General features: G+C 65.1%; 50 protein-coding genes and 2 pseudogenes (1 of these 52 running past the window's edge). 38 read left to right on the forward strand and 14 right to left on the reverse strand.

Annotated features, from left to right (window positions below; genetic code table 11):
- Window positions 1-501 precede the first annotated feature (501 nt).
- Window positions 502-675: pseudogene (locus C7411_RS39040) on the forward strand (AlpA family phage regulatory protein); the annotation flags it as partial.
- Window positions 676-795: 120 nt separating this feature from the next.
- Entirely contained in the window at window positions 796-1,623 is an 828-nt protein-coding gene (locus C7411_RS28495; RefSeq protein ID WP_133253712.1) for a hypothetical protein, read from the forward strand.
- A gap of 213 nt (window positions 1,624-1,836) precedes the next feature.
- Here the strand turns inward: C7411_RS28495 and C7411_RS28500 are convergent, their stop codons facing one another.
- The 6 genes from C7411_RS28500 to C7411_RS28525 all read right to left on the reverse strand — a co-directional run bounded on the left by C7411_RS28500 (window position 1,837) and on the right by C7411_RS28525 (window position 11,189).
- Window positions 1,837-2,622 carry a methyltransferase domain-containing protein gene (locus C7411_RS28500; RefSeq protein WP_243413380.1) on the reverse strand — a complete coding sequence of 262 codons (786 nt, stop codon included), beginning with the start codon at window positions 2,620-2,622 and terminating at the stop codon, window positions 1,837-1,839.
- 98 nt (window positions 2,623-2,720) lie between these two features.
- On the reverse strand, window positions 2,721-4,187 hold the full coding sequence (locus C7411_RS37890; RefSeq protein ID WP_181431386.1) for a class I SAM-dependent methyltransferase: 1,467 nt from the start codon (window positions 4,185-4,187) through the stop codon (window positions 2,721-2,723).
- Window positions 4,188-4,262: 75 nt separating this feature from the next.
- The gene (locus C7411_RS28510; protein ID WP_110387234.1) at window positions 4,263-7,694 is read right to left on the reverse strand and encodes an O-linked N-acetylglucosamine transferase family protein; all 3,432 of its coding nucleotides are present in this window, start codon (window positions 7,692-7,694) and stop codon (window positions 4,263-4,265) included.
- A gap of 278 nt (window positions 7,695-7,972) precedes the next feature.
- Entirely contained in the window at window positions 7,973-8,272 is a 300-nt protein-coding gene (gene fliT, locus C7411_RS28515) for a flagellar protein FliT (protein ID WP_110387235.1), read from the reverse strand.
- A gap of 23 nt (window positions 8,273-8,295) precedes the next feature.
- Window positions 8,296-9,879, reverse strand: a complete 1,584-nt coding sequence (gene fliD / locus C7411_RS28520; RefSeq protein WP_110387236.1) for a flagellar filament capping protein FliD — start codon at window positions 9,877-9,879, stop codon at window positions 8,296-8,298.
- Between the two features lie 146 nt (window positions 9,880-10,025).
- The gene (locus tag C7411_RS28525) at window positions 10,026-11,189 is read right to left on the reverse strand and encodes a flagellin (RefSeq protein ID WP_110387237.1); all 1,164 of its coding nucleotides are present in this window, start codon (window positions 11,187-11,189) and stop codon (window positions 10,026-10,028) included.
- 373 nt (window positions 11,190-11,562) lie between these two features.
- Between C7411_RS28525 and C7411_RS28530 the strand changes: the two genes are divergently transcribed.
- Both C7411_RS28530 and rpsU read left to right on the forward strand, forming a co-directional pair.
- Complete coding sequence (locus tag C7411_RS28530; RefSeq protein ID WP_110387238.1) at window positions 11,563-12,504, forward strand: aldo/keto reductase; 942 nt, start codon at window positions 11,563-11,565, stop codon at window positions 12,502-12,504.
- A gap of 387 nt (window positions 12,505-12,891) precedes the next feature.
- Entirely contained in the window at window positions 12,892-13,104 is a 213-nt protein-coding gene (gene rpsU, locus C7411_RS28535) for a 30S ribosomal protein S21 (RefSeq protein WP_004198205.1), read from the forward strand.
- Window positions 13,105-13,225: 121 nt separating this feature from the next.
- On the opposite strand, the gene C7411_RS28540 is transcribed toward rpsU, so the two are convergent.
- Window positions 13,226-13,684, reverse strand: coding sequence for a hypothetical protein (locus tag C7411_RS28540; protein ID WP_110387239.1), 459 nt, complete (start codon window positions 13,682-13,684; stop codon window positions 13,226-13,228).
- 313 nt (window positions 13,685-13,997) lie between these two features.
- On the reverse strand, window positions 13,998-14,594 hold the full coding sequence (locus C7411_RS28545) for a DNA-3-methyladenine glycosylase I (RefSeq protein WP_110387240.1): 597 nt from the start codon (window positions 14,592-14,594) through the stop codon (window positions 13,998-14,000).
- A gap of 179 nt (window positions 14,595-14,773) precedes the next feature.
- On the opposite strand from C7411_RS28545, the gene C7411_RS28550 reads away from it, so the two are divergent.
- Entirely contained in the window at window positions 14,774-15,670 is an 897-nt protein-coding gene (locus C7411_RS28550; RefSeq protein WP_110387241.1) for a glucosamine kinase nucleotide-binding domain-containing protein, read from the forward strand.
- A 95-nt stretch (window positions 15,671-15,765) separates the two neighbouring features.
- Window positions 15,766-16,587, forward strand: a complete 822-nt coding sequence (locus C7411_RS28555) for a Cof-type HAD-IIB family hydrolase (protein WP_110387242.1) — start codon at window positions 15,766-15,768, stop codon at window positions 16,585-16,587.
- 96 nt (window positions 16,588-16,683) lie between these two features.
- On the opposite strand, the gene C7411_RS28560 is transcribed toward C7411_RS28555, so the two are convergent.
- Together C7411_RS28560 and aqpZ are read right to left on the reverse strand one after the other, a co-directional pair.
- Window positions 16,684-17,295: a histidine phosphatase family protein gene (locus C7411_RS28560; protein ID WP_110387336.1), complete on the reverse strand. Its 612-nt coding sequence runs from the start codon at window positions 17,293-17,295 to the stop codon at window positions 16,684-16,686.
- A 334-nt stretch (window positions 17,296-17,629) separates the two neighbouring features.
- Window positions 17,630-18,376, reverse strand: a complete 747-nt coding sequence (gene aqpZ, locus C7411_RS28565; protein ID WP_110387243.1) for an aquaporin Z — start codon at window positions 18,374-18,376, stop codon at window positions 17,630-17,632.
- Between the two features lie 286 nt (window positions 18,377-18,662).
- Here aqpZ and C7411_RS28570 point away from each other — a divergent pair, with 286 nt between their 5' ends.
- Window positions 18,663-18,959 carry an H-NS histone family protein gene (locus C7411_RS28570; RefSeq protein ID WP_028203342.1) on the forward strand — a complete coding sequence of 99 codons (297 nt, stop codon included), beginning with the start codon at window positions 18,663-18,665 and terminating at the stop codon, window positions 18,957-18,959.
- Between the two features lie 188 nt (window positions 18,960-19,147).
- On the opposite strand, the gene C7411_RS28575 is transcribed toward C7411_RS28570, so the two are convergent.
- The gene (locus tag C7411_RS28575) at window positions 19,148-20,212 is read right to left on the reverse strand and encodes a glycosyltransferase family 4 protein (protein ID WP_110387244.1); all 1,065 of its coding nucleotides are present in this window, start codon (window positions 20,210-20,212) and stop codon (window positions 19,148-19,150) included.
- 595 nt (window positions 20,213-20,807) lie between these two features.
- Here C7411_RS28575 and flhD point away from each other — a divergent pair.
- The 20 genes and pseudogenes from flhD to C7411_RS28675 all read left to right on the forward strand — a co-directional run bounded on the left by flhD (window position 20,808) and on the right by C7411_RS28675 (window position 43,946).
- Window positions 20,808-21,125, forward strand: coding sequence for a flagellar transcriptional regulator FlhD (gene flhD, locus C7411_RS28580; RefSeq protein WP_221207168.1), 318 nt, complete (start codon window positions 20,808-20,810; stop codon window positions 21,123-21,125).
- Window positions 21,126-21,226: 101 nt separating this feature from the next.
- Window positions 21,227-21,769 carry a flagellar transcriptional regulator FlhC gene (gene flhC / locus C7411_RS28585; protein ID WP_110387246.1) on the forward strand — a complete coding sequence of 181 codons (543 nt, stop codon included), beginning with the start codon at window positions 21,227-21,229 and terminating at the stop codon, window positions 21,767-21,769.
- Between the two features lie 362 nt (window positions 21,770-22,131).
- The gene (motA, locus tag C7411_RS28590) at window positions 22,132-22,992 is read left to right on the forward strand and encodes a flagellar motor stator protein MotA (protein WP_110387247.1); all 861 of its coding nucleotides are present in this window, start codon (window positions 22,132-22,134) and stop codon (window positions 22,990-22,992) included.
- 9 nt (window positions 22,993-23,001) lie between these two features.
- Window positions 23,002-24,081: a flagellar motor protein MotB gene (gene motB / locus C7411_RS28595; RefSeq protein ID WP_110387248.1), complete on the forward strand. Its 1,080-nt coding sequence runs from the start codon at window positions 23,002-23,004 to the stop codon at window positions 24,079-24,081.
- Between the two features lie 13 nt (window positions 24,082-24,094).
- Window positions 24,095-24,469, forward strand: coding sequence for a response regulator (locus tag C7411_RS28600; protein WP_110387249.1), 375 nt, complete (start codon window positions 24,095-24,097; stop codon window positions 24,467-24,469).
- Between the two features lie 57 nt (window positions 24,470-24,526).
- Complete coding sequence (cheA, locus tag C7411_RS28605) at window positions 24,527-26,824, forward strand: chemotaxis protein CheA (protein ID WP_110387250.1); 2,298 nt, start codon at window positions 24,527-24,529, stop codon at window positions 26,822-26,824.
- Between the two features lie 57 nt (window positions 26,825-26,881).
- Entirely contained in the window at window positions 26,882-27,418 is a 537-nt protein-coding gene (gene cheW / locus C7411_RS28610; protein ID WP_110387251.1) for a chemotaxis protein CheW, read from the forward strand.
- A 219-nt stretch (window positions 27,419-27,637) separates the two neighbouring features.
- Window positions 27,638-29,491, forward strand: coding sequence for a methyl-accepting chemotaxis protein (locus C7411_RS28615; protein ID WP_110387252.1), 1,854 nt, complete (start codon window positions 27,638-27,640; stop codon window positions 29,489-29,491).
- 240 nt (window positions 29,492-29,731) lie between these two features.
- Window positions 29,732-30,682: a CheR family methyltransferase gene (locus tag C7411_RS28620; protein ID WP_110387337.1), complete on the forward strand. Its 951-nt coding sequence runs from the start codon at window positions 29,732-29,734 to the stop codon at window positions 30,680-30,682.
- Window positions 30,679-31,527, forward strand: coding sequence for a chemoreceptor glutamine deamidase CheD (cheD, locus tag C7411_RS28625; protein ID WP_110387253.1), 849 nt, complete (start codon window positions 30,679-30,681; stop codon window positions 31,525-31,527). The genes C7411_RS28620 and cheD overlap by 4 nt, the downstream gene beginning before the upstream one ends.
- Window positions 31,524-32,645, forward strand: a complete 1,122-nt coding sequence (locus C7411_RS28630; protein ID WP_110387254.1) for a protein-glutamate methylesterase/protein-glutamine glutaminase — start codon at window positions 31,524-31,526, stop codon at window positions 32,643-32,645. Before cheD ends, C7411_RS28630 begins: the two co-directional genes overlap by 4 nt.
- A 130-nt stretch (window positions 32,646-32,775) precedes the next feature.
- Window positions 32,776-33,171, forward strand: coding sequence for a chemotaxis response regulator CheY (gene cheY, locus C7411_RS28635; RefSeq protein WP_028212018.1), 396 nt, complete (start codon window positions 32,776-32,778; stop codon window positions 33,169-33,171).
- Window position 33,172: 1 nt separating this feature from the next.
- Window positions 33,173-33,970, forward strand: coding sequence for a protein phosphatase CheZ (cheZ, locus tag C7411_RS28640; RefSeq protein ID WP_165822910.1), 798 nt, complete (start codon window positions 33,173-33,175; stop codon window positions 33,968-33,970).
- Window positions 33,971-34,292: 322 nt separating this feature from the next.
- Complete coding sequence (locus C7411_RS28645; protein WP_243413384.1) at window positions 34,293-34,793, forward strand: DUF2844 domain-containing protein; 501 nt, start codon at window positions 34,293-34,295, stop codon at window positions 34,791-34,793.
- Window positions 34,794-34,812: 19 nt separating this feature from the next.
- Window positions 34,813-36,096, forward strand: coding sequence for a DUF3443 domain-containing protein (locus C7411_RS28650; RefSeq protein ID WP_373682678.1), 1,284 nt, complete (start codon window positions 34,813-34,815; stop codon window positions 36,094-36,096).
- Between the two features lie 252 nt (window positions 36,097-36,348).
- Window positions 36,349-37,662: a flagellar biosynthesis protein FlhB gene (gene flhB / locus C7411_RS28655; protein ID WP_110387256.1), complete on the forward strand. Its 1,314-nt coding sequence runs from the start codon at window positions 36,349-36,351 to the stop codon at window positions 37,660-37,662.
- Window positions 37,659-39,758: a flagellar biosynthesis protein FlhA gene (gene flhA, locus C7411_RS28660; RefSeq protein ID WP_110387257.1), complete on the forward strand. Its 2,100-nt coding sequence runs from the start codon at window positions 37,659-37,661 to the stop codon at window positions 39,756-39,758. The genes flhB and flhA overlap by 4 nt, the downstream gene beginning before the upstream one ends.
- A 273-nt stretch (window positions 39,759-40,031) precedes the next feature.
- Window positions 40,032-42,083, forward strand: coding sequence for a flagellar biosynthesis GTPase FlhF (gene flhF, locus C7411_RS28665; protein ID WP_110387258.1), 2,052 nt, complete (start codon window positions 40,032-40,034; stop codon window positions 42,081-42,083).
- Window positions 42,076-42,927 (forward strand): annotated as a pseudogene (locus C7411_RS28670) (MinD/ParA family ATP-binding protein); the annotation flags it as partial. The gene flhF and the pseudogene C7411_RS28670, both read left to right, overlap by 8 nt.
- A 287-nt stretch (window positions 42,928-43,214) precedes the next feature.
- Window positions 43,215-43,946 carry an RNA polymerase sigma factor FliA gene (locus C7411_RS28675; protein ID WP_110387259.1) on the forward strand — a complete coding sequence of 244 codons (732 nt, stop codon included), beginning with the start codon at window positions 43,215-43,217 and terminating at the stop codon, window positions 43,944-43,946.
- A gap of 168 nt (window positions 43,947-44,114) precedes the next feature.
- Here C7411_RS28675 and C7411_RS28680 read toward each other — a convergent pair whose 3' ends face one another.
- The 3 genes from C7411_RS28680 to flgA all read right to left on the reverse strand — a co-directional run bounded on the left by C7411_RS28680 (window position 44,115) and on the right by flgA (window position 46,412).
- Window positions 44,115-44,558: a flagella synthesis protein FlgN gene (locus C7411_RS28680; protein WP_110387260.1), complete on the reverse strand. Its 444-nt coding sequence runs from the start codon at window positions 44,556-44,558 to the stop codon at window positions 44,115-44,117.
- A 51-nt stretch (window positions 44,559-44,609) separates the two neighbouring features.
- A complete protein-coding gene (gene flgM / locus C7411_RS28685; RefSeq protein ID WP_110387261.1) occupies window positions 44,610-44,951 on the reverse strand; it encodes a flagellar biosynthesis anti-sigma factor FlgM in 342 nt (113 codons plus the stop codon).
- 168 nt (window positions 44,952-45,119) lie between these two features.
- A complete protein-coding gene (gene flgA, locus C7411_RS28690) occupies window positions 45,120-46,412 on the reverse strand; it encodes a flagellar basal body P-ring formation chaperone FlgA (RefSeq protein ID WP_110387262.1) in 1,293 nt (430 codons plus the stop codon).
- Window positions 46,413-46,668: 256 nt separating this feature from the next.
- On the opposite strand from flgA, the gene C7411_RS28695 reads away from it, so the two are divergent.
- The 11 genes from C7411_RS28695 to flgK form a co-directional block, all read left to right on the forward strand.
- The gene (locus C7411_RS28695) at window positions 46,669-47,184 is read left to right on the forward strand and encodes a flagellar basal body protein (RefSeq protein WP_110387263.1); all 516 of its coding nucleotides are present in this window, start codon (window positions 46,669-46,671) and stop codon (window positions 47,182-47,184) included.
- A gap of 93 nt (window positions 47,185-47,277) precedes the next feature.
- Window positions 47,278-47,703, forward strand: a complete 426-nt coding sequence (gene flgC, locus C7411_RS28700) for a flagellar basal body rod protein FlgC (RefSeq protein ID WP_042269015.1) — start codon at window positions 47,278-47,280, stop codon at window positions 47,701-47,703.
- A gap of 192 nt (window positions 47,704-47,895) precedes the next feature.
- Complete coding sequence (locus C7411_RS28705; RefSeq protein WP_110387340.1) at window positions 47,896-48,540, forward strand: flagellar hook assembly protein FlgD; 645 nt, start codon at window positions 47,896-47,898, stop codon at window positions 48,538-48,540.
- A gap of 38 nt (window positions 48,541-48,578) precedes the next feature.
- Window positions 48,579-49,823 (forward strand): flagellar hook protein FlgE, encoded by a 1,245-nt coding sequence (gene flgE / locus C7411_RS28710; RefSeq protein ID WP_110387264.1) that lies wholly within the window; start codon window positions 48,579-48,581, stop codon window positions 49,821-49,823.
- A 27-nt stretch (window positions 49,824-49,850) separates the two neighbouring features.
- Entirely contained in the window at window positions 49,851-50,609 is a 759-nt protein-coding gene (flgF, locus tag C7411_RS28715) for a flagellar basal-body rod protein FlgF (protein WP_110387265.1), read from the forward strand.
- 72 nt (window positions 50,610-50,681) lie between these two features.
- Window positions 50,682-51,470, forward strand: coding sequence for a flagellar basal-body rod protein FlgG (gene flgG, locus C7411_RS28720; RefSeq protein ID WP_110387341.1), 789 nt, complete (start codon window positions 50,682-50,684; stop codon window positions 51,468-51,470).
- A gap of 32 nt (window positions 51,471-51,502) precedes the next feature.
- Window positions 51,503-52,216 (forward strand): flagellar basal body L-ring protein FlgH, encoded by a 714-nt coding sequence (locus C7411_RS28725; protein WP_110387266.1) that lies wholly within the window; start codon window positions 51,503-51,505, stop codon window positions 52,214-52,216.
- Window positions 52,210-53,409 carry a flagellar basal body P-ring protein FlgI gene (locus C7411_RS28730; RefSeq protein ID WP_110387267.1) on the forward strand — a complete coding sequence of 400 codons (1,200 nt, stop codon included), beginning with the start codon at window positions 52,210-52,212 and terminating at the stop codon, window positions 53,407-53,409. The genes C7411_RS28725 and C7411_RS28730 overlap by 7 nt, the downstream gene beginning before the upstream one ends.
- Before the next feature lie 10 nt (window positions 53,410-53,419).
- Entirely contained in the window at window positions 53,420-54,412 is a 993-nt protein-coding gene (flgJ, locus tag C7411_RS28735; protein ID WP_110387268.1) for a flagellar assembly peptidoglycan hydrolase FlgJ, read from the forward strand.
- Window positions 54,413-54,734: 322 nt separating this feature from the next.
- A complete protein-coding gene (locus C7411_RS28740) occupies window positions 54,735-55,496 on the forward strand; it encodes a flagellar brake protein (protein ID WP_110387269.1) in 762 nt (253 codons plus the stop codon).
- A 228-nt stretch (window positions 55,497-55,724) separates the two neighbouring features.
- Window positions 55,725-57,671 carry the 5' portion of a flagellar hook-associated protein FlgK gene (flgK, locus tag C7411_RS28745; protein WP_110387270.1) on the forward strand. It continues 81 nt past the right edge of the window, so 1,947 of the gene's 2,028 nt are visible here — the first part of the coding sequence; it begins with the start codon at window positions 55,725-55,727; its stop codon lies beyond the right edge, outside the window.

Raw genomic sequence — 57,671 nt, forward strand, 5'->3', positions numbered from 1 at the left:
GTGTCTTCGTTCTCGCTGCCCTGTCCAACTGCTGCACCGCCGACGTGCTGGCGTAACGCTGATGGCAAGCGCGCCGAATTGTTCAGGACGGACTATGTACATGTGAACGCTGTAATCGAGAATGGACGTCCGTTTTATCTCGTAACCGACCGTTGAATACGGGCGTGTTCGAAGGGCTGAAACGGGTCGTGAGCCGTTGTATCGTTTGTTCACTATCGATGGATCGCTGAGGGTCGGCCGGCATCACCAGCATTTCGTAATAATCCGTTACAAAAAACCTCCGTGGTGCGACAGTTGTACCCCAAGTCGTACCCGCAAGGCGGCGGGTGCCCCTTGGTGCCCTATTCGGCGCGCCTTTTGCCGATTTATTCGATCCCAGCCGGGCCTTCAGCGGTTTCCCTCCTTCCTCTGTGAGTTTTCGCCACAGATGGCCACCGGCAGGTTCTGCAGCGCGCTCGATACCTTGAATCGCCGCTGCCTGAAGCATAGCTCTCCCGTGTCACCTTGTACGCCCTCATGGCGTCCGATTCGACGTTCCCGAAAAAAGTCAAACTTTCCGCTCGTTCGATCGGCTTTCTCCGGTTTCGTCCTCTCGTCCAGTCAAGTCGACGTCCTTCAAACTGTAAGTTCTGCCGTTCAACCCGAACACTTCCTGCCTCGCGTGCCCGTCGCTAAGTATTAAGTTCCTGAAAAAAAAGACGTTAAAACATAGATTGGTCGAGTGCTAATGGGTAAAAGAAACCGAAAGCATTTCGTTGGAATATCATTTCTCCTGGGAAGAACATGAAGAGAAGCTTGACTGGACTCGTCTGCTGTGTCGCGATGTCGCTTTCGGCTTGCGGAGGTGATGCATCGCTAAATGTCGATGGAAAGGGGAATGCGGGAGTCTCTGCTGCCACATTCCGCACTGATACCAGCTATAGAAAACTGGCCGGTTCAAGCATGAAGCCGCCCATTGCAGTTCGTGGCTTTTACGTTCGGGTGACGCACGAGCACGGCGGTTGGGTATTGGACTCGATATCCAGAAATCAGCTGTCGAGAAATCAACTGCAGGAAATATTTTGGGTTTCGGAAGACAAGCGCAATTGGTATCTAGCCATCCCCAGCGAGGTTGCTTGGTGTGACTCGAACGCGAGCCAGGATGTTGCGCCCTACACGGTCTGCAATAGCCAATTCGGCAGCTTCAGCAAGCTCGGGGCCATGGTTTCGGTGACGACGAGTCTTGGTGCGTCGATGCTCAAGACCAAGCCTTATTCGGTCAATAAAGCCGACGCCGAAAACGTCGTTCATTCAATCCAGGAGAGCGAATTGAACGATGCGTATTTGAAGATGTTCAAGAACGAACTCGACCAAAGAGCGTTGGCAAAAGCGAAACTCGATGAGCAGCGCCAGGAAGAGGAACAAGCGAGATTGTTGGCGAATCAGCGCATTGAGGACAATGCTAGGTCAATGAGAAAGCAGGCTCGAATTGGCATGCAGACGAATTGCGGTCAAGTGTTCGACGTTCGTCTTCCGATGTTGGGGGTACAGACGATGCATGGTGCACAGTACATCGACATATCGAAGTTGTATGGGCCGGATACCGATTGCAATTTTGTGAACGGAGTTTATGTCGGTCGATAGCGTCGAAAGTACTGTATAGAGAAAAGCCCACTCAAAGGCGAGCTTTATTTTTATTGCGTTACCAGATGGCAGGTTTCCCACCATTACCCCCTTCTTCCAAAGCATTTCGTCTGCAACTGCAATCAGTTTAGTCGGATGGAGGCTATGTCGCACGGAGCCGGATAGTTGGATTTTGAAGCCGATGTAGATCCCATGCCGGCACCGTACGGTTTGTTACGCCGCTGATTTGTTTCCGTTTTTCGCAAGCAATTCTTGCGCAGTTTCAGCGCGTTGGTTAGCTGCGGTAACTTCGACCCTCGCTCGTTCAAGCGCTTGTTTCGATACTTCAAGCGCATTGAACATTTGTAATTCCCGATGTTGAAGCTCACGGACCTTCTGCGTAAGTGATTCGATCCTCTGCATATCCTCAGGATATTCGGAGTATTTCAGAATTCCCGAATGGCCATGCTTCATTCCATTCTGAAAATTCTGGAAAGTATCGATGATACGTTCGGGATGATGGCCGAGATGACTTTCATCTTTGAGGAAAACTCCGATGAAATCGCTCCACACGCCGTTGTGTTGGACGCTGACATACGATTCAAGCTGGACTGGGTTGAGTCCCTGACGACGGGCCCATGTCACCATTGCTTTTCCTGCTTCCGGATAGAACCTCCAGCAGTCCACCGGGTATCGATGGAACATCCCGTTGGACGGCGCATTGAGATAGAAGAGTCCGGAGGGCCGCAAGATGCGGAGTATTTCGTTGAAAACCAGCCAGAACATCTCCGAATGTTCGAAGCAGGATGAACTGATTACCGCATCGACGGATTCATCTTCAAAGGGCAGTTGATAAGGATCGTTTATCACGATATCCACGCCGTTTCCCTTGACGAAATCCACCCCGATATATTTTGCATTATCGGGAGCGACTTCGCGCAGGGAACCGTTGACGTTCTGGGCCCCGATGTCGACGACGGTCACTTCTCCAATTCTCGCAACGTAGGTGTCGAAGAACATCTTTCCATTCAGCATTGCGGACGGATGCATAATATCTCTCTGTGACTATTTCAGTGTGATTGTGTCAATGGGGCTTGCGATTAGCCGGTCCACGGAATTCAAGCGCTTTTGATGAAGGTTTCGTAGTTTAGTTTTTCGGCAGGTGTGGTAGCCCGCTTGCGCAGCTTGACCTGGATTGCATCGACCGCTCGCGGAAAGCGCGCAACCTTGGCAATGTCGTTGAACTGCTGCATCAGTTCGGCGCCGTATTCGTTGACCGTATAACGCTGTTCGACAACGTCGAAACGGTAGTCAGTCCAACCAACATACCAGCACCAGTCCGTGTAATAGAGCCAGCTTCGTTCGTTGAATGCCCGGACGTGTGTGGGATCCTGCCACGCACCGTAAGAAAGATCATATGGGACAATCGCCTCCAAAATGCCGTCGACAGCAAGCAGTTCGAGGCAGTTGGTCATGGCGGTAATGAGGTTGGGGATATGCTCCAACACGTTGTCGGCGAGGATGTACTCGAAATGACCACGCGGGATCGCAACCTCACCGAACCGCCTTGTCGAAAGCGACTGACTAAACGGGAAGGCGTGGTTGAAATCGAAGAGCAGATCTGGATCACGTTCCGCCAGGATGTCGACGTTGAACATGTCGTCCTTCCAGCTTTTTCCTGAGCCGAAATTGAGTTTCTTTGGGATTGTCACGACTGGTTCGCCTACGGGTTCTGGCACGCCGTCCTTGCACATCTGATCCAATACAGCTTTCAGGTATGTCGTGACCGGGCGCGACTGGATGAGCGAGAAACCGTTCGCGGCCAGTCGCTCGCGTTCTTTTTGCGACGCTACTAGCCGCAGCGCCATCCGCGGCAAGGCGTCGTAGTGTGCAAATGCAACGCCGTCTGCAAGTGCGGCGTCCTCTGCAAGATCCGAACTGTGTTCGCTTAGAACAACGCAGCGGTTGGCCAGGAGATAGACGATGCGCACCATCTCCAGCACCTTGGCTTCGTAGTAGTGCAGATTCAGGACCAAGCGCGATCTACCGATCATTGCATCGCGCGAAGCGCCATACACGCCGTACAGGGTTTCGACATGCAACCCCAGTGCGCGCATCTGATCGATCGTGGCCTGGCGTCTCGGGTTGACCGATCCGAAGAACAGGACATCAATATCCGGCTCGCTGACGTGCGTAATACGGGTGAGTTCTGGAGCGTATCCGATCGGGAGAATCGCGGAGACGGTTACCCCGAGGGCCGCCAGCCGCTCGGCGTTCTGCTGGCTGTAATCCCATACCTCGTAGCGCCGGTAGACCTCCAGCAACGCCGGCGTAAACCATTGCGAACCCTGTTGAACCTGTTCCAGGTTATAGAGGATCGCGTCCTCGGCAAGCCCCAGTGGATGGTGGGGAAGCAGGTTTGGCCCGAGGACGATGTGCCGGCGCCCGCGCAGTCGCCCCTCGGTAGTTAGGACGGAATCGTGACCAAGCGCAATCAGACCGTAATGCAGGGTCTCGGCAACCTCATGGAACGCTGCCGAATGGACAAAGCCAGGCGGCGAAACGATGGTCACAGCAAACTTCATGTGAATCCTTGCAATGTCGCCCGGAAGTGACACCGGGCGATCGTGATGGTTTGATTGAACGACGAAGCGAGACGGTTACTTAAGGAACGTCGACCATTCCTGGTGTTCGCGATAGTACTTATCCTCCGCAGCATCTAGTCCATTGTCCTTGTACCAGGGCACGTGCTTGCACGTATATCGACCGCCAAAACGGACCGCAGCCAGGTGAGATTCGCGGAGGAAATACCGCTTGTTGTAGAGCGCGAAGGTTGTATCGATCGGGGCTTGGTAGATCGGGTCGCCGGCGGCCGTCGAGCCGACTTTGTGTTGCCAAAAGCGCGCTTCCCATTGAAGCAGGCTGTACGTATTAGCGCCGTCGGTTTGCAAGATTCCGAGGGCCTTCTCGTTCATTAGTTCGGGTTGCGAGATATCAAGTGCAAAGCCGGCCTTGCCAATTCGTAAGGCCTCAGTGGCGTCTATCAGATCGAAGAGGAATGTGCCCGGCAGTTCCGGATTCAGTTCGAGATCCGGATCGGTGATGCAGAAGAGATCTGGTAACCGGTCATAGATGACGTCCGATAGCGTGATAGCTCGAGGCCCGACGTTATCGTCGAGCCTCACGACGCTCACCGTATCCTGAATGCTCTCGAGATAGCTCAGCATGGCAGGTGCGCTTGATGCGTTGTCGACAACGATGAGGTTTCTGAGCCCTTTGGACTGGAGCTGCGATACCATTCTGCGCAGATACGTGGTGTTGTTGAAGGCCGGGATCAGCACGGGGATGTTTGCGACCAGGGCACCGACTGGATGTCGGTATTGGCGGCTTCCCTCCCGTACCGCTAGAAACTCGGCCGCCGGACGCGGCTCATTGACCGGGGCGATGCGTGCGCGGTCGTTCGCGTATTGGGAGAGAACAGCGAGTTCGCGGTGGATGTTCTGATCGCTCGGCAACAGGGCAGCAGCGTGGCGCAAAGGCTCGAGTGCCTCTGAAAGCTTGCCTTGCTGGCGTAACGACGTTGCGAGCATACGCCACCCCATGCCGACTTCAGGCATCAGCACGGTGAGTTGGCGGGCAACGGCCGTGGCCTCGTCAAACTGCTGCTTGTCGAGCAGGATCGTGAGCGTATCGATGAATTCCCCAAGCAACTCAGCGCGTTGCTCACGCGACAGTTGGCTCGGCTGGCTGTCTTTAGGGACGGAGGTGTCACTGGACTGTGCCAGGACCTCAAAGTGCTCGGCTTCGAGCCCGTCGCACCAGCGCTGCCACATGGTGCGCAGCGCCCGCGACGCGGCGTTGGCGATCGTGCTTGCGCTGATGATGGGCGACTGCACGCAATGCTGGCGAAGCTCGCGGCGTACTGTCGCGAGCGCGTCGAGGTCGGCGGCCAGCGCGACACACTTGCGTACAAAGTCATCTTTGTCGTGCGCGACGAATGCCTCTTCGAGGCCAAGGTGCGAGAGCCACCCAGTGCTGCCGCGGCTCGCCATCGAAACGCCGGGCAGCGTCACGGTGGGAACGCCCATCCACAGCGCGTGCATGGTCGTAGTCGAGCCGGCAAATGGGAACGCGTCGAGACAGACATCGACTTGCTGGTGCTGGCGCAGATATTCGTCGGTGCCCTTGCGCTGCATAAAGCTGATGCGGCTTACGTCGATGCCTTCGCCTGCGAACAGCTTGGCCAGCTTGTTCATCTGTTCGATCGACGTGATCGCGCCAATGAGCATGCGCGAAGTCGGTATCTCGCGCAGCACGCGTGCCCAAAGCGCCACGACTTCCGGCCCGATCTTGACCAGACGGCTGAAGCTGCCGAATGTCAGGTAGCCGTTTTTCAAGGCGGGCAGCTCGCTCACCTCCGGCGCTTGGGCGTACGGCTTGAACGGCGCGAGAGCCGGCAGGAACACGAGCTTTTCCGAGAAACGGCTGGCGAACTGTTCGAGCGGCGTGACAAACCGGTCCGACATGTAATAGTCGATGGACGTCAGACCGGTCGTGGCTGGATTGCCGATCCAGCTTACCTGGACCGGCGCTGGCTTGTGCGCGAAGGCCACGAGCCGATTGCGGCCGGTATGGCCGGACAGATCGATGAGAATATCGATGCCGTCATTGAGGATCTTCTGGGCAACCATTGCGTCGCTCATGCCGAAGATTTCATGCCAACCGTGCGCCTGTGCCCTGATCTGCGCGGTGAAGCCATCGCGAACCGCATAGTTCGAATAGAAGTGCAGGGATAGGCTCGTGTCGCGCGCCAGATGCTCTACGACTGACAGGAGGAAATACGCGACCGGGTGATTGATCAGGTCGCCAGAAACAAAGCCGATCCGCAGGCGCCGCGACGGATCGCGTTCATTGGTGTGCTGCGGCCAGTTCGCACGCAGTGCGGCTTCATGGCGCACCCCATACTCGCGAAATTCCGAGAATGCGGTCGCGGCGTCGAGATCAGTCTTGTGCATCAGGCAGAACAGCAGGTTGCTATGCGTCGCCGCCTGCATTGGCGCGAGTTCGAGCGCACGGCGGAATGCGCTTTCCGCCTCATCGTACTGACCGTGCTCGGACAGCGCGTTGCCTAGCGCGTCGAGCTCAAGTGGGTCTCCCGGTGCCAATTCCACAGCGCGCTGGATGCGGGCAATACCCTCAGCGGCTCGGCCCAATGCCTGTAAGGCGGCACCCAGTGTGCGATGCAGAGCGGCGCTCTCGGGATGTCTTTCGAGAGCCTTGCGGCAGTGCGTTTCGGCTTGCTGAAACTGGCGAGTGATATGCAGGGCATCAGCCAGCATCGTCTGGGCGAGGAGATTGTTCGGCAGCAGGCTGGCGGCACGTTCGGCCGCATTTAGCGACTCTGCGTAGTTGCCTGTGCGCTGCAGGGCGTGTGCGAGCGCAATCCAACATTCGCCATGCGACGGATTATGTGTCGTCAAGCGGCGCGCAACCTGCAGGGCAGCCTCGATTTTTCCGCTGTTGAAGAGATCTGTGTACTGACGCAGTTCCTTGGAACTTGCCCGACGCAGATCGAGTTTCGCTGTGCGGGGCGTGTCCGACGCTTCGAGTATTGGCGAAATATCAGATGTCACGGCTGCGTGCGAAGCGCTGTGTAAGGGCTCCGACGCCGTCCGGCCATCTTGCTGAGGCAAACACGCAGTCAACGTCTCGATGGCATCTCCGGGAACGCCGCATTGCCGCGCCACGTCGAGCGCCATCCGTGCGGCTTCGAACTGGTTGCTCGCGGTGAGGGCGTTGAAGTAGTAGACCCAAAGTTGCGCGAAATTCGGCGTGTGGCCGAGCACCGCTTCGAAGTGCGGCACGGCCTCGGCTGGCCGGTTCGTTTGCATGTACAGCACGCCGATGTGGTAGTTGGCGTCGACATGGTCGCTGTCCGCTTCCAGCGCAATGGCGTAGAGGGCTTCGGCTTCGCCGTATTCCTGTTTGCGATGATGTTCGATCCCGGCTTCCATGACGAGCCGGATGTCGTCCCCCATTTGCGATTGGGGGGCTAGCGCGGTGGTTTCAGTCGGAGTTGGGAAAGCGGTCATGACGAAGGCGTGCTTGCGCCGCAGTTAGCAGAAATAAGTCAATTATCGAGGGCGCTCAGTCGGAGCGAATTGCCGAGTTGACGTCAAAACGCCCGCCAATTCGGCGATGCGAGCGAAGGGCGGAGATGGGGGCGGGGTAGCCGGCCGTTGCTGCCAGAGGCGTGCGCGATGAGGACGCACAAAATAAAGCCCGCATGAGGCGGGCCGAAGTACGCGAATGCACCCTAAGGGGCACAATGATTGGTTGTTATTCCTGCACGCCCTGCGAAGTCCGTGCTTCAGAACTGCGCAACGCGCTGATACTGGTTCACGTTGCGCGTTGCCTGTATTGCAGAACGGTACTCGGCGCTGAGCGTGCTTTGTGCCGACTCCGCCGCTGCGGCGACACGCGCGTTGATCGCGTGAACCTGCTTGAGCACGTCGAGCGCGGCGCCCGTTTGCTTCGCGGAAAGCGACATGAGAAGGGGAGAGCGCTCGTTCGCGAGCTCGGCCGCCTTTTCCCATTCGCCGACGGCCGCCGCCTGCTCGATGTCCTTCGTGATCCTCCAGATGCGATCGATGGGCGCTGCGAATTCCATGTCGTCTCTCCTGCTGGAAGCGCTCAGCCCTTGTTGGTGGCCAGCGCGCCTGCGCTGTTCGTGCCGCCGAAGAGCTGCGTGAGGTACTGCTGATTGCTGTTCATCGTCGCCATCAGCGTGTTGAGCGCGGTGAACTGTGCCGTGTACATGCTCGTGAGCTGCGACTGGTAATCGGCGAGATTCGACTGTTGCGTCGAAAGGTTTGTCAGGTCGGTCTGGATCGCGTTGGTCCGCGTCGTGATGATGCCCGTGCTCGACGTATAGCTCGTGATGTTGTTGTTCAACTGCGCGGCCACGCCGTTGGTCGAATTGAACAGCGCCGCCACGGTCGACTGATTGTTCTGCAGTGCCGTGTTCAGCGTGTCATTGTCGACCGAAAGCGAGCCGTCGGAATTCAGCGTGACGCCGATCGAAGCAAGGCTCGTCGTGGTGTTGCCGCTCTTTACGCCCGTTGCCACGATCGTCGCGAGCTGGTTCTGAATCATGTTCAGCGTCGAATCGCCGAGCAGCACGCCTTGCGACGTCGAGGTCGAGCTGAACGACGTGAGCGTGGCCATCGTCGTCACGAGCGTGTTGTACAGCGTGACGAAATTGTTGATCGCGCTGGATTCGGCGCTCGTGTTCTGCGAAACCGTGAGCGTTTGTGCGCCGCTGCCCGTGCCCGACGTGTCGACGGCCGCTGCGGTGAGGTTCAGTGTGACGCCCGACAATGCGGAAGTCACGGTGTTCGTCGAACTGGTGGCGCCGGTGCCGTCGATCGTGAAATAGGCGTCCTGTGCGGCCGTGGACTGTGTCCAGCTGGTTGTGCTGGAGATCGTCGACTGGTTGGCGGTGAGGTTCGCGGAAGTCGCGTTTGCGCTCGTGATCGCCGTACCTGATGTGGTCGTCACGGCGAGGTTGTTCACTGCGTCGCTGGAATTCGAATCGCTGATGGTGATGCTGATGCCGTTCTGCGAACCGGTCGATGTCGAGTGCAGCACGAGGTGTGCGCCGTCGGCGCCGTTGACGACCGTCGCCGTCACGCCCGGATTGTTGGTCGCCGAGTTGATCGCCGACGCAATGCCTGCGACGGTGCTGTTGGAGTTATTGAGCGAGATCGTGGTGCTGGCGCCGTTGACGGTAAGCGTCATCGTGGCCGAACCCCCTGATCCGACGAGCGCCGTTGTTGCGCCGTAGCCGGTCGAGGTGAGCACCTGGGCCTGCGCCACCTGCTTCAGGTCGAGCGAATAGGACCCTGCAGCCGCGCCGCTGCCCGCGGTGGCCGTAATGCCAGTGCCGCTCATCGTCGTGCTGAACGCATTGAGGGTCGTGCCGTCCGAGAGCGGCGAGAGGCTTGCCTGAAGTGCGGAGAGCGCGGCGGAAAGCGCGCCGTACGCGGAGATTTCGGTGTTGTCCTGCGTCTGCTCGGCGCTGATCGTGGCGGCCTGGCCGGCGATCTTGGCGTTGACGAGCGCCGTGACGAGCGAATTCACGTCCATCGACGAGTTGCCGGTCGAACCGCTGACGATCGACTGGGCGGCTTGCTGCAGAGCGGCATTGCTCGCTGCGGTGGTAGCAGCGACGCTACTTGCGATCGTGCTGGCTGTCGAACTGGATACGGTGGACATGAAGAGGCTCCGTGCGTCGGCGTTGCAGTGTGTATCGATTCAGCTTTGGAAAACGCCAATCGGGAGGCGCTCCTCCCGATTGGCTTGCATTGCGTGCCTCGGGTATGGCGGCCGGGCACGCAATGCTTGGGCTAGAGAAGCTCGTATTACTGGAGGAGCTTCAGGATCTGCTGCGGCTGCGAGTTCGCTTGTGCGAGCACCGAGATACCTGCTTGCTGCAGCACTTGCGCCTTGCTCAGGTTCGCCGTTTCTTCCGCGAAGTTAGCGTCCTGGATCGACGACTGGGCCGTCGACAGGTCGGTCGACTGGGCTTGCTGCGTCGTGCCGATTGCCGTGAAGCGGTTCTGCGCTGCGCCGAGCGTTGCTTGCAGGTTGTTCAGAACATTCAGTGCGTTGTCGATCGACTCCATGGCCATGCTGGCGCCGCTTGCCGTGCTGATGTTGACGTTTGCAACCGTCGTCGGCACGTTGTAGGCATTGACCTGGGAAAGCACTGCTGCGTCGGTTGCCGAACCACCTGCGGTACCGAGGCCGCTGAGGCCGGAGTCACCGAGGGTGAGTGCCGTGCCCGAGCCGACGATGCTGTTGCCGCTGACGGTGCCGCCGCTGAACAGTGTGTTGACTGCACCCGAGGTCAGAGCCGAGTTGTTCTGGTCGGTGAACGTGAAGCCGCCGCTGCCGTCCGAAACCACATTGATAGCGGTGATCGTCACTGCAGAGCCCGCCGCCGATGCACCAGTCGATGTCAGGCTCAGGCCGCTGAACGTGCCGAGCGTCTGACCAGCCTGCGGCACGCCGCTGCCGATCGAAGCGGCGGACATGTTTTGCGTCAGGCTCAGGCTGATCGTCTGTCCGACGTTCGCGCCGACCTGGAACGACACGTTACCGAGCGTGCCGTTCAGCACGTTCATGCCGTTGTACGTCGTTTGCGAAGCGATACGGTTGATTTCCGAAACTTGCTGCGAGACTTCCTGCTGCAGTGCTGCGCGGTCGTCTGCGGTCATCGAGCCGTTGGCCGCTTGCGTGGCCAGCTGGCGGATACGCTGCAGGCTGCTCGTCAGCGACGAGAGGCCGCTCGATGCCGTTTGAACCAGCGAAACGCCATCGTTCGAGTTCGACACACCTTGATTCAGACCGTTGATCTGGGTCTGCATGATGTTCGAGATCGCGAGGCCTGCTGCATCGTCAGCTGCGCTGTTGATGCGCTTACCCGACGACAGGCGCGTGATCGCTTGCGACAGCGCGCTGCCCGAGCCCGTCAGGTTCTGTTGCGCGACGAGCGAGTTGATGTTGCTGTTAATTCCGAGCATGGAAATTCTCCTAAGCGGGCTGAAAGCCCGTTACAAGCCACTATGGCCGCGGCGGGTGCAATCTTTCATTGCTGGCCGCCTCAGTGAAGGTTGTCGGCGTGGGTAAGAAAAACTTGAGGGGAAGCATCGACAATCGAGACCTCAATTGCGCAGTGCATAAAAAATCCTCTCGCGCCGCTGCGTGCTTGCCGCTCTTTCCCGCACCTACGACTGCGTAATCCAGTTTGCAAGCGTGTTTACGGCAGGTATCGCGCGTGGTTTAGCGCGGGCACGCGCGGTGCGCCCCGGGGCCGCGCGCCCGTGCCGGCTGCAGCGCGCGGCGAGGCGGCGTATGCTCAGCGGTTCCCCGTTCGCCCTTTTTTCTGGAGGCCCTATGGAACTACGCAGGATCGGCACTTCCTCGTTGCAGGTCGCCCCGCTCATGTTCGGCGGCAACGTCTTCGGCTGGACCGCCGATGAAGCCACCTCGTTTTCGATCCTCGACGCCTTCACCGACGCCGGCCTCAACTTCATCGACACCGCCGACGTCTACTCGGCCTGGGTGCCCGGCAACCAGGGCGGCGAGTCGGAGACGATCATCGGCAAGTGGATCGCGAAGAGCGGCAAGCGCGACAAGGTGGTGATCGCAACGAAGGTGGCAAAAGATGCGCGCCGCCCAGGGCTTTCCGCCGCCAACATCGCGGCTGCCGTGGAAGATTCGCTGCGTCGCCTGCAGACCGATTACATCGACGTGTACTTCTCGCACGAGGACGACCAGAAAGTCCCGCTCGAGGAAACGCTCGGCGCGTACCAGCGACTGATCGAGGCCGGCAAGGTGCGTGTAATCGGCGCATCGAACTACACGGGCGCGCGCGTCGAGGAGGCGCTCGCGGTTTCGAGGAACTCGGGTCTGCCCGCGTACCAGATCATCCAGCCCGAATACAATCTGTACGACCGCGCCCGCTACGAGGCCGATCTCGAACCGGCGGCCATGGCGCAGAAGCTCGCGGTCGTGCCCTATTACAGCCTTGCGAGCGGCTTTCTCTCGGGCAAGTACCGTTCGCGCGAGGATCTCGCGAAGAGCACGCGCGGCTCACGCGTCGAGAAGTACCTCGATCACCGCGGCATCCGCATCCTGGCGGCGCTCGACTACGTGGCCGAGCGTCATGGCAGCACGCTCGCGGCGGTCGCGCTGGCATGGCTGATCGCGCGCCCGAGCATTACCGCGCCGATCGCGAGCGCGACCTCGCTGGATCAACTGGAGAGCCTTGCCGCGGCGGTGCGGCTGAAGCTCGATCCGGCCGACATCCAGGCGCTCAACGACGCGAGTGCCTGACCGGCGGGCAAGGGTATTAACCCAGGTGTCCTGATTGAAGGGGCTTGCGCGGTGGCTGTGGTGCTCCGCGCAAGTGCCTGACTAGAATCAAGAAACCCCTGGTCAGGCGGATCTTTTCCTGATATCATTGGGAGTGAATTGAGATCTTTGCCTGTTTTGTTGCCGTGTTCGTTACTGTTGGCGGCCGCAAACCGGCGGTCAGGTGTGTTGCAGCAAGGTCGACCTGATCGCGTTCCGCTGTGAACCCCCTACTTCTCTTTTCCGGCCTCCGTGGCCGCCTTGCCTCTCGTTTAGCCCCAATGTGGCGAACGACCGGAGGGCCGGCGCGTGAGCGGCTGTGACGCTCGCGCATTTGAACCGTATTAAGCGATTTGAGTTAGGAAATACATGACGACGATTCTTCTGAAGGAAAACGAGCCGTTCGAAGTGGCGATTCGCCGCTTCCGCCGCGCAATCGAAAAGAACGGCCTGATCGCCGAACTGCGTGAGCGTCAAGCTTACGAAAAGCCGACGGCAGTTCGCAAGCGCAAGAAGGCAGCTGCTGTGAAGCGTCTGCACAAGCGCCTGCGCAGCCAGATGCTGCCGAAGAAGCTCCACTAAGCTTTTTCGCTTTTCGGTGTTCCGCCAGACGGCGGCGCATGCTTCGCAAGAAGCTGCGCCGCCGTTTGCGTTTGTGCGTACTTGCGCGTGTTTGGGCGTAGCCCCTGCGCACCGGTCGAATTCAGGCGGCGTTTTTCAGCTGGTCGAGCGACAAGCCGAACTGCGCGGCAATCGAGCAAAGGCGTTCGCGCCATTCCCATACGCCAAATACGTCGTGCACGTTCTGCAGGCAGCTCAGCAAGTTGATCGTAGCGGGATCGTAGATGTTGATATGGGCGCGCAGCAGTGCCTTTTTCAACGCGACGACGCCCACATCCATATAGAGCGGCACGTCGTTCGCATCACGGCCGAGGTAGCGCACAGGTATGCCTTCCATGGCGGTCATATAGTCGCGTGGCCGGATGAAGCTGCCGACCGGGCATCCGCCGTAGCTGTGCGCGCCGCCGTAGCCGCCCCCACAGCCGCCGCCCCGGTACGCGCCGCCGCCGCGTGGAAGAAGTGCCGCGCCCCCCTGGCCAAAGAGATGGGCCACCGCACGGTCGAAGATCTCCTGATGACTCAGGAAGTGAACGTTTTTCATTTCAGCCCCCTGTTGCCGAGGTGCCGGGCACAGGTTAATTCCCTTCTAATGCGGCGGCGCCGGCCTTCCAGCCGGCATCACTACCCGTTCCCCTGACGCGCCTGCATTCGCTTCCCGTTATAACGGCACGCCATGGGAAAACCGTTGGGCTGCGCACGGTAGCGATGAGAAATTGCCTCGGCTGGCGTAGAGAGCTAGCGCCCTCGCGTATCGCGAAGCCTTGCCGGCCAACCGGTTGGGACGCGCGTCCTCCCGCTCGGGACTTTCCCCATTCGCGCTGATATGGCGGGAATGCGCGCGGGTTTCGCCGCGCTCAGGCGCGGCGCTTCTTTTTGCCAAGCGCTGCACAGGCCTTGCGGCACATGCAGTCGCGCTCATGGTCGTTGACCATGCCGACAGCCTGCATGAACGCGTAACAGATCGTCGTGCCAACGAATTTGCAGCCGTATTTTTTGAGCGCCTTGCTAAGGGCGTCCGAGACTTCGGTAGAGGCCGGTGCGTCGCGATACGAGGCGAGGTCGTTCTGGATGGGCGTGTCGTTCACGAACGACCAGACGAACTTCGCGAGCGAGCCGTGTTCCGCCTGGATCTGCTGCACGGCGCGGGCGTTGGCGATGGCGGCCTCGATCTTGGCCCGGTTACGCACGATCGAGGCGTCCTGCATGAGCGTTTCGACGTGCCTGGGCGTAAAACGCGCAACCTTGGCGATGTCGAAGTTGGCGAAAGCGCGGCGATAGCCTTCGCGTTTGTTGAGTATCGTGGACCACGACAGTCCTGCCTGTGCGCCTTCGAGCACGATCATTTCGAACAGGTGCTGGTCGTCCCGCGACGGTACGCCCCACTCCTCGTCGTGGTATTGCACGTACTGCGGCGACGCGCCGGCCGATACCCAGTTGCAGCGGTGTGTCACGGTAAATTCTCCTCGCGAGACGTCGTTCGAGCCACGCAAGCATAGCGGATTGGCGCCGCGCCGCCACCCTGGCCGGATGGCCGATTGTGCGAACCCGGGGAAGCCGTTAGTCTCTGCGGCACGACAAAAATTTTGGTTTTCGAACCGGACTCACAGGCGCGCGAGGCGCGGCGGACATCATGCAGAAATACTCCTGGTTGATTGGCGTGGACGGCGGCGGCACCGGTACGCGCATCGCGCTTGGCGACACCAATGGCGCCGACCTCGCGCGCGCGTCCGCCGGGCCGTCGGGGCTCGGGCTCGGTATCGAACGGGCCTGGCAGTCGATCGAGGAAGGCTGCCGCGCGGCGTTTGCACAGGCCGGGCTCGCGTTCGACTGGTCGCAATGCGTGCTCGGCTGCGGGCTCGCGGGCGTCAACAACCCCGACTGGCTGGCGCCCTTTCTCGCCGCCGCGCCCCCGGTGGCCGGACTCGCGGTGGAAAGCGACGCCTACACGACGCTGCTGGGCGCGCACGGCGGCGCGCCAGGCGTGGTGGTCGCCCTTGGCACGGGCAGCATCGCCGCGGTCCTCGGCGAGGACGGCCAGTGCCGCATTGCGGGTGGCTTCGGCTTTCCCTCGGGAGACGAAGCGAGCGGTGCCTGGTTCGGCCTGCGCGCCATCGTCTGGGCGCAACAGGCGCTCGATGCACGCGTGCCCATGGACGACTTCGCACGGGCCCTGCTCGCACACGCGCGGGCCACCGATCGCGACAGTCTTATCGTGTGGCAGTGCGCGGCCAACCAGACGGCTTATGCCAGCCTCGCCCCGGTCGTCCTCGCGCATCGCGAACATCCGTTCGTCGCCAGGCTGCTCGCCGAAGCCGGCGTGGAGATCGCGAAACTCATCACCGCGCTCGATCCTTCGGGCAAGCTGCCGGCAGCGCTCTCGGGCGGCCTTGGGCAGCCGCTGCGCGAGTGGGTGCCGCAGGCGGTGCGCGATCGCCTGCGCGCGCCGCTCGCCGATTCCGCGACCGGCGCGCTTCGGCTCGCGCACATGGAGGCCCAGCGGCTGGCCCGCGCTGCCGCGGATAGCTGAGTGGCTGGCGAGAAGGGGCGCGAACGGGGGCGGCAACGGCATAGCCGTGCCGCAGATGCTACGATTCAACGTTTCCCGCTAGCTGTCCGATCACCATGTACAAGGTCATTGCAACCGATCTCGACGGAACGCTGCTCAATAGCGACCATCAGGTCGATCCGTTCACGGTTGCCACGCTGGGCGCGCTCGATGCGCAGGGGCTGCCGTTCGTGATCGCGACCGGCCGCCACTATTGCGACGTGGCCGGCATTCGCGACGTGCTCGGCATCCGGCCGTATCTCATCACCGCGAACGGCGCGCGCGTGCACGCGCCCGACGACACGCTGATCCACGCGAGCAATCTGGGCGCGTCCATGGTCGAACGTCTCGTTGCCGCCGACACCGTGGGCGAGCACGGCCGCGTGATCGTGAGCATCTATACCGACGACGCCTGGCTCATCGACCGCGACGCGCCCGAACTGCTCGCGTATCACCAGGACTCGGGCTTCGAGTACCGCGTGGCGGATCTGCGCGACTACGCAGGTGCAGGCATTGCCAAGGCGCTTTACATCGGCGATCCGGCGGATCTCGCGCATGTGGCGCAGAACCTCGCGCGCGAGTTCGGCGATGCACTCTACGTCACCTATTCCCTGCCCGATTGCCTCGAAGTCATGGTCGCCGGCGTTTCGAAGGGCCGCGCACTGCGCGTCGTGCTCGACCGGCTCGGCGTGGACGCCGCCGGTTGCGTTGCGTTCGGCGACAACATGAACGATATCGATCTGCTCGAAACGGCGGGTCATCCGTTCATGATGAACAACGCCAACCCCGATCTCATCAAGCGTCTGCCTCGGGTGCCGCGCATCGGCAACAATTTCGAATCCGGCGTCGCGCATCATCTTCGCAAGCTGTTCGCGCTCAACGACGAACTCGCGTCGTAGTCCGCACGGGCGCCACCACCCGATGCAATAAAGGCGCGGCGCAAGTCGCGCCGTCACCGCTTTCGCGATTCCATTCGGACGGTTACTGCGGGACGGCTATTGCGCGGCGGGCAGTTGCGCGCACGGGCAGTCGTCCGCGCGACCGTCGAGTCCTTCGCGCTCGTGCGAGAAACGCGCGCGCGCTGCACCGCCGCTCCAGTCGATGCGCACCACATAGATGCTGTCGAAGTCCGCACTCTCCCAGCGCGGCACCTCGCTCGCGCTGCCGCCGTGTGCAGCGACGACGCGGCGCACGAGCGCCTCGATTTCCCGATGCTCCCACGCGACGAGCACGGTACGGCCGCGCCACTGCGGATCGACGAGCGTAGCTTGCAGCGCGTCGATCTTCGAATAGCCATACGGCGTCTGGATCGGCATGCCGAACTGGATCGCGGTCGGCTCGATCGTCGCGAGCGGGCGCACGTAGTAGTAAGAATGGCCGTTGTCTTCCTTTTGCTCGCCGGGGTCGGGCGCATAGATCGCATCGGGCTTGCCGTACTTGGCCGCGATCACGGCGGGCAGCGCGAGCGCGCGGTTCAGCCCCTTGCAGTCGAGCTGGCCGAATCCCTCTGGCGGCTTTTCGCCATGTCTCACGAAGATGAGTGTCTCGACGTTGCGCGGGTCTTGTTGATTGCGAGCGGTGGGCGCGTTGCTCGCGCTCGTTTGCATTGCCTCGCCGCCGTTGGCGGGCCCGCTTGCCTGCGGCAGCGGCGCGCAGGCGTATAACAGTGCGCTCAGCCCTGCGGCGAGCGTCGGGGCGATCCGGACCGGCCGGGGGCGTGGGCGCTTCATGCCGGGCGTGATGCTCCAGGTGACAAGACAGTGGGAAAGTCGCCTGATTCTAGCAGCGCGGGCGCCGTGGGCCCGCTTAGCCGCGCACAGGCGGCGCGTTTGCAGCGCCAGGGCCGGCAAGACAAACGGGCGCCGAAGCGCCCGTTGCTGCTGCCCGATGAAAGTGTCGCGGTTCGGCGTGGCCCGAGCCGGCGAGACGTGTGAGTGCGCGTCAGGCCTTCTCGCGCGCGGCGACCGCCGCGACCGCTTCGCGCCGCCCCGCCACCGCCGGGTAGACGATGCCCGCGATCACGGCGCCGACGATCGGCGCGACCCAGAACAGCCACAACTGCGAGATGGCCTCGCCGCCCACGAAGAGCGCGGGGCCGGTCGAGCGAGCCGGATTCACCGATGTATTGGTGACGGGAATCGAAATCAGGTGAATGAGCGTGAGGCACAGGCCGATGGCGATCGGCGCGAAGCCTGCGGGCGCGCGCTGGTCGGTTGCGCCGAGAATGACGAACAGGAAGAACGCGGTCATGACGACCTCGCACACGAACGCGGCGCCCATGGCGTAGTGGCCCGGCGAGTGCTCGCCGTAACCGTTGGTCGCGAAGCCGCTCGCGACGAGGTCGAAGCCTGGTTTGCCCGTTGCGATGAGCGCGAGCACGAACGCGCCGATCACCGCGCCCAGGACCTGCGCAGCGATATAGGGCACGAGGTCGCGCGCGGGGAAGCGGCCCGCCACGGTCAGGCCCACGCTCACGGCGGGGTTCAGATGGCAGCCCGAAATATGGCCGATGGCGAACGCCATGGTGAGCACGGTCAGGCCGAATGCGAGAGACACGCCCACGAAGCCGATGCCGAGCCCGTGAACCGGGCCGGCGAAGTTGGCCGCGAGCACGGCGCTGCCGCAGCCGCCCAGAACGAGCCAGAAAGTGCCGAACATCTCGGCAATGAGACGCCTGGATAAGTGCATTGCGTGACACCTCGAAAAGTCGATTTTGACGGCGCCGCGTAAAGTGCCGGCACCGGGAAATGCCAGATTCTATGCAGTCGCCCTTTTCGATGCTGTCAAGGATTGTCAATTTCGACCTAATTGATCGAATTATTGCGATCGACGTGTACGCATTGTGCCGGAGTCGCTCAATTGTTAAATTGAAGAATAGAGTCAAAAAAACAGTATTAATAGCGATTGCGAATTCCCTTATTTGCGTCTAATCTCCGATCGAGCCGGTTTCAAGAGCAATGAAGGGGGAATAGAAATGTCGCAATATACGGAAATCAAGGCGCAGATCGCAAAACTCCAGGCTCAGGCCGAAGAGGCGCGGCGCACGGAGATTGCGGACGTCATCGCCACGATCAGGGAAAAGATCGCCGAGTACGGCCTTTCCGCCCAGGACCTGGGCTTTGCCGAGGCGGCGCGCCGCGGGCGTCCGCCGAAAAAGGCGCCGCTGCCCGCACGCTATCAGGACCCCAAGTCCGGCGCGACCTGGAGCGGGCGCGGCAAGCCGCCCAAGTGGATCGCGGGCAAGAACCGCGAACGCTACCTGATCGCCTGATGCATGCGGGGAACAGCCCGGCCGCCATACCGCCGCAACCGCAAATGCGATAAAGAGCCGCATGATTCATGCGGCTCTTTTTTGTGCGTCTTCTGTAATCAGCGCGTAACGGCGCTATTCGGCGACTCGCAAACGATTCACGTCGTGCATTCGTCTGGATTGAGGGCGAAAAATGGAATGCTTCGCACTCAGCCGGCCGCGACGCGACGCAGTACCGGACGCTGTGCGGCTTCGATCAGCGCCGTATAAGTGTCGACGTAATTGCCGGCCATGATGTGCGACGTGAAGCGGTGTTCGAACTGGTTGCGAATCGCCACGCGCGAAAGCGAATCGATATTCTGAAGCGCGGCCACGGCGCCTTGCACGTCCTCGACGACATAACCCGTCACGCCCGGGTCGATCACTTCCGGCACCGAACCGCGGTTGAAGGCGATCACCGGCGTGCCGCACGCCATCGCCTCGATCATCACGAGGCCGAACGGTTCGGACCAGTCGATCGGGAACAGCAGCGCTTTCGCGCCCGAAAGGAACGCTGGCTTCTGCTCTTCGTTGATCTCGCCGATGAACTCCACGTGGGCCTGCGAAAGCAGCGGCTCAATCTCGGTTTTGAAGTAGTCCTGGTCGACCTTGTCGACCTTGGCGGCGATCTTCAGCGGCAAGCCGGAGAGCGCGGCGATCCTGATCGCCGTGTCCACGCGCTTTTCCGGGCAGATCCGGCCGAGGAACGCGAGGTACTCGGGCTTGCGGTCGGCCTGCGGCGTGAGGAGGTTCTTCGGCAGTCCGTGATAGATCGTGTTTTGCCACGCGGCCTGCGGCAACGGCTGGCGCTGCGAGTCCGAAATCGAGATTACCGGTGCGTTCGGGAACTGCTCGAATACCGGTTGCAGCTCCGGCAGGTCGAGGCGGCCGTGGAGCGTCGTGACGAACGGCGTGTCCAGGGTCGTGAAAAGCGGGAACGGCAGGTAGTCGAGGTGGAAGTGCAGCACGTCGAACTCGTGCGCGACGCGGCGCACGCGCTCGAGCAGCACCATGTGCGGGGCCAGCGCGTCGCGGATCGTCGGATCCAGACGCAGTGCGCGCGGCCAGGCGGCTTCGAGATTCGCCGAGGTGACCGAATCGCCGCTGGCGAACAGCGTCACGTCGTGGCCGAGGTCGACCAGCGCTTCGGTCAGGTAGGACACGACGCGCTCGGTGCCGCCATAAAGCTTGGGCGGAACGGCTTCATAAAGTGGCGCAATTTGTGCGATTCGCATTGTTCGATCTCCTGGGCAAAAAGCCGCGTGTGCAACGAACGCTGTGATGCGGCACTGCGGCGGTACAACGGTATCGGGTTATCCCTGAGACCGATTATGGCCATTTCGCGGCCCGATACACGCGGTTTTGCAAACGCTTAATGTTGTTACAGCGGGATACAGCGGGTGTAAGAGCCCATTGCAAAGCGTGACGCGGCTTGCGCGCACTGAGCAAATCGCGTGCCCAGGCCGGCGCCCAAGGGTCAAAAGGCGTGTACGCGAGGGCCGCGCGCGGAGCGTCTAGCACGCGCGCGTGACGCATCCATGAAAGAGCCTATAATCGGCGGACTCATTTCGCGGCTTATGCGCATGACATGACGCGCCCCGCCCCCCGCCGCTGCTCCCGCCTCTTTGTCAGAAAAATTCCTACACGTTAGCGAAACTTTTTCTCGCAACGCGTCGCGGCATCCGTCCGATTTCCATTTGTTGCCACCCCGGCCACAATGGACCCACGACCATAAACAGGCCGTTCGGATGCACTCGGGTTGTATCTGGGCGAGCAAACGTTTTCCGCAGGCGGTCTGACCAGCCGCCGCGATTTGATTCGGGGAAATCCATGAGCGCGACGACGCACAGCGACATGCTCGGTGAGATCAAGGAAGTGAACCTGTCGTACCTGTTGCTCGCGCAACGTCTTTTGCGCGAGGACAAGCCGGCGGGCATGTTCCGCATGGGCATCTCCGAGCAGTCTGCCGAGGTGCTCGCCAATCTCACTTTCGCGCAGACCGTACGCCTGGCCGCATCGAACCAGCTGCTTTGCCGCTTCCGGTTCGACGACCACGCCATCCTCAGCGCGCTTGCCGACAAGGGCAAAACCGCGCTGACCCACTCGGCGATCATCATGGCGGGCCAGGACGTCGAGCAGATCGGCTGAACCGCTTCGCGCCGCAGCGCGCGGCCGCGCATTGCATCCTTGCTGCTACCTGAACGGCGGCAGGGGCAAGCGCATTCCATTGCGGCTTCCAACGGGTGTCTATGGCGACAAAGAGTGTGGTGCAGGAGGTAAAGGAGATCGCGCTCGCGATCGAGCTGATCGAACTGGGCGCGCGTCTGCAACTGCTCGAAGCGGAGACCTCGCTCTCGCGCGACCGGCTCATCCGGCTTTACAAGGAAGTGAAGGGCGAGTCGCCGCCCAAGGGCATGCTGCCGTTTTCGACCGACTGGTTCATGACCTGGCAGCCCAACGTTCATTCCTCGCTGTTCTACAACACGTTCATGTTCATGAGCCGCCACGCGCGCTGCGAGCCGATCCACGCGATCGTGAAGAGCTACCGGCTCTATCTCGAGCATCTGCGGCTGCACGGCGAAACGCCCGCGCTGAGCCTGACGCGCGCCTGGACGCTCGTACGCTATTTCAGCTCGGGCCTCTTGCAGATGACGCCGTGCAGCCGTTGCGGCGGCCGCTACGTGGCTCACGCGCACGACCCGCAGCGCGGCTTCGTCTGCGGGCTGTGCCAGCCGCCCTCGCGGGCGGGGCGCACCCGGCGCAGCGCGCTTGCCTCGCAGATCGCCGCCTGAGGCAGATCGACGCGGCCTGACCCTGATTGATGCGGCTTGCCGCCGCCCGTGCAGGCCGGGACTCCGGATAAACCCGCCCCGTCCCGACGCAAAGGCCGCGCGGCCCCGCCGCACGGCCCCCGCCGCGGCGCGGCCGCATTGTCACAAGCAGTCGCAGGCGCAAACTGCACCCCCTTCCCGCGCGGCTTTGCGAACCGGCCCCAGATTCGCCCGCCATGCCGATGCAACGCAGGCGGAAGATGCCCGGCCGGCCTACGATCCGCGTCCACTCAAAGCCAAAGTTTTTCGCGCCGTTGCCGTAAACCCAGCTAAGGGCGCGGGCCGACGGCGGTTCGCGGCGCATTTCTAGTGAGGACCCGGCAGTGCTGATTATCGTTGGAACCCTCTTGACGATCCTTTGCGTCTTCGGCGGTTATGCACTCGAGGGCGGCCATCTGGCCGCGCTCATGCAGCCGATGGAGCTGCTCATGATCGGTGGTGCTGGCGTCGGCGCGTTCATCCTCGGCAACGGCATCAAGACCATCAAGGCCACCTTGCGCGTGCTTCCCTCGCTGTTCAAGGGCGCCAAATACAACAAGGACGTGTACATGGAGCTGCTCGCGCTGCTCTATGTCCTGCTCGCGAAGGCGCGAAAGGAAGGCACGCTCACGCTCGAAGCGGATATCGACGATCCGCAGAAGAGCCCAATTTTCACGCAGTATCCGAAGATCCTGGCCGACCACCACATCGTCGAATTCCTCACCGACTACCTGCGTCTCATGGTGGGCGGCAACATGAACGCTTTCGAGATCGAAAGCCTCATGGACGAGGAAATCGAAACGCACCACGCCGAAGGCGAGGCGCCCGCCCATGCGCTCGCCAAGGTGGGCGACGCGATGCCGGCGTTCGGTATCGTCGCGGCGGTGATGGGCGTGGTCCACACCATGGCGTCCGCCGACAAGCCACCCGCGGTGCTCGGCGAGATGATCGCCCAGGCGCTGGTCGGCACCTTTCTCGGCATTCTGCTTTCGTACGGCCTGATCGGCCCGCTCTCGAGCCTCGCGGAGCAGCGCGTGACCGAGTCGACCAAGATGTTCCAGTGCATCAAGGTGACGATCCTCGCGAGCCTGAACGGCTACGCGCCGGCCATTGCCGTGGAGTTCGGCCGCAAGGTGCTGTTCTCGACCGAGCGTCCGTCGTTCACGGAGCTCGAAGAGCACGTGCGCCGCGTGAAGGCGAAGTAAGGGCGGCCCATGAGCAACAACAAGGACCGCGCAATCGTCGTCAAGCGCGCCGCGCCGAAGAAGGCCGGCCATCATGGCGGCGCGTGGAAGCTCGCCTACGCGGACTTCATGACCGCGATGATGGCGTTCTTCCTGCTGATGTGGCTGCTTTCGTCGGCGTCGACGGTACAGCTGCGCGGCATTGCCGACTACTTCAACCAGCCGCTGAAGATCACGCTCTGGGGCGGCGACCGCAGCGCCGAAGACTCGAGCATCCTGAAGGGCGGCGGCCGTGACATCTCGTCGCAGGACCAGGGCGTCACGCGCCGCAGCGACGGCGCGACCGAGCGCTCGGAGCAAAACCAGTCGAAGCACAACGACGACGACGCCACGAAGCAGCTCGAAGGCTCGCTCGAGCGCAAGGAGCAGGTGCGCCTGCACGACCTGCAGGTGAAGCTGATGGCGGCGATCGAGGCGAACCCGGTGCTGCGCCAGTTCAAGCAGCAGATCCGCATCGACTCCACGCTGCAGGGCCTGCGCATCGAGATCGTCGACTCGCAGAAGCGCCCGATGTTCGCCACGGCGCGCGACGTGGTCGAGCCGTACATGCGCGACATCCTGCAGGCAATCGGCAAGACGCTCAACGACGTGCCCAACCGCATCGTCGTGCAGGGCCACACCGACGCCGTGCCCTATGCCGGCGGCGAGAAGGGCTATAGCAACTGGGAGCTTTCCGCCGACCGCGCGAATGCTTCGCGCCGCGAGCTGATCGCGGGCGGCATGGACGAATCGAAGGTGTTGCGCGTGCTCGGTCTCGCTTCCACGCAGAACCTGAACAAGGCCGATCCGCTCGATCCGGAGAACCGCCGCATCAGCATCATCGTATTGAACAAGAAGTCCGAAGACGCGCTCATGCACGACGACTCGACCACCACCACGCTCTCCGACGACGCAGCGGGTTCGGGCAAGAGCCTGCCCGCGCTCACGCCGGACGCCGTGCCGGGCAAGGCGGCGCCGGCCCCGGTGGCGATCGCGCCGAAGGTGGCAACAGCGGCGGCAACCGCGGTGGCGCCGGCGCTCGCCCCGGCCGTCGCGCCGGCAGCGCAATGACAACGAGGAACGGATGATCAGAAACATTCTGGCGATCGACGATTCGGTGTCCATGCGGGAGATCCTGCGTGCGGCGCTCGGCTCGGCAGGCTACGAAGTGACGGTGGCGAGCGACGGCGAAGAAGGGTTCGAGCATGCGCTCGCCCAGCGCTTCGATCTCGTGCTCACCGACCTTTACATGCCGCGCATGGGCGGGCTCGACCTGATCAAGCAGCTGAGGGCGAATCCTTCGTATTTCGAAACGCCCATCCTCGTGCTGACCACGGAATCGGACGAAGGCTTCAAGGCAGCCGTACGCGACGCAGGCGCGACCGGCTGGATCGAAAAACCGGTGGACCCCGAGCTGCTCGTCGATCTGGCGAGCGCGCTGGGCGAGGCCCGCCCTTGAGGTGCCGCGCGGCGAACGACCAGGCACCCCCCAGGCAATCAACGCGGTGAAAGAGCAATGACTCTCGACATCACTCAGTTCTATCAGACGTTTTTCGACGAGGCGGACGAGCTGCTCGCGCAGATGGAGCAGCTTCTTCTGAACCTGAACGTCGGCCGCCCGGATCCCGAGGATCTGGCGGCGATCTTCCGCGCGGCGCACTCGATCAAGGGGGGGGCGGCGACGTTCGGCTTCACGGCGTTGACCGAGACGACCCACATTCTCGAATCGCTGCTCGACCGCGCGCGCAACAACGAACTGGTCCTGCGCAAGGACATGATCGACACGTTCCTCGAAACGAAGGACGTGCTTTCCGACCAGCTCGGCGCCTACCGCGCGAGCGCCGAGCCCGACGCGCAAGCGGCGGCCGCCGTGCGCACGAAGCTCGAGCGTCTCTATGCGGAAAGCCGCGGCGTACCTGCGGCCGCGCCAGAACCCGCGCCGGCTCCGGCCCCCGCGCCGGCCCCGCAGGCGAGCACGGGTGCGAGCGTGGGTGACTCGGAAGAAGATCTCGAAGCCGCTTTCGAGATGCACAGCACGCTGGCGGCGGCAGGCTCGGGCGCGCCCGAGCACGTCGTGAGCGAGGCGATCGATGCGGCAGCCTCTGCGCCCGCTGCCGGTGGCGAGGCCGCAGCGGAAGGTCCGCACCTGCGCGTCACGCTGCGCGCCGTCGGCGCGAAGGACCAGGAACTGCTCGTCGAAGAGCTCGGCAACCTCGGCCGCATTCTCGGCCAGGTGAAGACCGGCGACGACCTCACGCTGTGGCTCGAAACCGATGTGACCGCCGACGACATCATCGCGGTGTGCTGCTTCGTGATCGACGAGAAACAGATTTCGATCGGCCGGGGCGCCGCGCCGCAAGGCGGCGCGCAACCGGCTGCGGCAGAACCCGCCGCGGCGCCGGCGCCTGCCGCGCCTCCCGCCGCAACGGCCGCAACGGCCGCGCCCGTCGCCGCGGCGCCTGTGCCGGTTGCGAGCGCACCGGCTGCGCAAGCCGAGCATGAAATGCCGCGCCCTCCCGCGAGCGCGCCGGGCGTCGCCGCACCCGCGCAGGCCGAAGGCGAGCGCAAGGCGCGTCCGGCCGCCGCCGCCGCATCGGCGGAAGGCAGCTCGATTCGCGTGGGCGTCGAAAAAGTCGACCAGCTGATCAACCTCGTCGGCGAACTCGTCATTACGCAGGCCATGCTGGCGGAAACCACCAGCACGTTCGACCCGGCGCTGCACGACCGTCTCTACAACGGCATGGCGCAGCTCGAGCGCAACGCGCGCGACCTGCAGGAAGCGGTGATGTCGATCCGCATGATGCCGATGGACTACGTCTTCAGCCGCTTCCCGCGTCTCGTGCGCGATCTCGCGGCGAAGCTCGGAAAGGAAGTCGAGCTTGTCACCTTCGGTCAGGCGACCGAACTCGACAAGAGCCTGATCGAGCGCATCATCGACCCGCTCACCCACCTCGTGCGCAACTCGCTCGACCACGGCATCGAAACCGTGGAAGCGCGCCGCGCCGCAGGCAAGGACGCGACGGGCCAACTCGTGCTCTCCGCCGCGCACCACGGCGGCAACATCGTGATCGAGGTGAGCGACGACGGCGCAGGCCTGCGCCGCGACAAGATTCTCGCCAAGGCGATCAAGCAGGGCATGCAGGTGAGCGACACGATGTCCGACGAAGAGGTCTGGAACCTCATCTTCCTGCCGGGTTTCTCGACCGCCGAGCAGGTGACGGACGTTTCGGGCCGCGGCGTGGGCATGGACGTGGTCAAGCGAAACATCCAGGCGATGGGCGGCCACGTGGAGATCACCTCGCACGCAGGCAAGGGCAGCACCACGCGTATCGTGCTGCCGCTCACGCTGGCGATTCTCGACGGCATGTCGGTGAAGGTGGGCAGCGAGATCTTCATCCTGCCGTTGAACTTCGTGATGGAGTCGCTGCAGCCGCGCCACGAAGACATCTATACGGTCACCAACGGCGACCGCGTGGTGCGCGTGCGCGGCGAGTATCTCCCGCTCGTGGCGCTGCACCAGGCGTTCAACGTCGAAGGCGCGCGCACGGACCCGACGCAGGGCATCGTCACGATCATGGAAACCGAGGGCCGTCGCTTCGCCATGCTGATCGACGAGCTGGTCGGCCAGCAGCAGGTCGTGGTGAAGAACCTCGAAACGAACTACCGCAAGGTGCACGGCATTTCGGCGGCGACCATTCTCGGCGACGGCAGCGTCGCGCTGATCGTCGACGTGGCCGCGCTCAATCGCGAGACGCGCGCCACGCATGGCGTGAGCGCCAGCGCAAATTCGGGTGCGTTCGCCGAATTCGCGTAATCGTGATGAAGACCGGACGCACTCAATCCATCATTTCCCAACCGTTCAGGGGCTAACGTGGCAGAAGTCCAATCGATTCAAGGCAACGGCGCGCACGGCGCGGTTGCCGGCGCGCAACGCCGCGACGCGCTGCAGGCCGACGCAGGCGGCCAGGAATTCCTCGTCTTCACCCTCGGCGCGGAAGAGTACGGCATCGACATCCTGAAGGTGCAGGAAATCCGCGGCTACGACAGCGTGACGCGCATCGCGAACGCGCCCGACTTCATCAAGGGCGTGATCAACCTGCGCGGCATCATCGTGCCGATCGTCGACATGCGCATCAAGTTCCATCTCGGCCGCGTCGAGTACGACCACCAGACGGTCGTCATCATCCTGAACGTCGCGCATCGCGTGGTCGGCATGGTGGTGGACGGCGTCTCGGACGTGCTCACGCTGCAGATGGAGCAGATCATGCCCGCGCCCGAATTCGGCGCGACGCTCACGACCGAGTACCTGACGGGCCTCGGCACCGTGGAAGGCCGCATGCTGATCCTGATGGATATCGAAAAACTGATGACGAGCCGCGAAATGGCGCTGATCGAGGCGCTGGTTTAACGCACACAGACGTAAAACCGGGGGGCCGCGAGGCCGGCGTGAGAGAGAGCGGACAAGCCGCCGCCAAAGAGCGGCAAGCCGCCTTCGTTCTTGCGCGCGCTTCGTGCGGGGCCTTGGGCGTAGCCGCGTCTGGCCGACCGCGTCTAGCCGACCGCGTCTGGCCGACCGCTACTGGCCACAATAGGCCGCCCCGATTCGCACAGGACAGGAGCAAACGAGATGCTGCAAAGATGGTCGATCCGCACGACGCTCACGGGCGTCGGGGTCATTCTGGTTGCGCTGACCGTGCTGGTCGGCGCGCTTGGGCTCGTCGCGCTCGGGCGTGCGAGCGACGCGTTCACCGAGATCGTGCAAGGCGATCTCGCGGCGATGCATGCGCTGAACGACGCGTCGTCGTATCTGCTGCGCACGCGCGTCGCTATCGACCGCGCCAGCGCGCTCACGGCAGCAGGCCAGGCCGACGATGCGAAGAAAGCGATCGATCGCGCCCAGGAGTTGCTCGGCAAATCCAACGAAGCCTGGCAGGCCTTCCAGAACGCGCCGAAGAGCGGTCTCGACGCCGCCACGCTCGACGCGCTCGCGGCGAAGCGCGCCGCGCTCATGCAGGACGGCGTGCAGCCCGAATTCGCGGCCCTGCGCGCAAACGATCAACCGGCCTATCACGCCATCGCCGATACGAAGATCAGCCCGATGTTCGTCGACTACGACAACGTCGCCGGGCCGCTTGCGCAGGCGCTGGAAGACAGCGCACAGGCGCGCGAGGTCGGCGCGCACGAGAAGATCGCCGTGATGCGCATCGCGATTGGCGTGGTGATCGCCGTGGCGCTCGTGCTCGTGGTGGCGATCCGCTTCGCCATCCGCGGCCTCATCGTGCAGCCGCTCGCGGACGCCGTGACGTGCTTCGAGCGCATCGCCCACGGCGACCTCTCGCGGCCGGTCACGGTCTACAGCGAAAACGAGATCGGGCGTCTCTTCGGCGGCATCAAGCGCATGCAGGAAAGCCTCGTCACGCTGGTGAGCGCGGTGCATACGGGCGCAAGCTCGATCGACGTGGGCGCGCGCGAGATCGCCATGGGCAACACCGATCTCTCGCAGCGTACCGAGCAGCAGGCCGCTTCGCTGCAGGAAACGGCGTCGAGCATGGAGCAGCTCACCGGCACCGTGCGCCAGAACGCCGAGAACGCGCGCCAGGCGAGCCAGCTGGCCGTCAACGCCTCGGACATCGCGACGCGCGGCGGCGAGGTGGTGGGTGAAGTCGTGAACACGATGCAGGGCATTGCGGCGAGTTCGGCGAAGGTCGTGGACATCATCAGCGTGATCGAAGGCATCGCGTTCCAGACCAATATCCTCGCGCTCAACGCGGCCGTGGAAGCGGCGCGCGCGGGCGAGCAGGGCCGCGGCTTCGCCGTGGTGGCGGGCGAAGTGCGCAGTCTCGCGCAGCGCAGCGCCAGTGCGGCGAAGGAAATCAAGGAACTCATCAACGACTCGGCCGAAAAGGTGCAAAGCGGCTCGCAACTGGTGGGCCGCGCCGGCACGACGATGGAAGAAATCCTGCAGGCCGTGCGTCGCGTGACCGACATCATGGGCGAGATCAGCGCGGCGTCCGAGGAGCAGTCGGGCGGCATCGAGCAGGTCAACCGCGCCGTCACGCAGATGGACACCGTCACGCAGCAGAACGCGGCGCTGGTGGAACAGGCGGCCGCTGCGGCGGCGTCGCTCGAAGAGCAGACGCGCCAGCTGCAGAACGTGCTCGGCGCGTGGACGACGGACGGCGCGACGGCGCGCAGCGTGGGTGCAGGTGAGCCTCGCGTCACGCAGGCCGCGCCGGTTGCCGCGAAACGCACGACGCCGTCTTCGGCTTCGGCGGGGACGAAGGCCGCGCTGGCGGCAACGTCGGCGGCAACTGCGGCGGCACCGGCGGAGACCGCGAAGGCTGCGGCAAAGCCCGCGGCGCAACCGGCAGCCAGGGCTGCGGCAAAGCCCGCAGCGAAACCGGCCGCGCCTGCGCGCGCCGAGACGTACGTGAGCACGGCAGCATCCGCTTCGGACGATTCGGACTGGGAAACGTTCTGAACGAACGGATAGAAAAGCAGTGAAGTACTGAACACGAGCAACTGCAATGCACATGAGCGCTACACAACGGCAAGACCTGCCGCGCCGGACCCCAGGGTCCGCGCGCGTCGCGCAGGCCGCCCATGCGCCGCACGCATTGCAACCGGGCAGGCGCGGCGCGCAGCAGTCCTGCGCCGCGGTATCCCATGCAGTGGGCGGCGCGCAATGCGAAGGAGCATCAGCATGAAAGCGCTGCGACATATGCGCCAGGACGCCGGCCCGCCAGGCGCTCAGGGCGGCTCGGGCGTCGAGAGCAACCGCGATTTCGATTTCACTTCGGCAGACTTCGAGCGCATTCGCGCGCTCATTCACCGCCGCGCGGGCATCTCGCTCTCGGACCACAAGCGCGACATGGCGTACAGCCGCCTCGCGCGGCGCCTGCGCACGCTCGGCCTCGACAGTTTTCGCGAGTATCTCGACCAGCTCGAAGCGCGCAACGACTCGGCCGAATGGGAAGCGTTCACGAACGCGCTCACCACGAACCTCACGGCTTTTTTCCGCGAGGCGCATCACTTCCCGATCCTCGCGGATTTCGTGAAGCGCCGCGCGGGCGGGCCAGGTGCGCAGCCGGTTTCGGTATGGTGTTCGGCGGCTTCGACGGGCGAAGAGCCGTATTCGATTGCGATGACGCTTATCGAAGCGCTCGGCGAGCGCGCCGCGCGCGAGGCGCGTGTGCTCGCCACCGACCTCGACACCCAGGTGCTCGCCAAGGCCGACGCGGGCGTCTACTCGTTCGATCAGGTGAAGCATCTGTCGCCGGAGCGTCTGAAGCGCTTCTTCTTCAAGGGCACCGGCTCGCACGCGGGACTCGTGAAGGTGCGCCCGGAACTGCGCGCGATGATCAAGTTCGAGCAGCTCAATCTCACCGACGCGGACTACGGCTTGCGCACGACGTTCGACGCGATCTTCTGCCGTAACGTGATGATCTATTTCGACAAGCCGACCCAGGCACAGGTCCTCACGCGCTTCGAGCCGCTCATGAAGCCGGACGGCCTGCTGTTCGCGGGCCACTCGGAGAATTTCACCTACGTCACGCAGGCGTTCCGTCTGCGCGGCCAGACGGTGTACGAACTCACGCGCGGCAGTCGGGCTCAGACCCAGGCCAATGCCTCGCCGCGCCGCGCGAACGACGCGCTCGGAGTGCCCGCATGAGCGCCAGTCTCCCGATCGCGACGAATCGCTATTTCGACGCGCATTTCCAGCGCCCCGGCGTGAAGCTGCTGCCCAACGAGTTCTACACCACGGGCGAGGACATGGTGCTCGTGACCGTACTCGGCTCGTGCGTGGCGGCCTGCATTCAGGACCGCACCGCCGGCATTGGCGGCATGAACCACTTCATGCTGCCCGACGACGGCGCGGACTCCGCCCACGCGCTCACCGGCGCCTCCGACGCGATGCGCTACGGCGCCTACGCGATGGAAGTGCTCATCAACGAGCTGATCAAGGCCGGTGGCCGGCGCGAGCGCTTCGAGGCCAAGGTGTTCGGCGGCGCGGCGGTGCTCGCGGGCATGACGACGATGAACATCGGCGACCGCAACGCCGCGTTCGTGCGCCGCTATCTCGCGACCGAGAACATCCGCATCGTCGCCGAGGACCTGCAAGGCTCGCATCCGCGCAAGGTGGCGTTTTTGCCGCGCACGGGCCAGGTGATGGTCAAGAAGCTGCGCCTGTCGCAGGAGACGAGCGTGGCGGAGCGCGAACGGCAACTCGCCGCGCAAACCGCCGAGGCGCGCGCCGAGCGGCTCGCGCGTGCGCGTGCGCGCGTCGAACTGTTCGGCGTCGGCAGCGCCGGGCGTGCGGGCCCGGGCGCCGCTGCGCCAGCTCATGGGGCCAATGCGGCGGCAAGCGCGGCGGTAAGCGCGGCAGCCCACGCGCCCCAGAATTCCCCATCCCAGCCGCAGAGCGCGCGCCCTCGCATCGAGCTGTTCGGCTCGGGTGTATCGTCCGCGCTGCGCGCATCCGGTCAAGACAACGCCAGGACAGTAGAGGAGGCGTGAACGCTGTGCAAAAAATCAAGGTTCTCTGCGTCGACGATTCGGCGCTGATCCGCAGTTTGATGACGGAAATCATCAACGCTCAGCCCGATATGACGGTCGTCGCCACCGCGCCGGATCCGCTCGTCGCGCGCGAGCTGATCAAGCAGCACAATCCCGACGTGCTCACGCTCGACGTGGAAATGCCGCGCATGGACGGCCTCGACTTCCTCGAGAAGTTGATGCGCCTGCGGCCCATGCCGGTCGTGATGGTGTCGTCGCTCACCGAGCGCGGCAACGAAATCACGCTGCGCGCGCTCGAACTGGGCGCCGTCGACTTCGTGACGAAGCCGAAGGTCGGCATTCGCGACGGCATGCTCGAATACTCGGAGAAGCTCGCCGACAAGGTGCGCGCCGCCGCGCGCGCCCGCGTGCGTGCGCACCACGCGAGCGCCTCGGCGCCGGCGGGCGCGGCAGCGCACGCGCACGGCCACGCCGCTGCGCAGCCTGCGAGCCCGGCGCCGATGATCAACAACCCGCTCGTCTCGACCGAGAAGCTCGTGATCGTCGGCGCGTCGACGGGCGGCACCGAGGCGATCCGCGAAGTGCTGCAGCCGCTGCCGCCCGACGCGCCCGCCGTGCTGATCGCGCAGCACATGCCGCCCGGTTTCACGAAGTCGTTCGCACAGCGCCTGAACGGGCTGTGCCGCATCACCGTCAAGGAAGCGGAGCACGGCGAACGTGTGCTGCCCGGCCACGCCTACATCGCGCCGGGCCACGCACACCTCCTGCTCGCACGCAGTGGCGCGAACTACATCGCGCATCTGTCCGACGACCCGCCGGTCAACCGGCACCGTCCGTCGGTCGACGTGCTGTTTCGCTCGGCGGCGCTGCACGCGGGCAAGAACGCCATCGGCGTGATTCTCACGGGCATGGGCCGCGACGGTGCGGCAGGGCTGCTCGAAATGCGCCAGGCCGGTGCGTACACGCTCGCGCAGGACGAGGCGAGCTGCATCGTGTTCGGCATGCCGCGCGAAGCCATTGCCATGGGCGGCGCCGACGAGATCGCCTCGCTCTCCGACATGAGCCGGCGCGTGATGAGCCGACTCGCCTCGATGGGCGACCGGGTTCAGCGAGTCTAAGGAATTGCCGATATAGAGGGATCATGCAGGCCGTAAACGCTTGCTCGATCGCTTGCGATTAATTTATCTGGATAGGCAGTGCGCTTCTCTGGATAATTGCCCGGGTTTTCGCCTGGAGGAATGGAACGTGATGGATAAGGGAATGAAGATTCTGGTGGTGGACGATTTTCCGACGATGCGCCGGATTGTCCGCAACCTGCTCAAGGAACTGGGCTACTCGAACGTCGACGAAGCCGAAGACGGCGCAGCGGGCCTCGCCCGCCTGCGCGGCGGCAACTACGAGTTCGTGATCTCCGACTGGAACATGCCGAACCTCGACGGTCTCGCCATGCTCAAGGAGATCCGCGCCGACGCGAACCTGTCGCATCTGCCGGTGCTGATGGTGACGGCGGAGTCGAAGAAGGAGAACATCATCGCGGCGGCGCAGGCTGGCGCGAGCGGCTATGTGGTGAAGCCGTTCACGGCCGCCACGCTCGACGAGAAGCTCAACAAGATTCTTGAGAAGATGGCCAAGACGGGGAGCTGACGTGAACGAGCCCATCAGTGCGCAACCCGGTGAGCCCGCCGGCGCTCATGGCGGCGAGTGGCCGGAAGCCGGGGGCGTCGAGCCGCTCCCGCAGCCACCCGAGTTCGACTTCGCGCCCCCTGCTGCGGGCGAGGCCAGCGAGCTGGCGACGGACCGCATCCTCGCGCGCATCGGACACCTGACGCGCAGCCTGCGCGACTCGATGCGCGAACTCGGCCTCGACAAGCACGTGGAGCGCGCCGCCGAGGCGGTGCCCGACGCGCGCGACCGGCTGCGCTATGTCGCGAACATGACCGAGCAGGCCGCCGAGCGCGTGCTGACCGCGATCGACATTGCCAAGCCGCTGCAGGAAACGCTCGAACGCGACGCGAAGGCACTGACGGGCCGCTGGGCGACCTGGTACGACGCGCCGATCGGCCGCGCGGAAGTGCGCCAGCTGATGGACGACACGCGCGCCTTCGTGGATGGCGTGCCGCAAGCCACCGCCGCGACCAACCAGCAACTGCTCGAGATCATGCTCGCTCAGGACTTCCAGGACCTGACGGGCCAGGTGATCAAGAAGATCATGGACGTGGTCTATCTGATCGAGCAGCAGTTGCTCACCGTGCTCGTCGAGAACATCGCGCCGGAGCGGCGCGAGCAGTTCGCGGCGACGGCGGCGGCGCTCGCGGAGACCCAGAGCAGCACGGGCAGTCCCGAAGGCCTGCTCAACGGCCCGCAGATCAATCCGGAAGGCAAGACCGACGTCGTGCAGGACCAGGCGCAGGTCGACGATCTGCTCGCAAGCCTCGGGTTCTGACCGGGTCGCGACCCGGAACGCATAGCTAGCGTTCGGCTAGCCGCCGCATGTAATCCAAGGCAGGCATACTAGTGCCCATGCCTTCGTGCCGGGCCGCGACGCGTATCGCGGTGCTGCAACGAAGCATAGTCAGCCGTTGCCCGTCCTGCTGCGTTTTGCCGCAACGTTCCCGCGCGGCCCCGGCAGCGTATGGTGCAACGCGCCATCGCAACAGGGAGGGGACGCCTTGTATCCATACACATCGTGCTGTGGCAAGGCGGCGCGCTCGTTTGCGCGCCGCGCCGCACCCCGCTGCGCGCCCGGCGCAGCGCTTTTCGGTTCCCTGCTTTGCGCGCTGCTCGCGGCGCCTGCGGCGCACGCCGCGCTAGGCGGCGCGCCCATGCCCACGCCGGCGGGCGCGAGCGTCAGCACCCTGAGCGCCGCTGCGGCGGCAGCGGCGACCGGCAACGCTTCCGCCGCAGCGCGCGCAGCCGTGCAAGGGGCGGCGTCGGGCGCATCCACGCCCCCCGCCTACACCGTCCAGCAGACCACGCTCGCCAACGGCACCGTCGTGCGCGAGTACCTCACGCAGGGCGGCACCGTATTCGGCGTGGCCTGGGACGGCCCGCAGATGCCCAACCTCGCCATGCTGCTGGGCAGCTACTTTCCCCAATACACGGCCGGCGTGAAGGCGAGCCACGCCGCCGGTCGCGTGCGCGGGCCGGGCGTGGTCGAAAACTCGAACGTCGTCGTACATTCGGGGGGCCACATGGGCGCCTTCTCCGGGCAGGCATGGCTGCCGCAGGCGTTGCCTGCGGGCGTCAGCGCCTCCGATATCCAGTGACGAGCGGAGGCCGAACGTGCTGACTTCAGTGCTGACTTCATGCCGTTTGCGCAGCTTGTGGCTGCGCCTTTTCCGGTTCTTTTCGACCACCGCACTCGTGGCTTCCGTTTCGCTCGTCGCCGCCTGCGGAGGCGGGGGCGGCAGCAGCAATAACAGCAGTTCGAGCGGCGGCAGTAGCGGCAGCGGCAGTTCCGCGGTTCCCAGTCCCACACAGCAGCCCACTGCGGCTACCGCCGCGAACACCGTGGGCGTCGTCGTGAACCGCGGACTGACCGGCACGCTGCCGAATATTCCCACTGTGACAGTGACGATTTGCGTGGCCGGTACGAACACCTGCCAGCCGATCAGCAACGTTCAGGTGGACACGGCATCGTTCGGCCTGCGCCTGCTTGCATCGGCGATTCCGTCACCGCTCCTGAACGCGTTGCCTGTAGCGTCGGCCAACGGCGGCACCCTCGCCGAATGCACGGCCTTCGCCGACGGCTACACGTGGGGCACCGTGCGTCCCGCCGACGTCAAGATCGGCGGCGAGACGGCATCCAATATTCCGATCCAGGTGATCGGCGACCTGGGCTCGAACACGGTGCCGTCGGCCTGCGCGGGCATTGGCAACGCGCAGAACACCGTGCAGGACCTCGGCGCGAACGGCATTCTCGGCATCGGCGTCGCGCCTTATGACACCTTCGGCACTTACTACTCCTGCCCCGGCAACACGAACTGCATCGCCGCAACGGTCACGCAAACCCAGCTGGTGGCCAACCCCGTGCCCAGGTTCGGCACGGACGGTAACGGCGTGATTCTGGAGATGGCACCCGTGTCCGATAGCGGCGCGCCCAGCGCGACGGGCACGCTCGTGTTCGGCATCGGCACGCAGCCGAACAACGCGATGACTGCCTCGCAAAGCTTCAACACGGACTCGTGGGGCAGGCTCAACTCCACGTTCAACGGGCGCACGCTCCAGACCTTCCTCGACTCGGGTTCCAACGCGATTTTCTTCGCCGACAGCGCCCTGCCCCAGTGCGGCGGCAATCTCGGCACGTTCTACTGCCCATCGTCCACACAGTCCTTCAGCGCGGCGCTCGTTTCCAATAACGGCGCCACCACCGGCACCGCAACCTTCAATGTCGCGAACGGGAACGCGTTGCTCGGCAGCGGCGCGAACTATGCGGCCAACAACCTGGCAGGGCAGTTCGGGTCGTCGGCGGCCCTCGACCTGGGGTTGTCGTTCTTCTATGGCCGCTACGTGTACTACGGCATGGACATGACCGCGTCCGGGGGCAAGGCGCCCTACGTCGCGTTCTGAGGTTGCGGGCGCTCCGGGCGCGCTTATCGTCGGGTTTGCGGCTCGCGAGCGCCTGCGCGCAACGCCCGCCGGCGCCCACCGGCGTCGGCCGATGATGCCGCCCCGGTTCCATCGGCCGAAATACCCCGATTTCCCCGGCTTACTCCGTCAATCGCTGCGTGGCTCCCGCGGCAATAATCGCTATCACTGAAAAAGGGCGCGCGCCAGCCGCGCAGCCGCGACGAGCGGCGCGCGCCCGCGACCGGAGCTTGCGTGGCTGAGGACAGCGACCTCGAGAAAACCGAATCCGCCACTCCCAAGCGCCTCGAAAAGGCGCGGGAGGAGGGGCAGGTTCCGCGTTCCCGGGAACTGGCGACGTTCGCGCTGCTCTCGGCGGGCTTCTATGGCACGTGGCTGCTCTCCGGCACGATCGGCGAGCATCTGCAGGCGATGATGCGCGGCGCGTTCACGTTCAATCACGCGGGCGCGTTCGAAACACGCCGCATGCTCATTGGCGCGGGCGTCGCCGCGCGCGAGGGGCTCATGGCGCTCATGCCGGTGCTCGCGCTCACGGGGCTCGCCGCGCTGCTCGCGCCCTTGGCGCTCGGCGGCTGGCTCATTTCGACGAAGTCGCTGCAGCCGAACTTCGGACGCCTCAATCCGATCTCGGGGCTTGGGCGGATCTTCTCCGTGAACGGGCCAATCCAGCTCGGCATGTCGCTCGTCAAGACGCTCGCGGTGGGCGTGATCGGCGGCTGGGCGGTATGGAGCCGGCGCGACGAGATTCTCGGGCTCGGCATGCAGCCCGCGGCGCGCGCGTTTGCCGACTCGATGCATCTCATCGGCGTGTGCTGCGGCATGACGGTCGCCGGCATGTTCGTGGTCGCCGCGCTCGACGTGCCGTACCAGCTCTGGTCGTACTACCGCAAGCTGCGCATGACCAAGGAAGAGGTCAAGCGCGAGCACCGCGAAAACGAAGGCGATCCGCACGTGAAGGGGCGCATTCGCCAGCAGCAGCGCGCCGCCGCGCGCCGCCGCATGATGACCCAGGTGCCCAAGGCCGACGTGGTCGTGACCAACCCGACGCACTTCGCCGTCGCGCTCAAGTACGCCGACGGCGAGATGCGCGCGCCGAAGGTCGTCGCCAAGGGGGTGAACCTCGTGGCCGCACGCATCCGCGAGATTGCGGCCGAGAACAATGTGCCGCTGCTCGAAGCGCCGCCGCTCGCCCGTGCGCTCTATTACAACGTCGACCTCAACCGCGAGATTCCGGGTCCGCTTTACGGCGCCGTTGCGCAGGTGCTCGCGTGGGTCTATCAGCTCAAGCGCTTCCGCGAACATGGCGGCGACGTGCCGATGGAGCCGACCGACCTCGACGTGCCGCCCGAAATGGACAAGGGCGCGGTGAGCGACGAAGACGAAGCCGGCGAAGCCGACGAAGCCCTCACACCCGAGGAGCGCGCGGCCGCCGAGGCCGCCAGTCGCGCGCACGCGGCACATTCCACGAACGCAAACAACGCATCGAACGCCGCTGGCCGCGCCGACAAGAACCCGGCGCGCGACGGCACTGAAGGAGCAACAGAATGAACGCCCGCACCGGTTTCCTCGCGCGGCGCCCGGAGATGCTGCAAGGCACGAATCTGCGCGCGCTGGCGGGACCGATCCTGATCTGCATGATCCTCGGCATGATGATCCTGCCGTTGCCGCCGTTCCTGCTGGATCTGCTGTTCACGTTCAACATCGCGCTTTCGGTGATGGTGCTGCTCGTCAGCATGTACACCATGAAGCCGCTCGACTTCGCGGCGTTCCCGAGCGTGCTGCTGTTCTCCACGCTCCTGCGCCTCTCGCTGAACGTGGCCTCCACGCGCGTCGTGCTGCTCGAAGGCCACACCGGCCCGGGCGCCGCCGGCCAGGTGATCGAGTCGTTCGGCCACTTCCTCGTGGGCGGCAACTTCGCCGTCGGTATCGTGGTGTTCGTGATCCTCATGGTCATCAACTTCATGGTGATCACGAAGGGCGCGGGCCGGATCGCCGAAGTGTCCGCGCGCTTCACGCTCGACGCGATGCCCGGCAAGCAGATGGCGATCGACGCCGACCTGAACGCGGGCCTCATCAACGAAGAGGCGGCGAGAAAGCGCCGCACGGAGATTGCCCAGGAAGCCGAGTTCTACGGCTCGATGGACGGTGCGAGCAAGTTCGTGCGCGGCGACGCCATCGCCGGTCTGCTGATCATGGTGATCAACATCGTGGGCGGCCTGATCGTGGGCGTCGTGCAGCACGGCATGCCGCTCGCCTCGGCGGGCGAGACCTACACGCTGCTCACCATCGGTGACGGCCTCGTCGCGCAGATTCCGTCGCTCGTCATTTCCACGGCGGCCGGCGTGATCGTCTCGCGCGTGGCGACCAACGAGGACATCGGCACGCAGCTCACCGGCCAGCTCTTCACGAACCCGCGCGTCCTGATGATCACGGGCACGATCATCGTCATGATGGGCCTGATTCCGGGCATGCCGCACTTCGCGTTTCTGCTGCTCGGCGGCGGCGCGATCCAGCTTGGCCGCACGTTGAAGAAGAACGCCGAGGCGAAGAAGGCGAGCGCCGTGATCGCCGACGCCGTGCCCGCCGCGCTTGCGCCCGTCGAAAACGCCGAGGCGACCTGGGACGACGTGGCGCTCATCGACACGCTCGGCCTCGAAGTGGGCTACCGCATCATCCCGCTCGTCGACAAGAACACCGACGGCGAGCTGCTCAAGCGCATCAAGAGCATCCGCAAGAAGTTCGCGCAGGAAATCGGCTTTCTGCCGCCCGTCATCCATATTCGCGACAACCTGGAACTGCGCCCGAACGCCTACCGGATTGCGTTGAAGGGCGTGGAAGTGGGCACGGGCGAGGCCTACCCGGGCCAGTGGCTCGCGATCAACCCGGGCCAGGTGAGCGCGGTGCTGCCCGGCACGCCGACCACGGACCCGGCGTTCGGCCTGCCCGCGGTGTGGATCGATTCGAACGTGCGCGAGCAGGCGCAGGTGTTCGGCTACACCGTGGTCGATTCGAGCACGGTGGTGGCGACGCACCTGAATCACCTCGTCGTCACGCACGCGGCGGAACTGCTCGGGCGCCGCGAAGTGCAGGCGCTGCTCGAGCGCGTGCAGAAGGACACGCCTTCGCTCGTGGACGACCTCGTGCCGAAGGTGCTGCCCGTCACGACGCTGCAGAAGGTGCTGCAGAACCTGCTGGAAGAAGGCGTGCCGATCCGCGACATGCGCACGATCATGGAAGCGCTCGCGGAGCACACGCCGCGCATCACCGATGCACACGATCTGACGGCGGCGGTGCGCATCGCGCTTGGCCGCGCGATCACGCAGCAATGGTTTCCCGGCAACGCCGACATGCAGGTGATGGGCCTCGACGCGAACCTCGAGCGCGTGCTTTCGCAGACGCTCACCTCGGGCCCGAACCCAGGCCTCGAACCGGGGCTCGCGCATACGCTGCTCACGCAGACCGAGCAGGCGATGGGGCGTCAGCAGGCGCTGGGCCTCGCGCCCGTGATGCTCGTGCAGCACGCGCTGCGGCCCATGCTCTCGCGCTTCCTGCGCCGCAGCCTGCCGCAGCTCAAGGTCCTGTCGTATGCCGAGGTGCCGGATACGCGCAACGTGAAGGTGGTGAACGTGATCGGGGCGCATTGATCGCGCCGCGCGCGTTGCCGCACCGCACAGAAAAAGAGCCCGCTTTTTGCGGGCCGCGCGCCACTTCTCCCTCCCGCGCCCCCCCGCCACCGATTCCGCGAATTGCCCGCATTTTTCCGCCCTGATCCATCGATCATGGAGCGCCCACCTTCGAAATAATTCCAACATCGGAAAAGGCCTTGCACACGACGCCAGGCCGGTAGCCATCCAGCGCCATTCCCGCAACAGACGACCGGCGGCGGCATAAGCCGCTCACCTCATCAGGGGCTTAGCTTGAACATTCGCAAATTCATCGGTGGCACCAGCCGCGACGCGTTACGGCTCGTACGCGAAGCGTTGGGTGCGGACGCCGTCGTTCTGTCGAACCGTACGCTCGACGACGGCAGCGTCGAAATCGTCGCGCTCGCGGACCGCGATCTCGCGGCGATCGCGCCGGCCGATGCTGCCGCCGCGCAAGGCCCCGGTGGCCTCGCGGCTCAGGGTGGTCAAGGCGCCGCGTTCGCGCAGCCTTCCGCCGCCATGACGCCAATGTCGCGTACGCCGCGCGCGGCGCTCGCTGCTCCGATCGGCGCAGCGAACCCGTACGCGAGCGGCATGCCGGACGTGTTCTCGTCGGTGTTCGGCGCGAGCCCGGAAGTGGGCGCCGAAAACGGCGGCGCGGACGCCGAAGCCGATGCGGATGGCGATCACGCCGCCGACAGCGCCGTCTCGCTCGGCAAGGAAGCGGCGGCCGCGTCAGCCGCCATCGCGCCGCTTTCGCCTTCTTCGCGCGCCGCCGCGGGTCAGCAGGCCGCGCAATCGCGACAATCGCAACAAGCCGTCCCGCATGCGCACTCGCCGCTGCAAATGGCGCTGCAGGCCGCGACCGGGCCGCTCGCCTCGCCGGCCTTTGCGCCATCGTTTGCGTCGACGGCGCCGGCCGCGAACCCAGACGCCCAGGCTGCAGCGCGCGAAGCCGCGGCGCGGCTCGAGCAGGCCGCTGCCGCCGCCCCGGCGAGCGACGCGCCGCGCACGATGGCCGAGTCGAATCCCTGGCTGATCGACCACGCCCGCCGCATCGTGAGCCAGCAGAACGCGCCGCGCGTGCCGGGCATGACGCCCGCCGCCGCCGCAGCGCGCGGTCTTGGCAGCGTCGCCGACCCGGTGTTGCCGCCCGATGTCGACGCCAGCACGCCCGACTGGGCGCTCGAGGCCGCTCATGTCGCCGCGCGCCGCGCCGCGCAGCGCCTCGGCCACGGTCCGGAAGCCGCGGGCCCCGCGCCCGGCAACCGCAATGCGCAAGGCGCCGAGGGCGCTGGCGCCGCGCAAACCGTGAGCGAAGCGATCCGGGCGCGCATCGAGCAGGTCGTCAACGAAACCGTGATGAACGAGCTCGCCTCCATGCGCGGCATGATGGAAGAGCAGTTCGCGGGCCTGCTGTGGGGCGAGCGCCAGCGCCGCAGCCCGGTGCAGGGCGCGCTCACCAAGCAGTTGTTCGCCGCGGGCTTCTCCGCGCAGCTCGTGAAGATGATGATCGACCGCCTGCCCGAAGTGCAGACCGAAGAGGCCGGCATGGAGTGGCTCCAGTCGGTGCTCGAATCGAACCTGCCCGTGCTCGAAGACGAAGAAGCGCTCATGGAGCGCGGCGGCGTGTTCGCGCTGATGGGCCCGACGGGCGTGGGCAAGACCACGACCACGGCGAAGCTCGCCGCGCGCTGCGTGATGCGCTTCGGCGCGAGCAAGGTCGCGCTGCTCACCACCGATAGCTACCGTATCGGCGGCCACGAGCAACTGCGCATCTTCGGCAAGATCCTCGGCGTTTCGGTGCACGCGGTGCGCGACGGCGCGGACCTCCAGCTCGCGCTCACCGAACTCAAGAACAAGCACATCGTGCTGATCGACACGATCGGCATGAGTCAGCGCGACCGCGCCGTGGCCGACCAGATCGCCATGCTGTGCGGCGCGGGCCGCCCGGTGCAGCGCCTCTTGCTGCTCTCGGCGACCAACCACGGCGACACGCTCAACGAAGTCGTGCAGGCCTACCAGAGCGGCCCGGACAACGCGCCGCTCTCGGGCTGCATCCTCACCAAGCTCGACGAGGCGACCAACCTCGGCAGCGCGCTCGACACGGTGCTGCGCTACAAGCTGCCGGTGTATTACGTCTCGACGGGCCAGAAGGTCCCCGAGAACCTTTACGTGGCGACGCGACGCTTCCTGATCCGCAGCGCTTTTTGCATACCGCGCGAGAGTTCGCCGTTCGTGCCGCACGAAGACGATATCCCGGCGCTGCTGTCGGCACTCTCGACGCGTTCGAATTCGCAGGCTCCCGAGGTCAGGTTTGGATAAGTTCGTCATCGATCAGGCCGAAGGGCTGCGGCGGCTTCTCGCACGCGAAGGCTCGCGCGTGGTCGCGGTGACGGGCGGCGCAGGTTCGCCCGGGCGCACGACCGCCGTGGTCAATCTCGCGGCGGCGCTCACCGCGCAGGGCAAGGACGTGCTCGTGATCGACGAGTGTCTGGGACCCCGCTCGGTCTGTTCGCAGGTAGGCGGTGTGCGCGGCGCAGGCAGCTTCGCCGCCGTCATGCGCGGCGAGCGCACGCTCGAGGAAGCCGTCGGCCGCCATGCGCTCGGCTTCGGCGTGCTGGCCGCCTCGCGCGACAACCGCGCGCAGTACACGGCCGCGCAGCTGCGGAAGGTCATTTCGGGTCCCGCGGACATCGTATTGATCGATGCGCAGCTCGACGCCGAAGGCGCGCTTTCGCCGCTCGCCATGCACGCGCACGACGTGCTGATCGTGATGCGCATCGGCGCGCAGTCGATCACGGATGCCTACGCGTGCATGAAACGGCTGCACTTCGCGCATGCGATCGCGCAGTTTCGCGTACTGGCGAATCATGTGGCGAACGCGAGCGACGCGCAGACCGCGATCGAGAACCTCGCCGGGGTGGCGAGCCGCTACCTGAGCGTGTCGCTCGAAAGCGCGGGAAGCGTCGCCGCCGATCAGCACATGGCGCAGGCGCTCAGGCTCGCACGCTGCATCGTCGATGCATTTCCGTCGACGGCCGCCGCGCGCGATTTCCGCCACGTGGCCGCCGAATTGCCGCACTGGCCGATGCGGCCCGCGGTCTCGGCGTGCTCGCCGGCCACGGCGCGCGCGGCCGCAGCGTTCGGCGCGACGGACGAAGAACATGAAGCGGCGGGCCACGCACCCGCCGACGAGCCGGACGGCGCGCTGCAAGCCGGCGTCCAGCCACACGCTGCCCATGCAGCAAACGCCGCACACAGCACGCTCGCCGCGAACGCCGATTCGTTCGTGGCGGCCGTGACGGGTGTGCATCCCGCACCCAACGCAACATCCGCGGCCGCGCCGGCCCATGTGGGCTGGCGCACCGATACGCCCGCGCAGCGGACGTCGCCGCAGCACGTCTGACGTGCGCACGACGACGCCAATCAGGGACATGAGAAGTGGAGAGCACGATGTATAACGCTCAAGGAAAAATTTCGCAGGCCGACGTGCTCGCGAAGTACGCGCCGCTCGTGAGGCGGCTCGGCTTGCAGCTCGTCGCCAAGATGCCGGCGAGCGTGGACCTCGACGACCTGATCCAGGCCGGCATGATCGGCCTGCTCGACGCGGCCAACCGCTACAAGGAAGATCAGGGCGCGCAGTTCGAGACCTACGCGAGCCAGCGCATTCGCGGCGCGATGCTCGACGAGCTGCGCAGCAACGACTGGCTGCCGCGTAGCCTGCGCCGCACCTCGCGCGAAGTGGAAAGCGCGGTGCACAAGGTGGAGCAGCGGCTCGGGCGCTCGGCCAGCGAAACGGAGATCGCCGAGCATCTGAGCATGCCGCTCGACGAATATCAGAGCATGCTGCAGGACCTGCACGGCAGCCAGCTCATCTACTACGAAGACTTCGACCGCTCCGCCGAGGACGAACCGTTCCTCGACCGTTACTGCGTCGATCACTCGGACCCGCTTTCGGCGCTGCTCGACGACAGCCTGCGCGGCGCGCTCGTCGAGGCGATCGAGCGGCTGCCCGAGCGCGAGAAGCTGCTGATGTCGCTCTATTACGAGCGCGGCATGAATCTGCGCGAAATCGGCGCGGTGATGGAGGTGAGCGAGTCGCGCGTATGCCAGCTGCACAGCCAGGCGGTGGCGCGCTTGCGCACGCGGCTGCGCGAGATGTCGTGGGCCGGCCAGGAGAGTTGACGCGATCGGCGGTGCGCGCGGTTGTCAGCGCGGACCGGGTGCGGTGAAAGAGCCGGGGTGCGAGAGCGCTCCGGCTTTTTTTTGGGGTGGACTGGGCTCGTACAAAGACAAAAGCCGAAGCGTCGCCGCTCCGGCTTTTGTCTTTGGCGTGACGCCGTCCGTACGCGCTTACAGCCCGAACGCCGGCAGCCGGCCATCGGGACCGTACAGCATCGCGCCGTTGCCCGTTTCGCCGCGCAGGATCGAGAGCGCGCGGCGGTTATGCTCCATGCGCGTGCGGATCATCATGCCGATCGTCAGATTTTTGCGACGCGCGCGCTCGGTCGATCCCTTGAGCAGCGCCCACTGGCTTGCAAGACGCGTGTCGCCGTCGCACGCCATTTCGATGCCTTTGCGGCCGCCCGGCAGGCCGAGGCTGGCCAGTTGCGCGTCGCGCGCCTTTTCAAGGCCCGCGAGACGCTGCGTGAGCGTCGTCTTCTGCTCGACGATCTGCGGCAGCGCCTCCATGCCGTCGGCCGACACGAGCGCCTTCTCTTCATAGGCGAGCAGCGACGCGAACGCCTCAACCGTGGCGTGTTCGTCGATCAGTGTGGCCAACAAGGCATCTTTCATTGCTAGGCACCAAAAAAAAGAGAGGTTTGCGCGGCGCTCGTGCGTCGAACGTCAGTTGCCCGACGTCGGCTTCATGAGGTCGCGGGCGGTCTGGATCACGCCGTCGGCAATCTTGCCGGAGTCGATCTGCAACGTGCCGTTGCGGATCGCGTCCTTGATCGACTGCACGTGAGCCGTGTCGATGTCGGCGGAGCCGCTCGCCGCGAGCGAGCGCAGCGTCGACGAGAGCGACGAGAGGCTTACGTTCGCGCCGCCTTGAGCAGCGCCGGTCGCGCCGGAGGCGGCCGCGGTGTCGGTGCCGGCGGCGCTTAGGCCGGTCGAATCGGCTTGCGTGCGCGCGAGGCCGTCCTGCAGCGTGCGCGGACCATTGCGGGTGGAGGAGTCAACTTTCACGATGGGCTTTCCTGATCGATTTGACCTTGATAACGGCACAGGCCGGGCCGAACTTTAGCCGAAAAGTCCATCGTTACATGCTGTTACGTGTGCTGGCGCGCAAAGGCGGAAGCGCCGGATCGGGCCGCAGGACGGGGTCGATGCGCCCTGATCCGGCCCTTTCCGGCCCTAGATTTGCACCTGCACGGTACCTGCGTCCTTGACCACGCCCGAGATGATCTGGCCGCCGCTCGTGCGCACGCGCACCTGCTGGCCGGGCTCGGCGTTGTTGAGCGCGCTGCCCTCGGCCGAGATCGTGAAGTTGCTGCCCACGGCGATCACCTTGACCGTCTGTCCGATGACCACCGAAGCGGCGCTGCGCAGCATGTCGGTGCGCAGCGGCAGTCCCGCGGCGATGCGCGCGAGCGCGACGGCGCCCGTCGCCTGCCTGGGATCGGTGACGATGGTCTGCGGCAGGTTCGCGAGATCGCCCGCGCGCGGCATGAAGTCGGCGGCCGAAAGCGCTTCGCCCGCGCCGATCTGGCGCGAGGCGACGTAGTAGGTCACGTCCACGGCAATGCGCGCGCTCACATAGAGCGTCCACGGCTTCGCGCCGATGCAGCGCACGCCCACGGTCGTGTGGCCATAGGTGCGCGCGCCGGGCGGCATGAACGGCTCGAGCGAAGTGCAGGCCGCGAGGCCGCGCGGAAACACCGGCGCAACCGTGATGCTCACGCGGCCCGGCAAGCCCGCCGACTGCTGCTGCAGGAAGGCGAGCGCGGCGGCGCGGATGGATTCGCCGTCCTGCTGGCCCGGCGGCGTGGCCTGCACGTTCGTGGCGACGCCGCTGGTATTGGGGTTAGGCGGCGCGCTGGTGCTTGCGCCGGCAACCGGTTTCGCGCCCGCGAGCGCCGTCGCGCCAGCGTCCACGACCACCGGCGCGACGCGGTTCGCTGCGCTCGACAGGTTCACGCGCTCGAGCGTGCCCGCGTTGTTTGCGTTGGCCGCCGGCACGCGCACGGGCTGGGCGCTCGCGCCCGGCGCGGGAACCGTGACGATGCGCGGTGCGTCGCCTTGGGGCGCGCGCTCGCCGGGACCCGGAATCGTGATCATGCCGTTCGAATCGACGCCCGCGCGCGCATCCTCGGGCACGCCGCGCGAATTCAGATCGGCGTAGCTGGCCGCGCGCAGCGGTGCGGCATCACTGGCGGGTGCAATGCTCGCCACGGCCGCGGCGGGCTTCTTCGCGTTGCTCGCGAGCAGCGCGTTCATCTGCGCGGCGTCGGAGCCCGAGCGGTCGCCGGGGCCCGCGATAAAGATCTGGCCGCCAGCACCCTCGGGTTGCGGCGCGGTTTGCGCATGAGCGAGCGTTCCACCAAGGGCGCACGCAAGCGCGCACGCCCAGGACGCGCCCCACGACAGCGCGCGCGCACGCCGCACCAGGCCGGCGTACGGCCTGCGGGAAGTGGCAGTCTGCGGCATTGTCGTTCTCCATCGAATGCATTGACACGCCTCGCATTCTAGGCGGCGGCCCTCGCGCGCTTGCGTCGAATAGAGGGGCGCTTTACCGGCTATTCGTCCGATTGGTTCTTGCCACCCCCGCCTAATATTCCACTCCATGCGCAAAGGCCTTCGGGCTGCGCGCCTAACGTTTGCGCCGCGCCTGCACCGGTTTTCCCGCCGCTGGCGGGCCCGCCGCGCTCACGCCGAATCCTTTTCGTTTCACGGAGAACGCCCGATGCTGGACAAACTCGATGCCGAATTCGCCTTTGGGCGCGAAGCGCTCGATGTGCGCGCCACGCGGCAGGCATTGATCTCTTCGAACATCGCGAACGCCGACACGCCGGGCTACCAGGCGCGCGACGTGGACTTCGCGGCTTCGCTGGCTGGCGCGCTGCGCCAGCAGGGCGCGGGCGGCACGGTGGGCATGGCGGCCACGTCGGGCGGCAACGCCCAGCCGCTCGCCATGGCGCAGCCCGCGGGCGTGACGAGCGGCATGCAGATGGCGGCCACGGAGTCGGGCCACATGGCCGGCGACGCGAAGCTGATCCCGACGGGCGGCCCGGCCGATACCTACAAGAGCCAGCTCATGTACCGCACGCCGGTGCAGCCCGCGCTCGACGGCAACACGGTCGATCTCGACACGGAGCGCGTGCAGTTCGCCGACAACGCGCTGCACTTCGAGTCGGGCATGACAGTGGTCTCGCAGCAGATCAAGACGATGCTCTCCGCGATCACCTCGGGTTCGAGCTGATCGCCGCAGGCGGCGCAGCCGGAAAACGCAGTAACGAAGCCATGAACGACCAACGCGCGCGCGACGCGCACCTGATGTGAGGTCAACGAAACCATGCCATCCCTGATGAACATCTTCAGCGTTGCGGGCTCCGCCATGACGGCGGAATCGCAGCGTCTGAACGTGACGGCGTCCAATCTCGCCAACGCCGACAGCACGACCGGCCCCGACGGCCAGCCGTACAAGGCGAAGCAGGTCGTGTTCGCGGTCAACCCGCTCGGCGGCGCGCGCACGGCCTCGGGCCAGCAGGTGGGCGGCGTCAGGGTGACCGGCGTGGTGGACGACCCCACGCCCATGAAACAGACCTACGACCCCGACAATCCTTCAGCCAACGCGGATGGCTACGTGACGATGCCCAACGTGGATCCGGTGCAGGAGATGGTGAACATGATCTCGGCGTCGCGCTCGTATCAGGCCAACGTCGAAACGCTGAACACGGCCAAGCAGTTGATGCTCAAGACATTGACGATCGGAACCTGAAGCTGAAGCACGGCACGCCGCAGCAAGAAGACAGACTGCAGTCATACAGAGACCAGCCGGCGCGAAACGAAACCGCGCCCGCCACCACCACACGCCAAGCACGAAGCGCAATCGAGGGAGAACGCGTTGAGTTCCAGCAACACAACCATTGGCGGCAGCACCGCCACTGTGTCGCAGCAACTGCTCGACACCATGAACGGCACGAGCTCGAGTTCGTCGTCGTCATCGAGCGGCACGAGCGCGAGCGACCTGCAGTCCACGTTCCTGCAGTTGCTCGTCGCGCAGCTGCAGAACCAGGACCCGACCAATCCGATGGACAGCTCGCAGATGACCTCGCAGCTCGCCCAGATCAACACGGTGTCGGGCATCCAGCAGCTCAACACGTCGCTGACGTCGCTCTCCACGCAGCTTTCGGCGGGCCAGAACGCGCAGGCCGCGCTGCTCATCGGTTCGACCGTGCTCGCCCCGGGCAGCAGCGCCGCCGTCTCGAGCGGCAGCGCGCCGCAGCTCGGCGTGACGCTGCCTTCGGCGGTTTCGGACGTGAAGCTCACGATCACCAACTCGGCAGGCCAGGTCGTCAACACGCTCGACCTCGGCGCGCAGTCGGCCGGCACCGTGCCGGTCACCTGGAACGGCAAGGACAGCGCGGGCAACACGGTCGCCGACGGCACCTACACGATCGCCGCCAGCGCGACGACCAACGGCCAGTCCGCCACGGCAACCCCGCTCGTCGCGAGCCAGGTGCAGGGCGTGGTCCAGCAGCCGGACGGCAACCCGAGCCTCTCGCTCGCCAACGGCAAGACCGTCCCGCTTTCGAGCGTGGGCGCCATTCTCTGAACACGATAGACAACGCGAAAAGCGCGGAGTAGAAAAACATGGGCTACCAGCAAGGATTGAGCGGCCTCGCCGCGTCGTCGAACGACCTCGACGTGATCGGCAACAACATCGCCAACGCGAACACCGTGGGCTTCAAGCAGAGCACGGCGCAGTTCGCCGACGTCTACGCGAACACCATCGCGACGTCGGTGGGCAACCAGATCGGCCTCGGTGCCTCGCTGCAGACCGTGCAGCAGGACTTCGCGCAAGGCACGATCAACACGACGGGCCAGGCGCTGAACGTCGCCATCAACGGCAACGGCTTCTTCCAGATGTCGAACAACGGCACGGTCACGTACTCGCGTAACGGCGTGTTCCAGCTCAACAAGAACGGCTTTATCACCGACGCGTCGGGCAACGACCTGATGGGCTATGCCGCGAGTTCGACCGGCGTGATCAACACCGCGCAGACCGTGCCGCTCCAGGTGCCGACCACCAACATCGCGCCGGTCGCCACGAAGAACATTACCGCGCAGCTGAACCTGAACGCGCAGGCGACGAAGCCCACCACGACGCCCTTCAGCGAAACCGACTCGACGAGCTACACGTATTCGACGTCGGTCACGGCCTACGACACGCTCGGCGGCGCCCAGACGGTCAACATGTACTTCGCCAAAGACGCGACGAGCGGCCAGTGGGACGTGTATGCGGGTCAGCCCGGCTCGGTCGTGAAGCTCGGCACGGCGCAGTTCAGCTCGTCCGGCGCGCTCCAGGGCATTACCCCCGATGCGGCCAACGGCGTGACGAGCAACGGCACCACGTCGCTCACCTTCAACATTGCGCCGACGGACGGCTCCACGACGCCTCAGTCGCTGACGCTCGACCTCGCGGGCACGACGCAGTACGGCTCGGCCAACGGCGTGAACAACCTCGCTCAGGACGGCTACGCGAGCGGCACGCTCTCGAACTTCTCGATCGGTGCGGACGGCACCATCACCGGCAATTACTCGAACGGCCAGACCATGGCGCTCGGCCAGATCGTGCTCGCCAACTTCAACAACCCGAACGGCCTCCTGAACCTGGGCGGCAACCAGTTCCAGCAAACGGCGGCTTCGGGCGTCGCGCAGGTCTCCACGCCGGGCAGCACGAACCACGGCACGCTCACGGGCGGCGCGCTCGAAGCGTCGAACGTCGACCTGACGAACCAGCTCGTCGACCTGATCACGGCCCAGCGCAACTATCAGGCGAACGCGCAGACCATCAAGACGCAGCAGACCGTCGACCAGACGCTGCTGCAGATGTAACGCGTCTAACCACGTACCGGGCACATCATGGACCGACTGATCTATACCGCGATGACGGGCGCGAGCCAGGCGCTCGAGCAGCAGGCCGTCGTCGCGAACAATCTCGCGAACGTCTCGACCACGGGCTTTCGCGCGCAGCTCGCCAACTTCCGCGCCGTGCCGATGTCGTTCGGCGACGGCTCGACGGTAAACGACCAGACCACGCGCACCTTCGTGCTCTCGGCGACGCCTGGCTCGGACATGACGCCCGGTGCGATCTCGCATACCGGCAACCCGCTCGACATCGCGATTCAGGGCCAGGGCTTCATGGCCGTGCAGACGGCCGACGGCAACGAGGCTTATACGCGCGCGGGCAACCTGCACGTCGATGAAAACGGCCAGCTCGTCACGGCGGCCAACCAGCAGGTGATCGGCGGCGGCGGCCCGATCGCGGTGCCGCCCGGTTCGGCGATCACGATCGGCAAGGACGGCACGGTTTCGGCCATCGCGCCGGGCAGTCCCGCCAACGCGATCGCCATGATCGACCAGATCAAGTTCGTCAACCCGCCGGCAGGCGCGCTCACGCGCGGCGACGACGGTTTGTTCCACACCGCGGACGGCAACCCCGCCGACGCGGACCAGACCGTGCAGATCGCGACCGAGTCGATCGAGGGCAGCAACGTGAACCCGGTGGCGGCGATGGTCTCGATGATCACCAACGCGCGCCAGTTCCAGATGCAGACCAAGCTGCTCCAGAACGCGGACCAGAACGAGCAGAGCGCGAACCAGCTGCTCAACTTCAGCTAAGCCATTTCAAGTTAAATGAAGGCCGCTTCGCGCCGCACGACGCGCGCGAAGCCGGACCGGGAGAAAGACACCGTGAACCGATCGCTCTATATCGCCGCCACCGGCATGCAGGCCCAGCAGTCGCAGATGGACGTGATCTCGAACAACCTCGCGAACGTGAGCACCAATGGCTTCAAGGGCTCGCGCGCGGTGTTCGAGGACCTCATGTACCAGACGCTGCGCCAGCCGGGCGCGAACTCGACGCAGCAAACCGAACTGCCTTCGGGCAGCCAGGTGGGCACGGGCGTGCAGCAGGTGGCGACCGAGCGTCTCTACACGCAGGGCAACCTGCAGCAGACCGGCAACTCGAAGGACGTGGCGATCAACGGCGCGGGCTTCTTCCAGGTGCAGATGCCCGACGGCACGACGGCCTACACGCGCGACGGCTCGTTCCAGACCAACTCGCAAGGCCAGCTCGTGACGGCGAGCGGCTACCAGGTGATCCCGGCGATCACCGTGCCCGCCAACGCCACCTCGCTCACCATCGGCAGCGACGGCGTGGTGACGGTCACGACGCCGGGCACGAGCAACAACACGACCATCGGCACGCTGCAGCTCGCCATGTTCATCAACCCGGCCGGCCTGCAGTCGAACGGGCAGAACCTGTTGTCGGAAACGGCCTCGTCGGGCGCGCCCACGATTTCCACGCCGGGCCAGAACGCTTCGGGCACGCTCAACCAGGGCTACGTCGAATCGTCGAACGTGAACGTCGTGCAAGAGCTCGTGAACATGATCGAGACGCAGCGCGCCTACGAAATCAACAGCAAGGCGGTCACCACTTCCGACCAGATGCTGCAAACCCTCAGCCAGATGCAGGTCTGAGGTCTCCCTGGTTAATCAAGTCGGTGAAGAATATGTCGCAGTCCGTTCGAAACCCTCCTCGCATCCGCGCGCGGCATCCGGGCAATGCCCGGACGCTCGCGGCGGCTGTGGCGCTCGCGATGCTGGCGGGCTGCGCCTACATTCCCAACCGGCAGCCGATCACGCAGCAGCCCATGACGGCCGTGCCGCCCGCGCCGCCCGTGAACACCTCGCCGGGCGCGATTTACAACCCCGGCTACGCGGGGCGGCCGCTCTTCGAGGACCAGCGTCCGCGCAATATCGGCGACATCCTCACGATCGTCATCTCCGAAAACATCAACGCAACCAAGTCATCGGGCGCGGCCACCAAGCGCGGCACCAGCACGAGCTTCTCGGGCACCGCGAACTTCCTGCCGGGCTTCTTCAACCGCGCGAACCTGAATACGACGGGCGCGAACCAGTTCGACGCCACGGGCGGCGCGAACGCCTCGAACACGTTCACGGGCGTCATTACCGTCACCGTGACGAACGTGCTGCCCAACGGCAATCTCGTCGTCTCGGGCGAGAAGCAGATGCTCATCAACCAGGGCAATGAATTCGTGCGCTTCTCCGGCGTCGTCAACCCGAACACGGTTGCCGGCGACAACTCCGTGCTCTCGACCGACGTCGCCGACGCGAAGATCGAATACTCCGCCAAGGGCGTGATCGACGAAGCCGAAACGATGGGCTGGCTGCAACGCTTTTTCCTGAACATCGCGCCATGGTGAAGATCCGCTTCCATCGTTCGCGCCACTCGCGCGTGAAGGACGTGCTCGCCGCCATCGGCGTGGCGTTCGGCTTCGTGCTGGCCTGCGGCGCACTCGTCGCCTACGCGACGCCGGCGCGCGCCGAGCGCGTGAAAGACCTCGCGACCTTCCAGGGCGTGCGCGACAACCCGCTCATCGGCTACGGCCTCGTGGTGGGTCTCGACGGCACCGGCGACCAGACCACCCAGGCGCCGTTCACCACGCAGACGCTCGCGAACATGCTCGCGAACCTCGGCATCTCGATCAACAACACGTCGAGCTCGTCGGGCTCTTCGTCGACGCTCAACAACATGCAGTTGAAGAACGTCGCTGCCGTGATGGTGACCGCCGTGCTGCCGCCGTTCGCGCGGCCCGGCGAGCAGATCGACGTCACCGTGTCGTCGCTCGCCAACGCCAAGAGCATTCGCGGCGGCACGCTGCTGCTCACGCCGCTCAAGGGCGCCGACGGCCAGGTCTACGCGCTCGCGCAGGGCAACGTGGCCGTGGGCGGCGCGGGCGCCTCGGCCAACGGCAGCAGGGTGCAGGTGAACCAGCTCGCCGCGGGCCGCATCGCGGGCGGTGCGATCGTCGAGCGCGCGGTGGTCTCGCCGGTTGCGCAGCAAGGCGGTCTGCTCACGCTGACCGTCAACGACATGGACTACGACACGACGCAGCGCATCGTCTCGGCCGTCAACAACATGTTCGGCCCGGGTACGGCCTCGCCGCTCGACGGCCGCACGATCCAGGTGCGCGGGCCGGCCGACCCGGCGTCGCAGGTGGGCTTCATCGCGCAGATCCAGGACCTCAACGTGAATCCGGCCACGCCGGCTGCGAAGGTGATCCTGAACGCGCGCACCGGCTCGATCGTCATGAACCAGATGGTGACGCTGGAGAGCTGCGCGGTCGCGCACGGCAATCTCTCGGTCGTCGTCAACACGCAGACGGCGGTGAGCCAGCCCGGCGCGTTCTCCAATGGCCAGACGGTGGCGACGCGCCAGTCGCAGATCCAGCTGAAGCAGGACAACGGATCGCTCAAGCTCGTCACGGCGGGCGCCAATCTCGCCGAGGTCGTGAAGGCGCTCAACGCGCTGGGCGCGACGCCTGCGGATCTGATGTCGATCCTGCAGGCGATGAAGGCGGCGGGTGCACTGCGCGCCGATCTCGAGATCATCTAAGGGGTGTCACTTGGATAATACGAAGAACATCGGCGGCGGCAGCCTCGACCTTTCCAACCGCTTTGCGCTCGACGTGCAGGGCTTCGACTCGATGCGCGCCGCGGCGAACGCCTCGCCCCAGCAGGGCGTGAAGATGGCCGCGAAGCAGTTCGACGCGGTCTTCACGCAGATGATGCTCAAGAGCATGCGCGACGCAACGCCTGACGACGGCCCGCTCGACTCGCACGACGGCGCGCAGTTCACCTCGATGATGGACCAGCAGCTCGCCCAGCAGATGTCGAACAAGGGCATTGGCGTGGCGAACGCGATGCTCAAGCAGCTCATGCGCAGCATGGGCGGCGCGGCCGGTGCCGATGGCGCGGGCCGCGCAGGCGGCGTGGCGGGCGCGATCTCCGGGCTTTCGGGCTCGGACGCGAGCGAAGGCAACCTCGCGATGCTGAGCGCGCTCGGCCGCGCCTACGGCAACGCAGCCGCCAACGGCACGCTCGCCAACGGCACGGGCTACAGCGGCAACAGCGCGCTCACGCCGCCGGTCAAGGGCAACGGCGACGCCTCGGTGGACGCCTTCGTCGACAAGCTCGCCAACGCCGCGCAGCAGGCCAGCTCGACCACGGGCATACCGGCGCGCTTCATTCTCGGCCAGGCCGCGCTCGAATCGGGCTGGGGCAAGCGTGAGATCAAGAACGCCGACGGCTCGGCGAGCCACAACGTGTTCGGCATCAAGGCGAGCAAGGACTGGACCGGCAAGACCGTCTCGACGGTCACGACCGAGTACGTGAACGGCGAGCCGCATCGCGTGGTGGAGAAGTTCCGCGCCTACGACTCGTATGAAGACGCGATGACCGACTACGCCACGCTGCTCAAGAACAATCCGCGCTATGCGTCGGTGATCAACGGCTCGAAGAGCGCCGAAGGTTTCGCACACGGCATGCAGCGCGCGGGCTACGCCACCGACCCGCACTATGCGAAAAAGCTGCTGACCATCATGCAGCGGATGGCCTGAGGGCCGACCCAGCGGCGGATTCGACGGCCGGCGCTGCGGGTGACGTCATGCGCTCGGCGTCACGCGGTTGACCTCACGCAGTTAACGCTAGTTAGGCAACCGCAAACGTTGCCTCCGTGCAGTTGCCGGAAGAAGCTGCGCACGCGTGTTTCATGCAGCGAAAGGGCACATTTTTTTTACGCCCAATCCCTAAATTTTTCGTCATGCCTGCCGCTAATGCAGGCAAGATGGAAAAGCAATCCGGGCGGTCGGACCGCCCGAACGGCGCGTGCGGAAAGGGTCCGCGGGCGCGCCGGCACGTTCACGAATTTCCGGCAGGCCGATGAATACCGTTCAGTCGAATCCACAGGAAGCAGGCGAGGGTGCGGAAGGCTCCCACGATTTTGGGCGCCGCAATCCGCTCGAGATCGGCGTCCAGCTACGCAATCTCGTCAATCGCGGCGACTTCCTGACCCTCCAGTATCGCGGCGGACAGCTGGTCACGCGCATTCTGGCCGTCAACGGACGCGAGCGCACTTTCGTGTTCGACTGGGGCGCGGTACCCGAGCAGAACACGGGCGTGCTCGCCGCGCCCGAGTGCCAGTTCCACGCCTCGCCCGACGGCGTGCGCGTGGAGTTCAGGACGGCTACGCCGCGGCGCACCGAGTTCGAAGGGCACCCCGCGTTCGAAGCCGATTTCCCCGAAGTGCTCTTCTACGTGCAGCGGCGCGAGTACTTCCGCGTCGACACACCGGTGCTCGAGCCGTGCATCTGCCGCGGCGAGTTGCCGGGCGGCGGCCCGCGCTTCGCCTACGAGGTGCATGACCTCTCGCTTGGCGGCCTCGGGCTGCGCACGACCGACGAGCGCGTGGCGGATCTCGCCTCCGGCCTCGTGCTGCCCGACATCGAGCTCGACCTGCGCGCGCACGGCAAGCTGCGCGTGGATCTCGCGCTCGTCGTGCTGCGCTTCATCGACCTGCCCAACGGCGACCGCCGCTATCACATGGGCTTTCGCTTCCACGCGCTGCCCGGCTCCGCCGAGAACACGCTGCAGCGCTATATCACGCAGCTCGAGATGAAGCGCCGCGCGCTCGCGCGTGCCTGACCGGCACAGCCTCACCTGCGCGAACCGCGTCACCCGGCCGGCGCAGCGCATGCGCCGGTTCGCCCGCCGCGCGTACGCCGCGCACGCGCTGACCCGCTAACGTTTTCGCCCCGGTTTCACCACCGTTTTCGCCACCATCGGGCGCTCAATTTTTGCAGTGCGTTGCCGTTATACCGTGAGTACATCACGCGGTTTGCCAGGGGGGCAGGCCGCTTTCGAGGATCACGCATGTCCAACATTTTCTCGATCGGTCTGAGCGGCCTGCAGGCGGCGCAGATTGGTATCTCGACCACCGGCGAGAACATCAGCAACTCGACGACTGCGGGCTACACCGTCGAGAAGCCGGTGTACCAGGAATCGGCGGGGCAGTACACATCGAACGGCTACCTCGGCAGCGGCGTCACCACCGCGACCGTGCAGCGCGCCTACAGCCAGTACCTCACGACGGCCGTCAACAATGCGCAGACGGCCAGCAGTTCGTACACGGCTTCGTACAACCTCGCCACGCAACTGTCGAACCTCGTGGGCAGCCCGACCTCGGGCATCGCCACCGCGATCACGAACTTCTTCACGGGCCTGCAGAACGTCTCGAATTCGCCTTCGGATACCGCAGCGCGGCAAACCGTGCTCTCCGACGCGCAGACGCTCGCCACCCAGATCAACGCCGCGAGCCAGCAGTACGACGCGATGCGCCAGAGCGTGAACACGCAGCTCACGAGCGCGGTCTCGCAAATCAACACCTACACGCAGCAGATCGCGAGCCTCAATGCGCAGATCACGTCCGCGAGCTCGAGCGGCCAGCAGCCGAACCAGTTGCTCGATCAGCGCGATCAAGCCGTGGCGAATCTCTCGCAGCTGATCGGCGTTCAGGTCGTGCAGGGCAGCACCGGCTACAGCGTCTTCCTCGGCAACGGCCAGCCGCTCGTGGTGAGCAGCCAGAGCTACAACCTCGGCACGCAGCCGTCGAGCACCAACCCGCAGGAGCTGGCCGTGACGTGGCAGGGCCTGAACGGCGCGAGCGCCGCGTCGCAAGGCACGCCGCAGGTGCTGTCGTCGGCCGCGCTGCAGGGCGGCACCGTGGGCGGCCTGGTTTCGTTCGTTTCGACCACGCTCGATCCGGCGGAGTCGCAACTGGGTGCGATCGTGACGAGCTTCGCCGCGCAGGTGAACTCGCAAAACGCACTCGGCCTCACGCTCTCGGGCGGCCCGGGCGGCAATCTGTTCACGGTCGGCAACCCGCTTGTCACGGCCAGCTCGACGAACCCCGACGCGCAGACCACGGTAAGCGCGACGCTCACGAACAGCACGCAGCCGCTCACCGACAACTACAAGCTGAGCTTCGACGGCACGAACTGGAACCTCACCGACACGACGACGAACACGCAGGTCGCCACCCAGCCGAACGGCACCGCGCCGATCACGATCGGCGGCTTCTCGATCACGCCTTCGGGCACGGTGAGCGCGGGCGACTCGTTCATGATCCAGCCGACGGCCGGCGCACTCGCGAGCTTCTCGGTCGCGACCAGCGACCCCGCGGCCATCGCGGCGGCCACGCCGGTCGTCGTTTCGGCGTCCACGTCGAATGCAGGCACGGCCAACGTCACGCAAGGCGCGGTGGGCACGGGCTATTCGACGACGAACCTGCCGGTCACGCTCACCTACAACTCGGCGGCGGGCACGCTGACCGGCCTGCCCAACGGCACGACCGTCACGATCACGACGCCGGGGTCGACCACCACCAGCACCGTGACGATCAACAGCGCCGCGACGCCGCCTGTGACCGGCGTGCCCTACGATCCGACCACGGGCGCAACCTATACCATCACGAACCTCACGGATTCGGCCGGTGCGAACGCCACCGCGACCAGCGTGAGCTTCACGATGACCGGCACGCCCTCGAACAAGGACACGTTCACGGTGGCGGGCAACAAGAGCGGCACGCAGGACGGCCGCAACGCGCTCGCGCTCGCGAACCTCACGTCGAGTACGGCGTACACGGGATCGGCCACGCTGACCTCGGCGTATGCGAACTACGTCAACACGATCGGCAACACCGCGAGCCAGCTGAAGGCGTCGAACACGGCGCAGCAGTCGCTCGTGACGCAGCTCACTTCGCAGCAGCAGTCGGTGCAGGGTGTGAACCTCGACGAGGAAGCCGCTAACCTGCTGCAGTAT

The organism is Paraburkholderia silvatlantica (assembly GCF_003096715.1).
Taxonomy (GTDB): Bacteria; Pseudomonadota; Gammaproteobacteria; order Burkholderiales; family Burkholderiaceae; genus Paraburkholderia; species Paraburkholderia silvatlantica.

Coding starts and splice junctions, on each gene's coding strand:
- C7411_RS28500 (WP_243413380.1), bottom strand. CDS start 2,622: ATGTTCTTCGACACCTACGTTGCGAGAATTGGAGAAGTGACCGTCGTC.
- C7411_RS37890 (WP_181431386.1), bottom strand. CDS start 4,187: ATGAAGTTTGCTGTGACCATCGTTTCGCCGCCTGGCTTTGTCCATTCG.
- C7411_RS28510 (WP_110387234.1), bottom strand. CDS start 7,694: ATGACCGCTTTCCCAACTCCGACTGAAACCACCGCGCTAGCCCCCCAA.
- fliT (WP_110387235.1), bottom strand. CDS start 8,272: ATGGAATTCGCAGCGCCCATCGATCGCATCTGGAGGATCACGAAGGAC.
- fliD (WP_110387236.1), bottom strand. CDS start 9,879: ATGTCCACCGTATCCAGTTCGACAGCCAGCACGATCGCAAGTAGCGTC.
- C7411_RS28525 (WP_110387237.1), bottom strand. CDS start 11,189: ATGCTCGGAATTAACAGCAACATCAACTCGCTCGTCGCGCAACAGAAC.
- C7411_RS28530 (WP_110387238.1), top strand. CDS start 11,563: ATGGAACTACGCAGGATCGGCACTTCCTCGTTGCAGGTCGCCCCGCTC.
- rpsU (WP_004198205.1), top strand. CDS start 12,892: ATGACGACGATTCTTCTGAAGGAAAACGAGCCGTTCGAAGTGGCGATT.
- C7411_RS28540 (WP_110387239.1), bottom strand. CDS start 13,684: ATGAAAAACGTTCACTTCCTGAGTCATCAGGAGATCTTCGACCGTGCG.
- C7411_RS28550 (WP_110387241.1), top strand. CDS start 14,774: ATGCAGAAATACTCCTGGTTGATTGGCGTGGACGGCGGCGGCACCGGT.
- C7411_RS28555 (WP_110387242.1), top strand. CDS start 15,766: ATGTACAAGGTCATTGCAACCGATCTCGACGGAACGCTGCTCAATAGC.
- C7411_RS28560 (WP_110387336.1), bottom strand. CDS start 17,295: ATGCAAACGAGCGCGAGCAACGCGCCCACCGCTCGCAATCAACAAGAC.
- aqpZ (WP_110387243.1), bottom strand. CDS start 18,376: ATGCACTTATCCAGGCGTCTCATTGCCGAGATGTTCGGCACTTTCTGG.
- C7411_RS28570 (WP_028203342.1), top strand. CDS start 18,663: ATGTCGCAATATACGGAAATCAAGGCGCAGATCGCAAAACTCCAGGCT.
- C7411_RS28575 (WP_110387244.1), bottom strand. CDS start 20,212: ATGCGAATCGCACAAATTGCGCCACTTTATGAAGCCGTTCCGCCCAAG.
- flhD (WP_221207168.1), top strand. CDS start 20,808: ATGAGCGCGACGACGCACAGCGACATGCTCGGTGAGATCAAGGAAGTG.
- flhC (WP_110387246.1), top strand. CDS start 21,227: ATGGCGACAAAGAGTGTGGTGCAGGAGGTAAAGGAGATCGCGCTCGCG.
- motB (WP_110387248.1), top strand. CDS start 23,002: ATGAGCAACAACAAGGACCGCGCAATCGTCGTCAAGCGCGCCGCGCCG.
- C7411_RS28600 (WP_110387249.1), top strand. CDS start 24,095: ATGATCAGAAACATTCTGGCGATCGACGATTCGGTGTCCATGCGGGAG.
- cheA (WP_110387250.1), top strand. CDS start 24,527: ATGACTCTCGACATCACTCAGTTCTATCAGACGTTTTTCGACGAGGCG.
- C7411_RS28615 (WP_110387252.1), top strand. CDS start 27,638: ATGCTGCAAAGATGGTCGATCCGCACGACGCTCACGGGCGTCGGGGTC.
- C7411_RS28620 (WP_110387337.1), top strand. CDS start 29,732: ATGCGCCAGGACGCCGGCCCGCCAGGCGCTCAGGGCGGCTCGGGCGTC.
- cheD (WP_110387253.1), top strand. CDS start 30,679: ATGAGCGCCAGTCTCCCGATCGCGACGAATCGCTATTTCGACGCGCAT.
- cheY (WP_028212018.1), top strand. CDS start 32,776: ATGGATAAGGGAATGAAGATTCTGGTGGTGGACGATTTTCCGACGATG.
- flhA (WP_110387257.1), top strand. CDS start 37,659: ATGAACGCCCGCACCGGTTTCCTCGCGCGGCGCCCGGAGATGCTGCAA.
- C7411_RS28675 (WP_110387259.1), top strand. CDS start 43,215: ATGTATAACGCTCAAGGAAAAATTTCGCAGGCCGACGTGCTCGCGAAG.
- C7411_RS28680 (WP_110387260.1), bottom strand. CDS start 44,558: ATGAAAGATGCCTTGTTGGCCACACTGATCGACGAACACGCCACGGTT.
- flgA (WP_110387262.1), bottom strand. CDS start 46,412: ATGCCGCAGACTGCCACTTCCCGCAGGCCGTACGCCGGCCTGGTGCGG.
- C7411_RS28695 (WP_110387263.1), top strand. CDS start 46,669: ATGCTGGACAAACTCGATGCCGAATTCGCCTTTGGGCGCGAAGCGCTC.
- flgC (WP_042269015.1), top strand. CDS start 47,278: ATGCCATCCCTGATGAACATCTTCAGCGTTGCGGGCTCCGCCATGACG.
- C7411_RS28705 (WP_110387340.1), top strand. CDS start 47,896: ATGAACGGCACGAGCTCGAGTTCGTCGTCGTCATCGAGCGGCACGAGC.
- flgE (WP_110387264.1), top strand. CDS start 48,579: ATGGGCTACCAGCAAGGATTGAGCGGCCTCGCCGCGTCGTCGAACGAC.
- flgF (WP_110387265.1), top strand. CDS start 49,851: ATGGACCGACTGATCTATACCGCGATGACGGGCGCGAGCCAGGCGCTC.
- C7411_RS28725 (WP_110387266.1), top strand. CDS start 51,503: ATGTCGCAGTCCGTTCGAAACCCTCCTCGCATCCGCGCGCGGCATCCG.
- C7411_RS28730 (WP_110387267.1), top strand. CDS start 52,210: ATGGTGAAGATCCGCTTCCATCGTTCGCGCCACTCGCGCGTGAAGGAC.
- C7411_RS28740 (WP_110387269.1), top strand. CDS start 54,735: ATGAATACCGTTCAGTCGAATCCACAGGAAGCAGGCGAGGGTGCGGAA.